The sequence below is a fragment of the Marinobacter sediminum genome (assembly GCF_023657445.1).
In the GTDB taxonomy this organism is placed as follows: domain Bacteria; phylum Pseudomonadota; class Gammaproteobacteria; order Pseudomonadales; family Oleiphilaceae; genus Marinobacter; species Marinobacter sediminum_A.
Genome location: NZ_JAGTWY010000001.1, coordinates 2,746,726 through 2,803,945, shown reverse-complemented (window position 1 = coordinate 2,803,945; position 57,220 = coordinate 2,746,726). Strand labels below are relative to the sequence as shown.

Genomic DNA, 57,220 nt, shown 5'->3' with positions numbered 1-57,220 from the left:
GCGCCTGGCAGAATGCCTGGCTCGTCTTGATGTCCTTTTTTGCCAGTTGTTCACGGAAACCGGAAAAGTCCGGGAACAGGTAGAAGGCCCCCTCTGGCTTCTGGACTACGGCGCCCACCTCGCTCAGGCGCCGGTGCACGTATTCACCAATGACCTTGAGCACCCTGCGGGATTGCAGCAGATATTCATCAATATCGTCACCGCCGTTGAAGGCAGTAATGCCGGCATACTGGATCGGTGCACTGGTTGAGGTGAAGGTTTCGCTGGCAATAATGGCCATGGCATCCAGCAGGGGGCGCAGCTCCGGCGGGAAGATAAAAGCCCCCAGACGCCAGCCTCCGGCACCGGCCCATTTGCTCAGCCCGGTGCTGATAATGGTGCCTTCCGGATAGTACCGGGCAATGGACTTGTGCTTGCCCTCGAAGTTCACCTCCCCGTAGATCTCATCCGATAGCAGTATTAGCCTGTACTTGCGTGCTACGTTCGCAATCGCCAGCAACTGATCATCGGTATAGGTGCACCCGGTCGGGTTGGACGGGTAGTTGAGAATCAGAATACGCGGTCGTGACGGATCGTCCCGACAGACGATGTCCAGTTCCTCGGCCGTGAGCTGCCAGTTGTTCTCTGCATGGGTGGGCAGCCAGTGCACCGAACGGCCAATGATCCGGGCCTGGGGCGCATAGGAAACCCAGCTAGGGCGCGGGATCAGCAGATCACCGTAGTAGGCCAGCTGAAGAATAAAAAGCAGCTCCTTGGAACCCGGACCGATCAATACATCTTCCCAGCTACAGCGCATGCGCTCGCTGCGATTGATGTAACCGGCGATCGCTTCCCGCAGACCTTTCAGGCCTTTAACCGGAAGATAGTCCTTCTCATGGGCATGTTCCCGCAGAGCGTCCACCACGCGATCGGGCACCGGGAAGGGGGATTGCCCAAGGCCCAGCTTGATGATGTCCTTGCCTTCGGATTTGAGCTGGTTGCTCAACTCATTGATGCGAAGAGTTGCAGAGGGCTGAATGCCCCGAACGTTGAGGTTGATCGCGTAACGGTGTTCGGTTTTTATGTCCATTTTCCCGGTCTGTTGGTTGGAAGTGACCCATTCAGTATAGGAAACGCCAACATAGATGTGGCAGGGGTAAGGATAAGTGATTGCCGAATCGACCCGGATGATTTCAGTCGGAGCTGGTCTGCCTGACCTGCCGCAGGACCCGGTTGAACTCCAGGCGGAGGGTTTTCGCATCTGGTCTTTGTCTCGAAAAAGCAGCACGGAAAGCGCGTTCCTGGCCAACAACGCCCGGTATAGACTCGACTTGTGACAGCTCAGGATACTGCTTTTGATATTTTTGGATGAGGTAATTACATGCCGTCTGCTCGCAGATAAAGAGGTCAATTCTGTCCAGCGCAACCAGGCGCAGACCTGACAGGTCTGGCTGTTCCTGGCTGACCGTCATCACCCTGACCTCCGCCTCTTTCAGCCAGTTCATGAATTCCGGGGCGTAACTGTAGGAAGCGGAAACACCGACGCGCATGTCGGCCAGGTCGCTCAGGCTTTTCCAGGAAACGTCAGAGCTCTTCCTCGCATAGAAAACATCTTTGGCAGTGCTGATCGGGGCGGTGAACAGGAAGTGACGTTGCCGTTTCGGAGACGCGGTCAAAGAGAAGAGGAGATCGGCGGAACCATTGCGAACCATAAGTTCTGCCCTGGCCCAGGGCAGAATCTGGAACTCGGGTGTATAGCCCATTCTCTGAATGACTGTACGGACGGTCTCGACATCCCGGCCGCGGAGTTGCCCATTCTCGACGTATTCGAAAGGTGGGTATTCCGTAGTTGCGGCTTTCAGAACCGGCGGCTCTGCCAGGACCGCCCCGGCAATCAACATTGGGAAAATGCTGACAATACTTCGGATCCGCATGCGTGGGGTCTCCGCATGAGTGGGTGAGTCCCTGTGTTATCCAGTGTAGCTGATAGGGGGCGGGGCGGCTTTTGCGGCTGGCATGGCTCCGGCTTTCGACGAAAACTGTTAAGCAGGCCGCGGTGTAGCAGCGTGTACTGATTTATAGTGGACTGTCCGCAGTAACAAAAATACACAAAATGCGGGGTCACGCATGAGCCATCCCTCGGCCCAGGCCGCCGGTGACAACCATATCTGCTCCGATCGGGGGCTGCCGCTGCGCCGGGTTTTGATTGTTGATGATCATCCCCTGTTTTCTCAGGGGCTGGCGGGCCTGATGAGGCATGCCTTGCTGGCCGTTTCGGTGGACCTGGCTGATTCGGTTGGCCAGGCCGTTGCAATATTGTCCGGACCCAAAGAGGTCGATCTCGTGTTGCTGGATGTCTCTCTGCAAGGTGAGACCGGGCTGATGCTGTTGCCTAGGGTGATTGCCCGAGAGCCGCCAGTACCCGTGGTGGTTATTTCCAGCTCGGAAGATGAGACCACCGTGCGGGCTGCCAGGGCCGCAGGTGCCAGGGGTTTTCTGCCGAAATCGGCGGGTCGGACGGCGCTTTTCGGTATGGTCCGGACAATCAGTCGCGGCGGCGAGTATTTCCCGGGCCGGGCGAGGCCATCGGATCAAGCCCAAATACTCACACCCAGGCAGATGGAGGTATTGTCCTTGCTGGCCCAGGGCTTTCCCAACAAGCGAATCTGTCAAAGCCTCAATCTTACTGAGCACACGGTGAAGACCCACCTGAAAGCGATCTTTACCCACCTGGGGGTGCACAATCGCACGGAGTGCGTGAGTCAGGCACGGCAGATGGGATGGCTTTAGCCGGTTGGGCGATCGCCCTGGCCTCTCGCTGTTCCTTGGGGGGCGGGACATCTACCCAGAAAGTAGTGCCAGCGCCGGGTCTGGATGTAACGCCGCAATCTCCGTTCATCATGTCGGTCAGTTCTTTGACGATGGCAAGCCCGAGCCCCAGCCCGGCGGACGTCTCACTGCCCCTGCCGCCACGGACGAAAGGTTGGAAAACCGTATCCTGAAGAGGTTCGCTCAAGCCAGCTCCATTGTCGCTCACCCTAATACGGATCATCGTCCCGAGCTGCGCCGCCGAAAGCCGAATTTCATCACCACCGCTGTGATCGGCGGCATTGACGATCAGGTTCTGCAGCGCTCGTGACAGGAGCTCGGGGTCTGCCAGTACCTGAATGCCTGATTCGGAATCTGCCAGGGTTACATGGGAGCCCTGCATGGCCGCGTGATCGCAGGTGAGCTCCACCAGTTGTTCCAATAATGGACCCAGCTCAAATACGTCGTTCTCCGGACGAATCATCCCCTCGTTGATGCGAGATATATCCAGAACGTTGCCCAAAAGCCGCTGAAAGTGGCTGACGGTTCCCTGAAGCCGTTGCACAAGGATGCGCTGGTCCGGCATGAGTCCGGCTCCGGAAAGGTTTTCCAGTGTCATCCCGATGGTATTGAGAGGCTGACGAAGATCGTGGCTGGCAACGGTGATCAGGTGGCTTTTCCGCTCACTCTCTTCCGCTGCGGACTGGTGGAGGAGATTGAGCAGTTGTTGATCCAGGAAGTGTGCCCGGTGCCGGTATTCGCTTAGCCAGGCCCCGACCATGCCGATGATGTTGGCGGTCAGCACGAAGAACAGGTTCGCCATGACCGCCCCGGGTTGCAGGCCAGTTGCCAGCTCCGCGGTCAGGTAGGCGACGATGATAATGGCAGAGGCAATGGAGGCAGAGAAAAATGGCAGGCCCATGGCAAAGTAGCCGAACATCAGCATGAGCAGCATGCCTTCGTAGGGCATCGGAAAATCCCGGAGGCGCGCGGCAGCGATTATAACCACAACACTCAGACCACCGGCCAGATAGGCGAGAGTGTAGAGGCGTTCGAAAGCGAGGTCGCCTGGCCACCGACAGTAGGATAACCACCAGGCCAGGGTAATGATTGGACAGGTGACCGATAGCCTTATGGCCACTGTAACCCTGGCCAGATCCGGCGGCAGTGTGGCCAGATCCAGCAGCACAAAGATCCCGAAAATCAGCAATCCGGCGGGGGCCACCATGCGGGCACGATCCCGGATGGTGGCAGATCTTAGTCTACGATAGCTGGCTTCGAGTTCGAGGCTGAATCGCAGACGCCGAAACCCGGCTGACTGCTGCGTTCTGATGATCTGGGTGTCCATGCAAAACCCACCTGCCTGTTTGTGGCATTCGTCAGTCTAAAGCGTCCCGCCTTGCGATGGCGGGAGTGGGCGCACATTCTGGTTAATTACTCCCCAGCATCTTCAGTCGGGCCCAGGTTTGCTGCTTGTTATCCGGGAAGTATTGGTTCAGAAGTTGAGCCTGCTGCGCTGCCTGATCCTTATCGGCCAGGCCGGAGTTCCGGAGCTGGGCGAGTGCGTTATTGTAATGCTCATAGCGGGCGTCGAAGTCCTGTCGCTCCTGCAGGTAACTGGTCACGCTGGTGGCGGCCTCCGGGGACATGCCCTGGTCCATAAGTTTCTGCCCCGCGCTTTCGGGGGAGCTTGCTGTTTCCATGATCTCGATTCGTTGCCGGTTCTCTTCGTTGCTCTCCAGAAGCCGGCGCTCGGTGCGTTGCAGCGGTTCCGGTAGCTGGTTCCGGTGCCAGGCCACCAGTGATCTCCTGGCCTCGTTGGACAGGTTGGGCCGCCGGGCGATTTCGAGCGTGGCCAGGGTGTATTCACCATAGGCTTCTTCGAGGCCGAAAAACGCCCGGTGCGCTTCCGGACTGAAGACCGCTTGTCGAAGCTGTTTCAGGTCCGTGAATGCCTTGTTCAGCATTTCCTGCTGGTAGGCGGGATCATTTTGCCGGGAAGGGTCGAGCGCTGTGTTTTGCATTGCCAGCGCCTGTTGTTTGTAGTTGAGGTATTGATCGAGCAGTGCCATCGATTGTTGCGCCGCTTTGGGTGGCAGGTTGTTGGCGGCCAGTGTCCGGATCCGGTCCAGGGCTTCTTCTGGTGTCACCTCTCCCACGGTGCTCAGGAAATAGTCGAAGAAATCCCGAGTCTCGAGATCAACGATCAGCTCACCGTTGGCATCGGCCTTGAGGGCGCCGTCAATCTCGGTGCCTTCCAGCGAGGCAGCAAAGGGATCCGGCCCCAAGGTTGCAGGTGTGCTTGAGGCAATGTTGAAGGTGTTGGTTTGCTGAATATCAGTTCGGACCCCACTGGCAGACTCTGGCCGGTAATCCGGCTCAACACCCGGCTTTACCGGTGCGCTGCTTTCGGCGGCAACCTGATTGGTAAATGATGCGCCCGGGCCTACGGGCTGAGACAGCCACATCGCACCGCCGGCCACCAGGGCCGACAGTGCGATGGCGGCGAGCCATCGACGGTGCTTAAACGGACGATGTCTCATACCAACCTCACAGACCGCGATTTTTCAGACGGTTGGCCTGTGACCGGTAGAGAGTAACCGGGTTGGTCCACAGGGAACGCGCGCCAAACAGATGGTTGATCGCATCGACATGGTTCATGACGTAGTGGGTCCCGATGACGTTCCCCATTTTGGTGGAGCAAACACCGACCAGACCATCGTTGGGCTCGCTGCCGAACGCCAGGGAGGTGATGCCCAGGAACGGATCGGAGACGTCCAGGATATTGGTCCAGACGGCGCGGCCGGTCCAGGAGAAGAACTTGATGCGATTGCCGTTGATCCAGACATTTTCATCGGTACCGGAACATGAGGAGCGATTCACACCCTTCCAGCCGAGCGCATCGTTCAGGTCGGTGGTGCCTCGCGTGGTCAGGGTTTCCAGGGCGGCGACACCGTCCTGGGGGTTGTTCGAACCAGACAATGCGTTCACCAGGTCACCCAGAGCGTTGGCAATAGTCTGTGCTCCGCCTTCCACATAGCTGCCCGGAGGGAGAATGCCGCGTACGACATCCGCCACTTTCGATCCCTTGTTGACGCCATCAATGGAGGTAACAGAGGCAATCTTGTGGGGAATGAGTGAGGCCGTCACACGGGATGTCGGTGCGCCCTGGCTGTGCGCCATGAGGTTCACCTTGGAATGGCCAAGGCCGTTGACGTAGTTGGCCAGTTGCTGGCCTCGTTGCTCACTGCTGTTGACGAAGGAAACACTGGCGGAATACACGCGCGCACCGCTTCGTTCCAGGTTCCAGGGGATGGTGTGGAAGTAGTTGACCAGGCCTCCGATAGTATTGAAGCCGGTAACGCCGTGAACCAGCACGATGGGATGTCGGGTCTGGGTGTAGCCGGCGTGTGTAAAGAATGAGGCTGACAGCATGACAAGCCCCAGCGCAATGGCTGCGGTCGTTCTGATACGCATGATTAACTCCTGTTGTTTTTGTAGGCGGCCGCAAGGGTGGCGGCTATTGGTCGTTAATGCGTTGCTGATTATTCGCGCGGAAGCCTGGGCAGGAAATCGCCCATTTGGGGGAGGCAGTTCAGGAAAAGCGGTGGGGTTCCAGTTCCATGTGGAGAATGCGCTGGCCCAGCATGATGACGCGGCCGGTGTAGCGTTCCTCTCCGGTTGAGGTGAAATCGAAGAGAAATCGGCGCCAGACCCGGAGATTTCCTTCCGGATCACGCTTGAACCAGAGCCCGCGGAGGTAGACGGCATCGTCCAACAACATCACGTCCATGGTTTTGCAGTACTTACGGGCGGCCTGCAGGACGAAATCCTTGATGGCTTTGGCACGCCACCAGTACCAGATGGCAAAGCCGGCCAGAAACAGCCAAAAAAAGTTTCCCAGAGTCACGATAGCGGCAATCTTCCACAATAAATTGCGAGGTGGAGCGCCAGACTACCTTATTGTGCCGGTTCGGGGAATCGTGCCCGGGTGTCTTTCTGTGACGGGTGCCCGGGCTTTTTTGTTGTCGATAGTCAGTGGGTCGCGCTGTTGTGATCCCGTGCCAGCAAAATATAGAACGCCGGCAATACGAAGATGGTGAACAGCGTACCGATGCCTAGGCCCGCGCTGATGGTCAGGCCAATGGCGAAGCGGCTTTCGGCGCCCGGGCCAATGGCAACTAGGAGCGGAACCATGGCGAAGATCAGCGCCAGTGAGGTCATGATGATCGGGCGCAACCGGATGGCAGCCGCCTCAATCACGGCATTGACCTTGTTGAGTCCACGTTCAACCTGCAGTTGATTGGCAAACTCAACGATCAGGATTCCGTTCTTGGACACCACGCCGATCAAGGTGATCAGCCCCACCTGGGTGTAGATGTTCATGGTGGCGAAGCCAAGCACAATAAACGCCATGGCGCCGGCCACGGACATGGGCACGGATACCAGAATGATCAACGGATCCCGCCAGCTCTCGAACTGGGCCGCCAGTACCAGATAGATAACCAGCAGCGACAGGAAGAAGGTCACTACCAGGGCGCTGCCCTGGGTTGCCAGCTGACGACTCTGGCCGGTGTAGTCGTAGCTGAAGCCCTGCGGGAATACCTCGTCGGCGGTGGTGCCCATATAGTCCATGGCGGTGCCGGCAGCGACACCGGGCATGACCACGCCCTGCAGTGTGAGCGAGTTCAGCTGATTGAACTGGGTGCGATTGGAGGGCTCCACGTCATGCCTGAAACTGACCACGCTGCCCAGCGGTACCAGGTCGCCGGTATCGGTGCGGATGTAATAGTCATTCAGCGCCTGTTCATCCAACCGGAATTTCCGGTCTACCTGTGGAATCACCTGGTAGGACCGGCCCTCCATACTGAACCGGTTAATGTAACCGCCACCCAGCATGCTGGAAAGTGACTGGCCAACGTCCTGCATCGACAGGCCCAGGTCCGCCACCCTGTCACGATCGACATTGATGCGGGTAACAGGGCGATCGAAATTGATCGATTTTTGCAGGAACATGAAATTGCCACTGCCCATGGCCTTGCCCAGCAACTCGTCCGCAACCTGGTTAAGCTCTTCGTAGCTGTTACCAGTGGTGATCACAAACTGGAATGGCAGGCCGCCACCCGAGCCCGGCAGGGAAGGTCGCGGGAATACGGCAGTTTGCAGGCCCGTGACCTTTTTGAGCTCGGCGTTCAGGGTTGGCTGCACCTCGGACTGGGACACCTCACGCTGACTCCAGGGCGCCATCTTGAAACCCCCGAATACGGCGTTGGGGCCGGTGAACCCAATGATCATGAAGTCCTCGTTATAACCCGGGAGCTTTGACATCCGGTTCTGGATTTCATCGCCATGCTCCTGCAGGTAATCCAGCGTCGATGTTTGTGGGCCCAGTCCCTGATAGAACAGGATACCCTGGTCCTCGGTGGGCGCCAGTTCACTCTTGCTCATCATGGCCATGAAATAGATGGATCCCAGTACCACAAAAGCGAAGAAAATCACCACCGATTTGGTCTGCATCAACGAACTGAGTGCGGCTTTGTAGCCATTTGAGAGGCCGTTGAAGCTGCGCTCCACCAGGCTCTCAAACTTGCCCGGGTTGCCGTGGGGTTTCAGTACCTTTCCGGACAGCATCGGCGACAGGGTGAGGGCGACAATGCCTGAAATAACGACCGCGCCGGCAAGTGTGAACGCGAACTCGGTGAATAGGGAGCCTACCAGTCCGCCCATGAACCCGATCGGCGCATAAACCGCCACCAGTGTTGTGGTCATGGCAATGATCGGTACGGCCATTTCACGCGCGCCATTGATTGCGGCGTCGAATCGAGACTCGCCTTTTTCGATGTGCCGGTGGACGTTTTCCACCACGATAATGGCGTCGTCCACTACCAGGCCTATGGCCAGAACCATGGAGAGCAGGGTGAGCAGGTTGAGTGAAAAACCGAACATCAGCATTACAAAAGCGCCACCAATCAGCGACAGCGGCACTGCCACCGAGGGCACAATGGATGCGCGGACCGAGCCAAGGCAGAGGAATACGACCACGAGCACGATGACCAGTGCCTCGAGCAGGGTCTTGATAACCTCGTTGATGGAGTCCTCGATGAAGTCCGAAGCATCATAGGCCAGCCGGACATCGAGTCCCGACGGCAGTTGGCTCCGGATGTCCGGGAGCGCGCCTTTGACCAGTCCGGCAACCGTCAGAGGGTTGGCTCCGGGTGCAAGTTCGATAGCGACATAGGTGGCCGGTTTGCCTTTGTACAATGCCAGCTGGTCGTAGGATTCCGAGCCAAGTTCCACTCTTGCAATATCCTGCAGGCGGATCTGGGTGCTGCCTGACTGTTTCACCACAAGGTTTCGGAACTGGTCGGGGTCAGCGACATCGGTGTCGCTGGTCATGCTGATGGCGGTGTACTGGCCTTTGGTGTTGCCCACCGCGGCCTGATAGTTATTGGCGCGCAGTTTGGCGACCACTTCTGGCGGGGTCATGTCGACCGCAGCCAGTCGCTCCGGATCGAGCCAGACCCGAAGCGCAAACTTACGTCCAATCAGCTCGGCCTTACCGACACCCGAAAGCGCCTGGAGTTTTGGCTGCACCACCCGGGTCAGGTAATCGCTGATCTGGGGAACCCCCAGCTCGTCGCTGTAAAACGCAATGTACATGAGCGCGGTAGAGTCCCCGGTGGTGGAAGTAATAACCGGGTCCTGTGCTTCTGCGGGAAGGACGTTGCGCTGGCTGGCCACCTTGGCCTGAATCTCGGCCAGGGCCGCATTGGCGTCGTAGTTGAGCACCATTTTGGCTTCAATGGTAGAGATGCCCTGGGAACTGGTCGAGGTCAGGTAGTCGATACCACTGGCTTCAGCAATGGCCTGCTGGAGCGGTGTGGTTATAAAGCCCTTGATCAGGTCAGAGCTGGCACCCGGATAGGCCGTGGTTACGGTAACCGTGGTGCTCTCAAGCTCGGGGTACTGACGAATTTCCATCTCCATCGCTGCCCGGGCGCCGAGCAGCAGGATCAGGAGGCTGACCACCGTCGCCAGAACGGGACGGTGGATAAAGATATCGGTAAATCGCATTATTCAGGCGCCCCCTGCGACTTCGCGGAATCGTCCTGAATCTCAACTGACTGGCCAGCACGCAAACGCAGCAGCCCCTTGGAGACGACGGTTTCACCCTCGTTCAGGCCGGACAGGATGGCAACCCTGCCGTCACGGGTTTCACCGGAAGTAATGGAGCGGCGATTCACGACCAGATTACCCTGATCGTTCTTTTCCACCACGAAAACAAAGTCACCGTAGGTGTTGTATGAAACCGCCGTGCGGGGCACGGTAATTACCTCATCATCCTTGGGCTGACGAGTCATCACCGTGGCAAACATGCCCGGGCGCAAGAGATGCTCCCGGTTGTCCAGGGTGGCGCGAATACGAACGGTGCGGGTTTCCGGGCTCACGGAAGTATTGATCGCACTGACCGTCCCTTCAAACTTCTGGTCAGGTACTGCCGCAACGGTCGCAATGACCGGATAGCCGTTCCCCACATTCTGCAGGTTCTTCTCCGACAACGTGTAATCCACGTAAATGGGGTCCAGCATGTTGATTTCCACGATCGCCGTGCCAGTTGCGATGTATTCGCCCTGGTCGACCAGGCGGATGCCCAGTCTGCCATCAAAGGGCGCACGAATGATTTTCTTGCTGAGCTCGGCTTCAGCCTCGTTGACGCGCGCGCGGGCGGCATCGAAATTGGCCTTGGCTTCATCATACTGGGACTGGGAAACTGCGCGCTTGGGCAACAGGTCGGAGACCCGCTTGAACTCCTGGTTGGCCAACTGGGCTTCGGCTTTCCGGGTCCGAAGACCGGCCTGGTCAATGGCAGAGTCGATACGGATCAGGACGTCGCCCTCTTTGACACTGTCGCCGGACTCAAAGTTGATGGCTTCGATTACCCCCGGGACTTCATTAGCGACATTGATACCGTTGACGGCTTCAATGCTGCCAACCGCTTTTATCGCCGGTGTCCACAGCTCGGTCCTGGCTTTCACTGCAGAGATCTGGGCCGGTGGTTGTGGCTGGCCCATTTTCTCGCTCATCTGGTCAAACTGGTAAAACTTGTAACCAAAAATGCCGCCAAGGACGACACCAAGGAAGATGATAACGATCACGAAGCGGGAGGCAGTGCGCATAGTTGAAATCCTGGGAATCGGTGTTCGTTCTGAGTCAGAGCAACATAAGAGAAAGGGGACGGTTGACCTGCGATCCCTTGCCGATCAGTTGCGGGCAGTGTTCCATGTGAGTCTGGGAATTAGTTCTATTCCGTAAAGCATAGCATCCTACAAAAGTCAGTGGGGCTTTGTCACCGCTTTCTCGGCATTTACGGATAGTTTACCGGATTGCGGTGGCTGCTTTTTCGGAAAAACGACTTTGATTGCAGGATGCTGGTATTTTCACCGGAGTCAGTGACAGAATTACGGCTGTACTCTAGCTAAGGATCAACCTATGCAGTGGATTCTCGGCATCGCTCTGGCGGCCGCAGTTTTTGTTGTGCTTAAACAATGGGGCGCGTTGACGCCGGAAAAGAAAAAGTCCGCCATCTGGAAAGTTGTCCTGGTCGTCGGTGCTGCGCTTCTTCTGTTCATGGTCCTGACCGGAAGGGTGCATGTCCTGACCGCCGCCGTTGCCGCCTTGATTCCGCTATTGCGCAAGCTTCCGGGGCTATTAAAATTTGCGCCTGCGTTCAGGCAGCATCTGGGGACAGGCGACGGTAACCGGGCTGGAAGCGACTCCAGTGAGGGGCAAACTGCGGCTCATGGCAATATGTCAGAGCAGGAAGCCTGTGAGGTGCTGGGTGTTCGCAGGGGGTGTAGCGAGGAAGAAATTGTCCTTGCCCATCGCCGTTTGATCCAGAAGCTGCACCCGGATCGTGGCGGCAATGACTACCTGGCGGCCAAGATCAACGAAGCCAAGAGTGTCCTGATCCGACCCTACCGTACCTGATGCCTAAGGTAGTATCTCGACCTTTACCTCAAAGCTCCGACTTTCCTGCTGATTGCTCTTCACGCTGTAGGTAATGCCAGATTGCTGCCGGCTTGAGCTTGTAGCCGTGCTGCCGAGGGAAACCCATTGCCCCGGCTCCACCCGCCGGATGGTTACTACCGCCTCGGTTTCATAACCGGGCAGGGCGGCAGGGTCTTCCTCGAAGGAGACAATATTCACTTCAATGGCCCTGTCAGAAATCACCTGGGGGCTCACCAGGAAACCACTTCGGGTCTCGACCTGCTCAAGAAACGCAGCCGGATTGCGGCCGCCGCGAATCGCGATGGGCAGTGTGCGAACCTGGCCTGAGGTGATATGGGCCGACTGTCCATCCTGGACGATGACTGTTCGTTCACGGGTGTTGCCAGTGGTGGTTACCTTTCGTTCGACGGTGACGCCTACCTGGTTTCCGGAGGCGGATAATCCGGCACCGGACCGTTTGCCGCCGATGTCTTCCCGGGAGCGCACGGTGATTCGTAGCTGTGCAGGTGCCACGTCCATGGTGTCAATAAGAGTGCCGATTTCGTCGAGCAGTTGCGCCTCAGCCCTGACAACAACCTGTTGCCCCCGGGCAGTTACTGTGACCGGAGCATTCTGATAGAGCTCCCGTATCTGGGTGGCAACATCGTCCGCTGGGCGATTCTGCAGTTCATAAATACGGGCTTCTGCTTGGGCCATTCCGCTGAGGGAAAACAGGCAGATTGCCAGCAATGCCATCAGGAGCTGATGGATTCTGGTCGCTCCCTGCCATGGAGGATTGGTCTGTTTCGTTGTCATTTCTGCTCCCGACCCGTTACTGAATTTTAAAAAATTCCGGGCAGTGGGTTGCCAAGTTGAAAACCGGGGGTATATATTGGAAAGCATGAAGACGACACATGCGACCTGTCAATTGAATGTTCTGCAAGCTTTCGGTGAGAAATCGATGGCTGCGGTCGCTGCTGTGTTTTTCTGGTGGCTTGGTTATGGCTTTTATTTTAGCCAGAGCCGGGGCCGCCCATAAGATCTTCATCGACCGAATAACGAGGAAGGCAGCCCGGCAGAAACCCAGGCTGCCACCGGACTCTAAAAAGCCCCGACTGGTAGCCCAGCCGGGGCTTTTTTGATTCTGACACAGGGAAACGGGAACACTCATATGAACATGCCACCAAGCACCGATGTGCACAGTCAGACCGCGTCTGCAGCCGCACTTGCCGAACGTGAGGAGGTGGCCCTGCCAACGTCCGAGGGGTTGCGTCAGCAGTTACCGGTTGGTGAACACCTCGCCTCGCAGATCGCAGCGCATCGTGGGGCCGTCCGCCGGATCCTGCGTGGGGACGATGCCAGAACGCTCCTTGTGATGGGGCCCTGTTCAATTCATGACGAAGTAGCGGCACTGGAATATGGAGAAAAGCTGAAAGCACTGGCGGATGCGGTGAGTGACCGTTTTCTCATTGTTATGCGAGCCTATCTCGAAAAACCCCGGACCACGGTTGGCTGGAAAGGTCTGCTCTATGATCCGGAACGCACCGGCTCAGGGGATCTTAACGAGGGGCTGATTCGTTCCCGTCGACTCCTGCTTAACCTCGCCGGCATGGGGTTGCCTGTGGCCACGGAGGCTCTGAGTCCTTTCGCCATGGATTATCTGGGAGATCTCGTTAGCTGGACCGCAATCGGCGCACGGACCACGGAGTCCCAGGTGCACCGGGAAATGGTCAGTGGCCTGTCGATGCCGGTGGGTTTCAAAAACGGAACTGATGGAGGCGTGGCGGTTGCCACAAATGCCATGAAGTCGGCCGCCCACCCTCACCATCACATGGGTGTCTCCGCCACCGGCGCGCCAGTGATGATTACCACCCGGGGGAATCCCGATACGCACCTGGTGCTGCGGGGCGGACGAGGTATCACCAATTATGATGCGGACAGCATTGCGGAGGCGGTCAGGTCGCTGGCCGATGCCGGTCTGTCCACGGCAGTCATGGTGGACTGCAGCCACGACAATGCCTGCAAAGAGGTTGAGCGCCAGCTGGACATCGCCCGGGACGTCATGGCCCAGAAGCAGGCGGGCAACACCAATGTGAGGGGGCTGATGCTGGAGAGCTTCCTTGAACCCGGACGTCAGGACGATGGTGATGACCTGACCTACGGCTGCTCCATTACCGATCCATGCCTGGGGTGGGCCCAGACGGAGGCTCTGATCCGCTCACTGTAGATAGCAGGAGCTGACCGGCCAGCAACAGAAGCACGCCGCCCATGAGACGGTCAAGCCAGTGCCCAAACCGGCTGAAGCCCCGGCGGACGCCCGGTAGCGTGAAAAACACCGCTACCAGTGCAAACCACAGCGCTGTTGCTGTCGCCATATAAATGCCGTACCCGGCTTGCAGTTCAATGGGGGTGCCAGGGCTGATGACCACGGAGAATAACGATACGAAAAACAGTGTCGCCTTGGGGTTCAAAGCGTTGGTGAGAAAACCCAGTCGCACGGCGGCGAACCCGGATTGTGACACACGAGGACCTGTTTGCACCTCGATGTCACTGGCTCGTGCGCGCAGACATTGCAGGGCAGTCCAGGTCAGATAAAGCGCACCTACCATTTTCAGGAGGTTGAAGAGCCAGACGGACTGCTGGATGACAAGCCCGATACCGAGCAGTGAGTAACCCACATGCACGAGAATGCCAATACCCACACCGAGAGCAGTCAATAGAGCATTCTTTCGGCTCTGACAGAGTGCCTGCCTGAGCATCACCGCAAAGTCAGGTCCCGGGCTGGCAACGGCCAGCAGATGGACCACGGCCACGGTCAGAAATTCCGGCCAATAGTTCTGCAACTCTGGTTCCCCCTGTTTTTTTGTTATCCCGGAGGGCATAGGTTAAGCCAATTGAGCACTGATTTCCCCTTTCTTCCTGTGGTGACAGGTATCACAGCGTCGTGTCGGTACCTCTATACTGGTGAGATCGGATAGAGAATCATCAGGCTGTCCTGCAGCAATAGCCATTCAGAGGAGAAGCGTTTATGGAGAAGCGAGAGGTTGATGTCGCCATTATTGGTGCCGGCACCGCCGGCATGGTGGCGTACCAGCGCGCCCGCAAGACCACTGACCGGGTGGTCCTGATCGAGGGGGAGCAATACGGAACCACTTGCGCCCGGGTAGGCTGCATGCCGAGCAAGCTCCTGATCGCAGCGGCGGAAAATGCCCACCAGATGGAACTGGGGCCGTTATTCGGTGTCACCGCCCGTGACATCTCCATAGACGGTAAGGCGGTTTTGGCGCGGGTTCGAAAGGAGCGTGACCGTTTTGTTGGTTCTGTCATCAAATCCGTGGAAGGTTTTCCCGAGTCCCACCGGATCCTCGGCCATGCCCGGTTTGCAGGTCCGCACCTGCTGATCGTGAAGACTGCAAACGGTCAGGCCATGGAAGTCGAAGCAAAGCGAATCATCATAGCAACTGGCTCCCGTCCGAATATCCCCCGGTTTCTCAAAGAGGCGAGGGACCGGTTGGTTGTGAACGATGATCTGTTTGAATGGCAGGATCTGCCGGAGTCAGTGGCGGTGTTTGGCCCCGGGGTCATTGGCCTGGAGTTGGGGCAGGCACTGAGCCGGCTTGGCGTGCGTGTGAGGATGTTTGGTGTCGGTGGTGCTGTTGGTCCAATCAGGGACGAGTCTATCCGGGACTGTGCGCTCAAGGCATTTAATCGTGAGTTTCCGTTAGATCCGGATGCGGACGTCAAGCACGTGGGGCGAACGGACGATGGTGTCAGCGTGACGTTTATTGACCCTGTTGAGGGGCAGGTCACCGAAACCTTTGATTACCTGTTGGCTGCGACGGGGCGTCGGCCAAATGTTGATGGTCTGGATATTCAGAATGCGGATATTGAACTCGATGAAAAAGGTATGCCGTTATTCGACCCTCATACCCTGCGCTGTGGGGATAGTCATATCTTCATTGCTGGTGATGCCAACAGTGCCCTGCCTCTGCTGCACGAGGCCGCAGATGAGGGCCGCATCGCCGGCGACAATGCGGCAGCCTACCCGGATGTGCGAACCGGGCTGCGCAAGACTCCGCTATCGGTAGTGTTTACCGATCCACAGATTGCCTCGGTAGGTCTGACGATTGATCAGGTCAATGAGCAGTGCCGCGGTTGTTTCGCCGTGGGTGAAGTCTCCTTTGCAGATCAGGGCCGGAGCCGGGTCATCGGCAAAAATGAGGGGTTGCTGAGGGTTTATGGTGAACACGGGAGTGGACTGTTCATGGGAGCCGAAATGTTTGGACCTGCGGCAGAACACATTGCTCACCTGCTGGCCTGGTCGGCCCAGCGTCGGTTGACGGTCAGTGAGATGCTGGAGATGCCGTTTTACCATCCGGTGATTGAGGAGGGTTTGCGGACTGCGCTGAAGCAACTCAACCGAAACCTGAGCATAGGGCCGGAACCGGCAGACGGATGCCTCGAGTGCGGACCGGGGGTTTAGCCTGACATGCCAAGATCATTGTCATGAAAGAGGTGTGTCAAAACCGAGTTGGTCGCCTTTGTTCTTATGGTTTTCGGCCGGTTTCTGTGTCGTGAGAGGTTTCTGAATTAAATGCCGCTATCACCTGTATTGACGAACTAAACTTCACAGAATTCAAATTGTTGCGTTAATTTGTCATGAAGTTCACGTCGACGGACAACCGTCAAGGAGACATGTTATGGGTAAGAACTTCATTGGTTTGGACACGGAAAAGACAGAAAAGCTGGCTGATTCCCTGAATGACTTGCTGTCCAATTACCAGATCTTCTATATGAACGTTCGTGGTTACCATTGGAACATCAAGGGCGATAATTTTTTTGAATTACACGTCAAGTTCGAGGAATTGTACGACGACCTGTTGCTCAAGATTGACGAGGTTGCAGAGCGGGTCCTGACCCTTGGTCATCGTCCGGCCCATGCTTACAGTACGTACATTGACCGGTCAGAAATCCCTGAGCGGAAAGATGTGTCTGACGGTAAGGAAGCGATGGAAAACATCGTGGAAAGCTTTGCCAAGCTGATCGGCAAACAGCGCGACCTGCTGAGCCTGGCGGGTGATGCCGAGGACGAGGGTACGGTATCCCTGATGAGCGACTATATTTCCCAGCAAGAAAAAACCGTGTGGATGTACAGAAGCTACCTCGGTCATTAATTGAGGTTTGAGTTCAAAGGGCGGCCAGTTAGCCGCCCTTTTTTATTGTGTCACACCTGCATTCGGCACCTGGATTACACAGCCACCTCTAGAGGAGGAATCTCCTGGTGCAGGAACCACTTCTCGGTCACCACCTTCCTGGTAAACCAGTGTGAGCGCATCAAGGTGCTGGCCAGTGGCATCTTGACCCAGTCTGGCAGCTGCCAGCCCTGTTCTGTGTCGGCTGCCCGGTTGCCAAATCGCTCAGCAACGGCATCGCCGTATATTTGCAAGGCTGACGCGGAGTAGTCCGATACCTTCCGTATGACATCTGCCGCCATAAGTGCGGACTCAATGGCCGGGCGGATACCTTCACCGCTCTGGGTGTAGGCGAGCCCGGCAGAATCACCGATCAGAAGGACACCATCATCCACCAAAGGGCGTTCTGCATGAGCGTATAGCAGGTAAGCATGCCCCTTGAACCGGCCCGGCAGGTCGGAGGGGATTCGGCCAGAGGCCTTCATTTCGTCAACAAAGTCCTGCAAGTGCCCGGTCAGTTTATGATTGTCTTCCCGGCCGAGCCCGATGTTGAGATAGTTGCCCTTGCGAAATACCCAGGCATAGCCTTTCAGATCACGGCAAAACCACAGTTCGGGCGTATCACCGCGAGCCTGGCAGGCTTCCGCCTGTTCCGGTGTCATTTCAAACTCCACTTCCTTGGCAGCGACGATGGTTTCATGACTGCCGGGACCATCACCCAAAAGCCGGGCGACCGGGCAGAAATGCCCGCCGGCCCCGACGACAAGTGGCGCTTCCCAGGTATCATTGACTACCCAGTTGCCGTCTTTTCGGACAATGGACTTGACGGGGGTGGAGAGTTTTTTCGGGAACTGGACACGGTCAAGCAAGTAGGTGTCAAATTCGCAGCGTCGGATGCCATAGCTCACAACATCGCCATGGTCGTTTTCCACCGCGGACTGTCCCATCATTCCAATGCGGAAGCGGCGAATAGGCTGCAGCGTGCGGCCATTGCCGTAATCTTCGAGATCAATGCCTAACGTCTGCATCACCGCCGGTGTAACCCAGCCGGCGCAGGTTTTGTCCCGGGGAAAGTCCTGCTTGTCGATGATCAGAATACGCTTGCCGCTGTTGCTTAGTGCGTTTGCCAGAGTCGAGCCGGCCGGACCCGCGCCGACAATGATCAGGTCGTAGTAATCCATCAGATATCCTCTGGTGCTGCGGGAAATGCATAAAGATCCTGACGGCTCTGCGGCAGCTGGTTATTGTCCCCGTGAGTAAACACCACCTGGAACAGCTGCAACGAACCGGCCCTGAACGCCGCAATTGAGCCCGCCAGATACATGCGCCAGGCACGGGTGAAGTGATCGTCGTACATCTCCGAGACCTTGTCTTCATTCCGGTTGAAGCGTTCCATCCAGTGGGTCAGCGTCTGGGCATAGTGCAGCCGCAGGTTTTCGACATCCAGTACGGAGAAGTCGCCGTGCTCACAGATTTCCATGAACTCTCCGATGCTGGGCGGATAGGCCCCGGGGAAAATCCGTTTTTCAATCCAGGCATTCATCAGCATGGGGCGATTACGGCCGATGCTGTGCAAGAGGGCTATGCCGTCAGGTTTCAGGCTTCGCTTGATCAGCTCTGATAACGTCTGGAAGTTCTGCTTGCCTACGTGCTCAAGCATGCCAATGGAAACAAAGGCATCGTATTGGCCTTCTATATTGCGGTAGTCGTCCTCGACGTAATTTATAAGGTGTTCCAGCTTCTCCTTGCGGGCCTGCTCCCGGGCGAAGGTGAGCTGTTCCTTTGAGATATTGTACGAGTCGACATTTACTCCATAGTTTCGGGCCATGTACCTGGCGAGTCCTCCCCAGCCACAGCCCGCCTCGACCACTGTCATGCCCGGTCTTAACCTGAGCTTGCGACACACGTGCTCGAGCTTGGCAAGCTGGGCCTGTTCGAGCGTGAGTTCCGGCTGCTCGTAATAGGCGCAGGTGTATTGCATGGCGGCATGGTCCAGCCAAAGCTGGTAAAACTCATTGCCCAGATCGTAATGGTGGTGAATATTCTCCTTGGCCTCCAAAATTCCGGTAGAGCGTGGATTGGGATTGCGCCACAAGGCATCCAGCCACTTGGGCCATTTTTGACGCGCCCTGTGAACGCTCCGATACAGGGCTTCCATGAGGTCGGGCAGTTCGCCATCCACCTCAAGTCTTCCGGCGCTGTAAAGGTCGCCGAAGGCAAGGTTTGGGTTGGTGACCAGTGTATAGAGAGCCTTTGGATCCATCAGGTGTATGGTGAACCTCGCTTCCTGGTTCCCCAGATCAATTACTTCATCATTCCACAATTGAAACCGCACGGGTGGTGAGCCCGCCATTCTCATCAGCTTGGCAATCAGCCACCGTTCGTAACTATGCGGGGCTCTGTTTGCCTGGGTCTGTTCAAGCGGTAATGTCAGCACGTGAGGTTTTTGTTCACGTTCTGCCTGCTCGGATTTCTGGGCAGTACTCTGATTCATGGATCCTGCTCTCCCTGTTTTCCTTGACCCCAACGCCACCGTTTCTGATGACGCCTTTGCGTCAGTGCTTGTCCCGAATGCTGATCTGATCATTGCGGATTATTTGTTCAGTATAGGAAACGATTGGCTTTTGTCAGGTGGCCGGGTTATTGAGGATCACTATGGCCTTCATGGCGTGAACCGGAAGGAGAGGGGAGGGAGCGGAATAAAAGAAAACCGGGCTCGGGAGCCCGGTTTTCAGAGGTATCAGTACATGGAACTCATCCCGAACCACTCGGGGAAAATCACGATCAGTGCCAGTACCAGTATCTGGATAAGAATAAAGGGGATGATGCCCTTGTAGATATCCGTTGTTTTCACATTCGGTGGGGCCACCCCTTTCAGGTAGAAGAGCGCGAACCCAAAGGGTGGCGTCAAAAAGCTCGTCTGCAGGTTCATGGCGATCAGGATGGCAAACCAGAGCATGTTGATACCCATGGCTTCTGCCACCGGGGCCAGAATCGGTACGATGATGAAAGAAATTTCCACAAAGTCGATGAAGAAGCCCAGCACCAGAATGACCAGCATGGCCAGAATGATGAAGCCCCATTGCTCACCTGGTAGGGCATGCAGCCAATCCTCAAGGATATAGTCGCCACCAGTATAGCTGAACACCATGGAGAACGCGGTTGCACCGATCAGAATCGCGAACACCATGGCGGTCACCTTGACGGTGTCCTTGGAGCTGTCCCAGACCATCTTGAACGAGAACTGGCGATAGATGATTGCCAGAACCACTGCGCCAACGCCACCCAGTGCCGACGATTCGGTGGGTGTGGCGATACCGGTAAAGATTGACCCGAGAACAACAACGATCAGAGCCAGCGGAGGAATAATGGCGAACAGTGCGGATACGATCTCCTGCTTGCGGGACCGGTTTGGATCCACCGGCATAGGGGGGGCAGTCTCCGGTTTCAGGCGAGTCATGACCAGGATGTAGATAATGTACAGGCCGACCAGCACAACGCCGGGCCCGACGGCTGCTCTGAACAGGTCGCCGACCGGCAGGCCGAGTACATCACCCAGAATGATCAGGATGATGGACGGTGGCACGATCTGTCCCAGAGTCCCCGACGCACAGATGCTGCCCGTGGCCAGGCGCTTGTCATATTTGTGCGCCAGCATTACCGGCAGGGAAATCAGACCCATGGCAACAACACTGGCGCCTACCACCCCGGTGGACGCTGCCAGCAATGCACCCACCAGGATGGTTGAGATTGCCAAACCACCCGGTAGGCCACCAAACAGACGGCCCATGGATGTCAGCAGTTGTTCAGCCAGCTTTGTGCGCTGGAGAACGACGCCCATGAATATAAAGAGGGGAACCGCCATCAGAACGGTGTTCTGCATCACACTCATGATGCGATAGGGCATGAATGCGAACAGGTCCATGCCTTCAGCGAAGACACCAAAGAACAATGCGACGCCACCGAAGGTAAAGGCAACCGGGAAGCCCAGCATCAGCATGAAGAGCGCTGCCCCGAACATGATTAAACCGATCATGCCAGTCCCTCCCCGCTATGCTCCACTTCGTAGTCTTTCTCGCCGGACATTACCCGAATGGCGTAGGTCACCATGCCAAGGCCGCTGGTGGCAATGAAGAATGCTGTCACGGGAATAACCGCTTTAATGATCCAGCGATGGGGTAGACCGCCGGGATCACCGCTGCCTTCGCCCATGCTGTAGGAATCAAGAGCAAAGTCGTAACCATAGATGCCTATGAGGTAGGCGAACGGGATCACGAAAAGAACAGCACCTGCAAGATTAACCCAGGCTTTGGCCTTGCTGCTCCAGTTTGTGTAGAAGACATCCACACGCACGTGACCATCCGTGCGGAGCGCGTAGGGAATACCAAGCAGGAAGACCACCGAATAAAGGTGCCATTCCATCTCCTGCATACCGATTGAGACTTCGTTGAATGCGTAGCGGGCCAAAACGTCGTAAAAGACGTTGGCCGCCATAAGTATCATGGCGGCACAGGCAACCCAGCCACAGAGATTGGACAGTCGGGCGAGGCCGTCATCCAGTTTGATAATCCACCGCATTTACATTCCTCCGCCAAGCGGATTGGCGATTTTTCAGATGCTATAAATAACAAAACCGGGATCACTCAGAGAGCGATCCCGGCTCCGTAAGGGCCTATATCTTACTCGACTTCGGCCATCGTGTTGAGGTACGCGCGCTCGGAAATGTCTGTGTAAGCGCGTGAGTCCTTCAGGTAGTTCTCCTGGGACTCAACAATTTTCGCCGCGAGCTCGTCACCGGCAGCCGCTTCTTTCAGCAACTTCTTGTTAGCCTCGTACATGGTCTGGAAGACTTCGTCCGGGAACTGCTTGATCTGAACGTTCGGATACTCTTCCTTGATGCTTGCCCAGGCCTTGGCGTTCGCGTGCTGCGACTGGATCAGCATGTCATAGGCTGCAGTGCGCATGGAGATCCGCAGGATTTCCTGCAGGTCAGCCGGCAGCTTGTCCCAGACTTTCTGGTTGACCAGGAACTGCAGCTCGGTCGCAGGCTCGTGCCAGCCGGTGTAGTAGTAGTCAGCAATCTGCTGGAAACCCAGACGCAGGTCCAGAGCCGGGCCTACCCACTCGACAGCATCGATGGTGTTGCGCTCGAGTGCGGTGTAAAGCTCACCCGGCGCGATATTGGTCGGGCTTACGCCCACCTCGGCAAAGACCTCACCGGCGAAACCGGGAATCCGCATCTTCAGTCCCTGCAGATCCTCAACAGACTTGATTTCCTTGCGGAACCAGCCGCCCATCTGGATGCCGGTGTTGCCGCCCGGGAAGGACTTCAGTCCTAAGGGCTCGTAAACTTCCTGCATCAGCTCCATGCCGTCGCCATAGTAGAACCAGGCGTACTGCTCAAGAGCGGTCATGCCGAAGGGCATGCTGGTAAAGAACAGGGTGTTGGGTACTTTACCTTTCCAGTAGTAGGAAGCGGAATGGCCCATGTCATATTGTCCGGCTCGGACCATATCAAAGACGCCCAGCGGGGCCTTGTGCTTGTTAGAGGAATCAATCCGGATTTTCAGGCGGCCATCGGACATTTTCTCGGCCATGGCAGCCATGTTTTTCGTGGCGTCACCGAAAATCGGGAAGTTGGGGCCCCAGGTTTCAGCAAGGCGGAGCGTGAAGTTTTCTTGAGCGAGCGCCTGTGTGGCGGCAAACGTTGTCGCAACTGCCAGCACAGCCGCGGAAAGAACAGAACGGATTTTCATTGCTCTTCTATCCTCTTTCTTTTTTGTATTTAGAGCGCCTTCCTGCGGGGGAAGGGTTAACTCCTAACCGTAGACCAAGGTAGCAACTATTATTCATTAACGGAATGAAAAACGCTCTCATCTACGACTTAGGTCGCATGGGTTTAAAGGTCGTCCATCCGGCCAATCTGGCGTGCCAGGCGCATTGCTTCATGCTCCTCGAGAGCCTTGAGATCTTCCAGTAGGGTTTTCGCTTCGGGAATTTCGGCCTTGCCAATCAGCGCGTCATAGAGGTCCATGACCTGGTCGTGAAAATCGAAGATTTCCCGTTCAATGCCCTCGAAATCAAGTTCCGCATAATGGGTATCACAGGTGCGGTTTCTTTCAATCGGTTTGTGATTGGCGTAATCGTACAGCCGGGTTCGCATGGCTTTGGGGTCGGCCTGCCGTTCGAACTCGGCTACCGCTTTTTCCAGCATGTGTTCATGACTGCTGACATAATCCAGAAGGGCTGCGGCCCGCTCATTGCTGTTATTCGTCGCCGATTCATGGAGGCACTTGGCAAGATGAGCATGCAACTGGCGTGTCCAGTCGATGAGATCCTCAAAGGTTTTTATTTCCACGACAGGCTCCTGATATTTCGTTTAAATCCCCAAAGGGTTTATGCAGCAGTCTAGCCAATATTTTCCCCATTTGCGCATCCGTATCGACCGATGCAGGCCCGGTAACTGGCTCGCTGACAGTTCCGTGATGATGTTAGCTATAGTAGCCTGCCTCTGATGTAGGCAATGTGGACGCAGCAGACCCTGTGCTTTCGACAGGCATACGATGGTGCAAAAGGCCGAGACCGGGTTTCGGGACAACAAAGGGAGTTACAGTCATGAGTATCCCGCTGGGAATCATCGAGGGATTTTACGGGCCCATGTGGAATTGGCAGGAACGCAGGCAGCTCGTGCGCTCCCTGGCACCCCACGGTTACGGTTTTTATCTCTATGCACCCAAGGCGGATGCGTTTCTGCGCCGGCGCTGGCAGGAGCCTCATCCGCTGGCGGTGGCCTCGGAGCTGGCGGATTTCGCCCGTTTCTGCCGGGCTCAGGGTTTACGCTTCGGTATCGGACTGAGTCCGTTCGAGATTTTCAATCACTTTGATGATGACGCCCGGGAAGCGCTGGCAAACAAGCTGGCATTGCTTGACCGGATCGGTATCGACGAGCTCGCCATCCTGTTTGACGATATGCGCTCGGATACGCCGGACCTTGCCGAAACCCAGGTTGAGATTGTGCACTGGATCGGAGAGCGCACCGCTGCAAAACAGCTGAGTGTCTGCCCCAGTTACTATTCTGATGACCCGGTACTGGATCGGGTGTTCGGTGAACGGCCAGTGGATTATCTGGAAACGCTCGGGCGCAAGCTGGATCATTCCGTGAACGTGTTCTGGACCGGAGAGGAAGTCTGCTCCCGGGAGATTTCCCCGGGCCATCTCAAGCGAGTGGGTGATGTACTGGGGCGCAAGCCTGTGCTCTGGGACAATTACCCGGTCAACGACGGTGATAGGATGTCACAGCATCTGCACCTGCGAGCATTTACCGGAAGGCCGGCAGCGAATGCCGCACACCTTGCCGGCCATGGTATAAACCCGGCGCTGCAGCCCACTCTGACAGCGATCCCCGCGATTACCCTGGCCGAGTCCTACCGACTCGGCCCCCAGTACCAGTACGGTCAGGCGTTTCGCCACGTTGCCCGGGAGGTGTTGGGGCGGGATCTGGCAGCCCAGCTGCATGGCGATCTGCTGGTACTCCAGGATGCCGGGCTGGGTCGCATCAGTGATGAAAAGCGGCAAAGCCTCCAGCATACCTACGATGCTTTTGATCACCCTGCCGCCAATGAAATCCTGCGCTGGCTTGGGGGCGAGTACCAGGTTACCGATGAGATGGTTGAGACTCAGTAACCGGAATGGTGGTGCTATCCTTAACAATAGACGCAAGGTTAGCGTCTTATGGTGGAGGCCAAAAGGGGCGATTGATGACAGATGTAAAGGTGGAGTGCGTCCAGGGAGATATCGCTGCGCAGCCGGATATGGATGCTGTGGTCAATGCCGCTAATGCTCATCTTATGCCCGGCAGTGGTGTTGCCGGCGCCATTCATGACGCAGCTGGCCCCGGACTGGCCCAGGAGTGCCAGGCCTTGGCGCCCATAGATCCGGGGCAAGCAGTCATCAGTTCCGGGCATAATCTGCCGAACCGATATGTCATTCATTGCCTTGGTCCGGTCTACGGTGTTGATGAGCCCTCCGATAAGCTGTTGGCTGACTGCTATCGAAATGCCCTGATGCTTGCAGAGCAATACCAGTTGTCGTCCATAGCTTTTCCGGCTATATCCACCGGCGTCTTCGGCTACCCCGTGCGTGAAGCTGCGTCCGTGGCCATGGCGGCCATTTGTGAAAAACTGCCGGACCTCGGGTCAGTCCGGCACGTTCGGCTGGTGCTGTTCAGCGATGCGGATCGGGCAGTATTTCAGGAGGCTCTGGAAAGTGCGCCGCTGTCTGGCGGCAAGCTCTGAGCGAAAGAGGTGGCCGTCTCAGTCGCAGCTTTCGCCTTGAGGCCGACTGAAACGAGCCTTCATGGCTTCACGCGCCCGCTCCTGATCGCGAAATTCCGTTGGCAGTGGCTGAATGAAATACAGGTAGTCGCCTTTCTCCCGATTGTCTTCCAGCGGTGCTCCGCTGTCCCCGGCCCCCCAGAATACTGGTGTGATGACGGCTACCGATAGGTCGGGCGCCCGCTGTTTCAGCAGGGCTACCGTGCCCAGTCCGCTTTCGCTATGAAAGGTCCCCGTCAGATGCAAAACCTGGTAGCCCGGATACGTTCCACGCGCATCGAGAATTCGTGATGCCATGGTGTTATCGCGCAGAAGCTGGGCAAGGTATGTGTTGTTCATGCGTTCGCTCATGGTTGCGTCGCCGGTTCCATGGCTTCCAGCGATGGCTTCCACGAATCTCTCCCTGTAGCGCGGTGTGTCCATGAACGGCTCGGAGGGCAGCTGACTGCGAACACTGGCATCGAGTTTTTCGAGGTAGCCTGCTCCCTGTCGGCCCACGCACCGGACAATCTGCGCTGGCGCATTGGCAGCGATCACAGGGGTATCATGTGTCCTGGCGAATTCTACCAGAGGCCGGTAGGACGCCCGGTAGTTATCCCAGGCTCCGGCGTCCTCCACCATTTCGGTTTCTCCGGTTTTCCCGTCCAGGTAGCGGTCCAGTTCTGCCTGCCTGTCCAGGTTGAACTGCTCCATGGTCAGCACCTGATCCTGTCTGTGCAGGTACAGGGCGTTCTGGAGGCGGGACTGGAGCAGGTGGGCGCCGTGATGGCCGTGATACTCGCCGATCACGACGACATCGCTTGTTGCGAGCTGGTCAGCGAGCTCCCTGATGGAGAGCGACCTGCCGCCGGATACCTCAACGATGCGGGCATCGTATTGGGTTTCTGGTGGCGTAAGCGGTTCCGGTGTCGTGGTCATGGTCATGCATCCACCGAGGGTGAGCAGTGCTGTGAGCGCCGGGGCCAGGGATAATAGTCTCATAACGGAAGTATACGGAGCCGCCGGTGTTATGGTTGTTGTTTTCTCGGTTCCCGCCAGTCCGGCCCCAGTCTTTCCTCGACATATTCCCGGATAAACTGGCGGACTTTCTGGGACGGAGTAACGTCCTCATCTTTGCACAGGGCTTCAAAGACCGCCTTTTTTTCCGGATCAATCAGCAGTGTCAGGCGTGCAGTGCGGTTTTCCATGGCGTACTCGAGTCTCTTTTGGTATTTATATGTTAACCAGATTAACATTGAATGAATATATAATGACCATATAATGTAAGTGAACACGCTGCAACAGGCCAGACATCCATGCCCCATCGCGCCCACCTTTTTTCCCTCCGGTTCGCCCACGCCTTTCGCGAGGCCTGTGTTGATGAAGGCTATAGCAGCCGTCGATTTCTGCGTGATGTCATGGCCGGGGTCACGGTGGGCATCATTGCCATTCCGCTTGCCATGGCACTGGCGATCGCCAGCGGTGTCGCACCGGTTTATGGTCTGTACACCGCATTCATTGCGGGCTTTGTCATTGCCCTTACGGGCGGTAGCCGTTTCAGCATCTCCGGTCCAACGGCCGCCTTCGTTGTCATTCTGTACCCTATCGCCCAAAGCTACGGACTTGGCGGCCTTCTGCTTGCCACGCTGATGTCGGGCATCCTGTTGATGATTATGGCCCTGATGCGACTGGGGCGCTTTATTGAATACATTCCGGAATCGGTGACCCTGGGATTTACCGGTGGAATCGCAGTGGTGATCGCTACCCTGCAGATTAAGGATTTCTTCGGTCTGTCGCTGGAGACCATGCCGGAGCACTACTGGGACAAGATCGCTGTGCTTGTGCAGGGGCTGCCAACACTGGATTTCATGAGCACGCTGGTAGCCGCCGCAACACTGGTAATCATGCTGTTGTGGCCGCGTCTGAAAACGCCAGTGCCCGCGCACCTCCCGGCGGTCGTGGTGGGCAGTCTGCTGGCGCTATGGCTCAATGCCAACGGTGCTGCCATAGAAACCATCGGGTCACGGTTCAGTTATTTATTGCCGGATGGTTCTCAGGGAGCTGGCATTCCGCCCTTCCTGCCGGAATTTACCTGGCCGTGGCTGCAGGCCAATGCCAGTGGTGAACCGCTCGGGCTGTCCTGGAATATGGTCAGGGAGCTGCTGCCATCGGCGTTCGCCATTGCCATGCTCGGCGCCATTGAATCCTTGCTTTGTGCGGTGGTTCTGGATGGCATGACCGGCAAGCGTCACAGCGCCAACAGTGAGCTGATGGGGCAGGGGCTGGGCAATATCATTGTCCCGTTTTTCGGTGGCATCACCGCAACGGCGGCCATAGCCCGATCGGCTGCAAACTACCGGGCTGGTGCGGAATCGCCCGTGGCGGCCATGATTCATGCCGTCGTGGTCTTGTTGGCTCTGGTGTCGCTTGCAGGTGTGCTGTCGTATCTCCCTATGCCGGCGATGGCTGCGTTACTGCTGATGGTGGCCTGGAACATGAGTGAAGCTCCGAAATCAGTCCATCTGCTTAAAACCGCTCCGCGTAGCGACATTGTGGTGTTCCTCACCTGCTTCTCGCTGACGGTGGTGCTGGATATGGTCATTGCCATTACCACCGGTGTCCTGTTGGCGGCGGTGCTGTTCATGCGGGAAATGGCGCAGATGACCAAGGTCTCCGATATCACTCATAACCCGCGCATTGTCAGTGCGAATCTGCCCGAAGGCTGGCAGGTGTTCAAAATTAACGGGCCCCTGTTCTTTGCGGCCGCAGACCGTATATTTGGTGAGTTGGCGGTGTTGTCCAGAAATGCCCGTGGGTTCATTCTTTACATGGATGGCGTCACTATCCTGGATGCCGGCGGGCTTTCCGCGCTCAACAAACTGATATCCACCTGTCAGGAGGATGGCACGGAAGTGGTAATCGCCGACCTCCAGTTCCAGCCTCTGCGAACGCTTGCCCGTGCGGGAGTGAGGCCTATCGAAGGCGTGAGCCGGTTCTGTCCCTCGCTGGATGAGGCTCTCAGTCTTCCCAGGTGATGCGGAAGTCCGGAAAGATTCCTGAAATCAGCCTATTATCGGCTATGCTTGCGATATCTTTCGCAACGCGACCGAGGATGCCACATGCTGCCCTTTCGGATTATTGACCGGATAAAGTTCATTGTTGAGCGACAACTGGTCAAGGGTGCCGGTTTTCAGTTGCTGGTGGTTGCCGCCTTTATTGCCCTGATCTCATTGATTGGCGGGCTGCTTGTGGTACCACTGGGCGAATCTTTTGGGGATGTTGGCTCCGCGATCTGGTGGGCCTTTTTGCGGCTGACAGACCCGGGGTACCTCGGAGACGATGTTGGCACCTGGCAGCGTTTTGTGTCCACCATGCTCACGGTCAGTGGCTATGTGGTGTTCATGGGCACTCTGGTGGCTATTCTGACCCGCTGGTTGATTGCCAAAATGGCTGATTTGGAGCGGGGGCTGACGCCAGTCACTCTTAAAAACCATGTTGTCGTGCTGGGCTGGACGAGCCAGACCTTGCCTCTCTTATCGGAGTTGCTGAACTCATCTGGCAGAATGCGTCGTTTCCTCGAGAAACACGATACCCAGAAACTGAACCTGGTGGTGCTATCGCAGGACGCCTCTGCGGAGCAGGTGCACGAACTTCGCAGTGAGCCAGGTATCGGCCGTCGTGCGCGGCGGATTATCCTGCGTTCCGGATCGGCGATTCAGCCCGATGCCCTGCACCGGGTGGCATGTCTGGATGCTGCTGCCGTGATCGTGCCCAGTGCTGCCCATGAGGCCGGCAGTCTGGTGACCTCTGACGTGGAAACGGTCAAGGCGCTGTTGTCGATTGCCGCCCAGGCGCGCCAGTTTCAATCCCCCCTGCCTTATGTCGTGGCGGAGATTCAGGATGTCCGCAAGCATCCGGTGATTGAGCGGGCATATCCGGGGGCGGTGGAAGTGGTTGCCGGGGACGCGACGATCAGCCGTTTGATTGTGCAGAACATTCTTCATCCCGGGTTGTCTGAAATCTTTAATGAGCTGCTCACGGCAGGCGAGGGCAATGAAATTTATGTCCGGGGTGGTGAGTCGGTGGCCGGTCTGTCGCTGGGGGAGCTTGCATCGACCCGCCCTGGAGTCATTGTTCTGGGACTGCTGAGACGACGGGGCAATGACTGGGATGTCCGTCTTGTAGCGCCCTCAGATACCCGGATAGAAGCCGATGACCGGGTCATCATGATGGCCAGGGATTACTCGGAGACCGAACCCAACGCCAGGTTACCGGCGCTTCCAGAAATCAATCTGAAACAGGCGCGCCGGACTGCCCGGAATGAAACGCCCCGAAGCCAGAGGGTCCTGGTGCTTGGCTGGAATCGCCGAGTGCCCAGCCTGGTGGCCGAATTTGCCAGTTACCGTCACCTGGACTTCCAGGTGGACCTGGTTTCGGTGGTCCCGGCCCAGGAGCGGGAGCAAGCTATCGACCGTTATGTCGAGGAGTTCACCAAGGTTCGCTGTCATCACATAGAGGCGGATTACATGGTTGAGGGTGAGCTCAGACGCCTCACGCCCTCCGGCTATGACACCGTGATTCTGCTCAGTAGCGACCGTCTGGCCTCGGGGGAGGAGGCGGATGCCCGGGCCATGGTGGGTTATCTTCAGTTGGAGGACATCCTGGCCGAAACCTCGAAACGACCGCAGTTGATCATGGAGTTGAGCGATCCGGATAACCGGCATCTGCTTTATGGCCACCAGAGCGAAATGCTGATTAGCCCGATGATTCTCAGTCATGTCCTGGCTCAGGTGGCTTTGCGACGGGAACTGCGTGCGGTTCTGGATGAACTGTTTACCGTCGGTGGTGCGGAAATCCAGTTTCGATCTCCCGCCGACTACCCCTTGCCCGCCAGTGTCGACTTTCAGTTACTGGAAAAAATTCTGGCGGCTGATGGTGAAATAGCGCTTGGCGTGTATCGATCAGTTCCCGACGCCACTGGGTGTCACCTGATTCTCAATCCTCCCCGAAAGGCCTATCTCGATATTCAGTCCGGCGATCAATTGGTGGTGCTCTGCCTGACCTGTTAATGCCCCTGCCCAGGCCCTCCCTGCCGAATCAGAATTGGTGTTCCTGATCAGGATCGGCCATTCATGTAAAAAATGCTGAAAATAGATTATATAAATTTCAATTATAAAATTGAAAGCACTAAAGTAACCTTCAATGTCAGCGCCGAGCTCAAAAAGTGAGCGGGCAGTTGGCTTCGGATGTTGCAGTAAGCTTCTCCGCACCTACTTAGAAAACCAACGTAGAAAGGATTGAGATCATGCCCTACGCACAAGACGTTGACCAGATTGCTTCCCTGTTGAAGCAGCACCCGACCTGGAACGCTATCAACCCGAAGCACGCTGCTCGCATGCGCGCCCAGAACAAGTTCAAGACCGGTCTGGACATCGCCAAGTACACTGCCAAGATCATGCGCGAAGACATGGCGAACTACGACAATGACACCGCTCAGTACACCCAGTCCCTGGGCTGCTGGCATGGTTTCATTGGCCAGCAGAAGATGCTGTCCATCAAGAAGCACTTCGGTACCACCAAGCGTCGTTACCTGTACCTGTCTGGCTGGATGGTCGCTGCTCTGCGTTCCGAGTTCGGCCCGCTGCCTGACCAGTCCATGCACGAGAAGACTGCCGTATCCGGTCTGATTGAAGAGCTCTACACCTTCCTGCGTCAGGCCGATGCCTGGGAACTGAACCACCTGTTCCGCGCCCTGGAAGAAGCTGAGAACGCTGGCGACAACGCCAAGGCCGACGAGCTGATCAAGCAGATCGACAGCCACGAGACTCACGTTGTACCGATCATTGCCGACATCGACGCTGGTTTCGGTAACGCCGAAGCGACCTACCTGCTGGCCAAACAGATGATTGAAGCCGGTGCCTGCTGCATCCAGATCGAGAACCAGGTATCTGACGAGAAGCAGTGTGGTCACCAGGATGGCAAGGTAACTGTGCCGCACGCCGACTTCCTGTCCAAGATCAACGCGGTTCGTCTGGCGTTCCTCGAGCTGGGCGTAGACGACGGCGTGATCGTTGCCCGTACCGACTCTCTGGGCGCTGGCCTGACCCAGAAAATCGCCGTGACTGAAGAGCCGGGCGACCTGGGCGACCAGTACAACAGCTTCATCGACGGTGAAGTGATCGAGAAAGCTGAAGACATTAACAACGGCGACGTTGTGATCAAGCAGAAAGGTCAACTGGTTCGTCCTAAGCGTTTGGCTTCTGGCCTGTTCCAGTTCAAGCCTGGCACTGGCGAAGACCGTGTTGTCCTGGACTGCATCACCAGCCTGCAGAATGGCGCTGACCTGCTGTGGATCGAAACCGAGAAGCCGCACGTTGGCCAGATCGCGGCCATGGTTAACCGTATCAAGGCAGAAGTTCCGGACGCCAAGCTGGTTTACAACAACAGCCCGTCGTTCAACTGGACCCTGAACTTCCGTCAGCAGGTATTCGATGCGTGGAAGGAAGAAGGCAAGGACGTATCTGCTTACGAGCGTGCGGACCTGATGAATGCCAAGTACGACGAGACTGATCTCGGCAAGCTGGCTGACGAGTGGACTGCCAACTTCCAGCGTGACAGTTCACGTGAAGCCGGTATCTTCCACCACCTGATCACTCTGCCGACTTACCACACGGCGGCGTTGTCTACGGACAACCTGGCCAAGGGCTACTTCGGTGACGAAGGCATGCTGGCTTACGTTGCCGGTGTTCAGCGCAAGGAAATCCGTCAGGGTATCGCCACCGTCAAGCACCAGGATATGGCTGGTTCCAACATCGGTGACGACCACAAGGAATTCTTTGCTGGTGATGCGGCCCTGAAGGCCGGTGGTAAAGACAACACCATGAACCAGTTCGGTTAATCGAGCGGTCAGGTTGTCGCTTCCGGGCTTGCCCGGGAGTCACAAAAAAGCCCCGCCAATGGCGGGGCTTTTTTTATGGCTGGGATTTTTGACACGGCGTTTTATGGGCTACCTGCATGATTCGCCTCAAGAAAGCACCATGTTTAACAACTAGATGCAAATAGCACTGTTTCAACTTTGGAACAGTTAAGGTAATTCCGGCTAAGGCCTGAGTAGAGGGAGAGTAAAAAAAGACTTTTTAAATCAGTTATTTGGTAATTCTCTTTGAGAGATGGCACGGGAATCGCTCTGTTTTCAAAGTGGGTCCGGACCTTGATGTATCCGAAGGCTAGCGGGTTGGGCCAGGATCCCTGATAAGCCAACAACCTCAAAGGAATTGACGTTATGAATACTAAAAAGAGCATGCTAGCGATCGCTATCGCCGTGGGCCTGGGCATCTCAGGAGCGGCACTGGCGGAAGATGACCAGGGGGGAGATGGAAGCCCGAACACCAATGCGGATAACACCTCCAACGCTGCCACTAATTCCGGAAATGACAGTTCTACGAATACCGACAATTCAAACAACTCGGATAATTCTGATAGCAGTACAGATCTGACTGACGCGTTCAAGATTGCCGACAGTGGCAACGACATGTCCGATAACTCGGATAACTCGGATAACTCCGACAACTCCGACAATTCCGATAATTCGGATAACAGCACCAGTCTGAACGATGCGTTCAAGATTGCCGACAGCGGTAATACCGATAATTCGGATGCTTCAGACAACTCGGATAATTCGGACAATTCCACCAATGTTGCGGACAGTGCAAATGACAGTTCCGACAACTCCACCAATGTTGCGGACAGCGCAAATGACAGCTCCGACAACTCCACTAATGTTGCGGACAGCGCAAATGACAGCTCCGACAACTCCACCAATGTTGCGGACAGTGGGAATGATAATTCGGACAATTCCACCAACGTTGCGGACAGCGCAAATGACAGTTCCGACAACTCCACCAATGTTGCGGATAGTGGGAACGATAATTCCGATAACTCCACTAATGTCGCGGATAGCGGAAATGACAGTTCCGACAATTCCACCAATGTGGCGGACAGCGGTAACACCACTATCTCTGATAGCGGAAATGACAGCTCCGATAATTCAGTTGTTCTGGAACTCGATGCATTCATGAACAACGCTGACCTCAACGGATCGGTGTCTGGGATAACCACCACCTACGGTGATGCAAATGGCCGTCGCTCTTACACCGAAGTTCGTAATTCCAACGAAATTTCTGGTGGATCAGCGAACTTCACTGGTGTCGGTGCGTTTGCCCAGAACGCTGGCAATGCCAGTGTGACCCAGGCGAACGTCAGTGTGATGTCGAACCTGTCCACCGGTGGCGGTAGCGGCACCCAATAAGGAATCCAGGCCGCACCTTGCTGTAGCGGGTGCGGCCCGGTTATTCCGGGAGAACTGCCATGGGTCGTGTCATCAGATGGAAACTGAAGGCTGCCTTGCTGGCGTTAATGTTCGGAGCAACGGGATTTGTGTCGGCCGAGGAGTGGATGGATGCCACGCCGTTGTCGGCAGATCAGTTGGCGGACTCAAGCGGTCGCCAGGGAATCCCGATGCAGTGGCAGATTAACGATAACCAGCAAGATGCCAATGTGGCCGGTAACTTGCTGTCGGGTAATGTTGTCACTGGTGATAACAGTATTTCCGACAACGCGTTCGGCAACATGAGCGGCATTGCCACGGTCATCCAGAACACAGGTAACCAGGTGGTGATTCAGGACAGCACTCAGGTAAACATTCTTATCAATCGCTGACAGGAGGTGGGCCATGGTGAAGCGGAAGCTTGTGATCTGCATAGCGAGCGTTGCGATGCTTTGGTCCACTGCGTTTGCCGGTACCGTCATTGTGCCGGGGCTGGCCGGCGGGCTTGAGTTGGGGGTCCGCAGTTTCAAGGAACAGCGTTTCAGTTCGATCATGCAGCAGGAGTATGATTTCAGTTGCGGTTCAGCGGCGCTCGCATCTCTGCTTTCCTACCATTACGATCACCAATTCACGGAGCAGGAAGTCTTTTCCAGAATGTTCTCACTGGCAGACCCGGAAAAGGTGCGCCAGGAAGGTTTCTCCATGCTGGATATGAAACGGTTTCTGGACTCCGTGGGCTATCGGGCTGACGGTTTTCGAATGCCGTTATCGGGCCTGCGAGATAAGGTTCGTCTCCCCGTCATTGTGCTGTTGAATATGAATGGATTCCGACACTTTGTTGTCATCAAGGGAATCAGTGAGGACGAGGTGTTTGTCGGAGACCCCGCTCGCGGCCTCAAGGCATACTCCAGAGCGGAATTCGAAGACTACTGGAATGGTGCTGCTTTTGTGATTCGCAGTCATCTGAAGCAGGGGCGGAGCACGTTTCTGTTAGACGGCGACTGGCCGCAGATTGCCCGGGCACCATTGTCCCAGGGTCAGGGGGGAGTGCCACTGGGTCATACTCTGCCCTATTGGCCATCCACAAGGGAGTGGTAATGCCATGGTTAGCCTGCAGCGATCAGCAATGGTGGGACTTGCTTTAACGCTTGGTGTTATCGCGACGCCTGCCTCAGCCGACGGAATAGATCTTGCCCAGACTCTGACGAACGACGAGCTGGCGTCACAGAGGGGTGGTTTCAGCCTGGACAACCTGGAAATTTCGATCGGACTGGAACACGTGGTTTCCGTAAACGGGGAAATACTGGCGGTCAATCGTCTGACTATTCCCAACCTGAACCAGATGGTGAACGGGCAGGCTATTCCGTATCAGATGCAGACAGTGCTGGGTATCATCAACTCCGGGCAGAGTGGGCAGGCGCTTATTTCAGCCGCCTCTGATGCTGGGGGGTGGAGGACGCTGATCCAAAATGACCTGAACGGGGCTGTCATTCAGAATGCGCGCCAGTTGAATATTGAGCTGAACAATCTTGGCGCCGGTTACCGCATTCCCGACAGTCTGCGAGAGCCCATCCTCCAGTTTCTGGGTCGTTAATCATCTGCCTGCCCACGCCCGTACTCTCTTAGAGGCTGATAGGCAGTTTCAGAGTGATCTCAGTATCCGGGGCATTTTCGGTTACCCCGACATTGACGGTAAGGCTCAGCGTTGTGCTGGATGACAGTCGCTGAGAGAGCCCGAACGAGAGCGTGCCGATCTGAATGCTGTCAAAGGTTGCGGCGAATAGGTCAATATCCCGTTCGTAGGTTGTCTTTCGAATGACTGAGTGATCATAGCCAAGACTGAATGATGTACGTTCATTAAAGGCGAATCCCATTCCAAAGCCGAATCGAATCACATCACCCGGATTAACGGTATTGCCGTTCTCATAGCCCTTTTCGTCTTTCAGAGTGTAAACATAGCTCAGGTTGCCGTAGAGAACCGCAGGATCCGACGGATAGATAAATGAGACTCCCGGCTCAAAGGACCAGAATCCGGAGCCTGTCGGCCGTTCCTCAAGTTCAATTCCGATGGGGTTGCCCTGGCTGTCATTGATGACCTGTTGATCAACGTCGTATGGGCTATCCCCGGTGGGTGCCTTTACGCGAAACGCACCGATGACGTAGGGCCACCCTGCAAGGCCATCGTTAAGTTGGTAGCGTACGGACAACTCAACGTCTCCAAGGCCTTCGCCCGAAGACTCCCGAAGTGTGTCTACCGGTGTCCCTTCAAACGCCTGTCGTTCCCGGAGATCTTCCTGGATGCTCAGGTATGGCACCCGCACAGCTGCCTCAAACCGGCTGGTAAAACCATATTTGAGTGACAGGGCCCCAACGTAAATATCACGCTGGATTTCCGAGATATTGATCAGCCCTATCAGCAAAGCGGGAATGACGGTATAGCCTTCCACCGCGACCTGCGTGGCACTGCTGTGGGCGTGAGAAAACGAGGGCTCAATGGTGAAGCGCCCGGAACGGGTAACAATCCCCCGGTCAGAGGTAATGGAGGCAATGTCGGTTGCCTGGTCTTTTTGCGCTTCGGCCCGGGCCGAAGCGTCGTCGAAATCATCGTATTCCGGCTTGGTGATGCCTGTCGTGGGGAGCAGACATGCGCTGATTAGAACTGCCAACAGGGTATATGTTTTCATGGCTGACCTCCTTTGCGATAAGACCCGTGCCGGGAATGGCTGGCCTGCGGAGCTGTGTTGTATTTGTCCAGAAGTCGGTAAAAAGACACCCGGGAAATTTTCAGTATTCTGGCGGCTTTCGAAACGTTGTGATGTGCCAGCTTGAGGCTGCATGACAGTGCCTGCCGGTCGGCTCGCGCCCGGAATTCCTCAAGACTGAGAGTGGAAGGTGAATTGGCCTCTGGGCTGTCTTCAGCAAGACTCAGGTCCGAGGCCTCAATGACTGGCTGGTCACTGAGCAACAGGGCCTGTCGCAGGCGATTCTGTAGCTCCCTGAAGTTACCCGGCCATGAGTGATTAACCAGGCTTCGAACGGCCTCTGTGCTCAGTCGTTTCCGTTCTGGCCCCGATTGCGATGCTTCAAGCAGTGAATAGGCGAGTGCCGGTATGTCCTCGACGCGGCTTTTGAGGGCAGGGAGTTTCACCTCCAGACCGCCGAGCCGGTAGTAGACATCCCCCCGAAACTGCCCGGACGCTATCAGATCCTGTAGCGGCTGGCTGGTGGTTGTGATGATACGGCAGTCAACGGGTATCGGGTCGCTGCCGCCGATCCGCTCGATCTGCGCTTCCTGAAGAAAACGCAGGATGGCGGATTGTTGCTCGAGGTTCAGCTCGTCAATGCCAGACAGCACCAGTGAGCCGCCGTTGGCCTGTTCCAGTCTGCCTGGGTGCGCATTCAGGGCGTGGGTGAAGGCGCCCTTTTCATAGCCGAACAGCTCGGTCTGAGTGAGGGTGTCGGGCAGAGCGGCACAATTGATGGTGATCAGTGGACCGGCAGCGCGGGCGGAATGCATGTGGATAAAACGGGCGGCAGCCTCTTTCCCGGTGCCACTTTCTCCGGTGATGAGCACCGGCTCCCTGGTTGCTGCAAAACGACGGAGCAGGCTGCGGACATCGCAGATGGCCTGGGAGTCTCCTTCGAGTACCAGAGATTGGTAGTCATCTCGCGAACGGCCGTGAGCGGGTTCCCGGATGGTTGCCATGCCCCACAAATGGCCAAGCACTGTATTTATTCGCTCATAGTCTACCGGCAGGGTATGGAAGTCGGAGCAGTAGCGGGCAATCAGGTGTGCGATGCGTGTTCCGGTCACTGGTCGATGGGGAACGACGCCGATCCAGTAAGTCAGGTTGAGTGATCCCAGCCATTGTTCCAGCCGGTGCAACCCCCCGTCCGGAAGGCAGCTGAGGTCCATGACGCCGACCTTTGCCTCGACTGGCACTGACATAAAGATGGGTACCGGGTCCTCGAGACTGAGCCTCGTCAAAATCCAGCCTGTCTCCAGTGCCTTCTGCAAAGAGGTGTTGCTGTTTGCCGCTGACAACCAAACAAGCGGTCTCTTTTCCATCATGGCAAACCCCCATTAGGTCGATGCCTCGGAAATCGGACTGCTAGTCGTTCAGGAATGCGTTGATTAACCGGTACGGCGGAGTCTCCGGCCACTGCCCTGTGACCTGCCATGCCTGCTGTCTGGACAGCCATGGCTGTATTACCTGCGCATTCAGGATATATGCCAGAAGTTATATCGACGCGGTTTTCAGGCGGTTGCGAAATCCAGACGCTACGCTGTGCGTACAACTGTAAAACAGGCCGACATTGGCCGGACGCTGATTGGTGTCTGCGTTATCTGTCCCTGCAACAGGTTCTGTTATGCTGGAAAATAAACATTGGGTACGACGGGCTGCTTTATGGATGAGAAGACGGTGATGACTGGCGCACAGCCAGCACGGGATGAGTTACTGGCGGAACTTGAACACACCCGCCAACGCACTCGCCGGTTAATCACTTCCCTGTCAGAAGGGCAGCTGGATGTTCCTTATCATCCCGGCGTCAATCCGCCACTTTGGGAGATGGGCCACGCGGCATTCTTCTATGAAGTGTTTGTGTTCAATCTCCTGGACGGAACGCCAAGTTTTGATCCGGCCATGGACGACCTCTGGGACTCTTTCCACGTTGAACACAAAGACCGCTGGAACCGTGAGCTTTTTCCCGCCCGTGAGGAGACACTGGATTATTTCGACACCATCTACGATCGCGTGGCAGAGCGTATTTGCGCCCAGCCTCTGACCGATCAGGCACTTTATCTCTATCGCTATGCGATCTTTCACCAGAACATGCATATAGAGTCGTTAATCTGGTGCCGGCAAACTGTGGGTTACGCTGCTCCTTCGGCATTGATAAAAGAGCGTCCTGCACCCGGCACATCGGTTGTCGGGGACGCGGTCATCCCGGCTGGTCGCTGGCTGGTTGGCATGCCGGGCGAGTCTGAGTTCTTTGCAACCTCGGATTTTGCGTTTGACAACGAAAAGCCGGGATTTGAAATTGACCTGGAGTCTTTCGCCATCTCCCGTCAACAGGTGACGAACAGGGAGTTTTTGGCGTTTGTGGACGAAGGCGGCTATCGCAAACCTGAACTCTGGTCTTTTGGCGGGCGCAAGTGGCTTGAGACAGAGGCTGATATGGCCCTCGTTCATGGCCGTCCGGAGCCACTGCTGAGAACGCCGGCACACCCGGTTTACTGGCGCTGGCATGAAGGTCAATGGCAGGAACGCTTGTTTGATCAGTGGCAACCGCTGAATCCCGATGCGCCGGTCACCCATATCAGCTACTGGGAAGCCGAGGCCTATTGCCGCTGGGCTGGGCGCAGGTTACCGACTGAATTCGAATGGGAAGTGGCGGCCCTGGGCAACCGCCCGGGTGAGCCTTTCCGCCGGTACCCCTGGGGTAACCAGAGCCCTGATGCGTCCCTGGCAGATATGGACGGCCTGCATATGGCGCAAAACCCGGTTTACGATTACCCGGAAGCGGAGAGTCCCTTCGGTTGCCGGCAAATGATCGGCGCAGTGTGGGAATGGACCAGTAGCCAGTTTTTCCCCTATGACGGGTTCAGGATCGACATGTATCCGTTCATGTCGACCCTTCAGTTCGGGGATCATAAGGTAACCCGCGGTGGCAGCTGCGCCACATCCTCATGCCTGATACGCGGGACCTACCGCCAGGCTTACCTGCCCATGCGCAATGATGTTTTCACGGGTTTCCGGACTTGCGCCCTCTAGACCTGGAGGGCTCCGTTTAGCTGGCCTTTTCTGTCGAACGCCCAATGATATGACTGGCCAGGGCAACGCCGGTTTCGTTCATGGTGAGGTAGGCTTCATTGGCGCCAGCTTCCCGAATCTGGCGAGCTTCGTCTTCGTACATGGTGTGGGCTACGATGTAGCCCCGGAAACCCAGTTTTCTGAGCATCCGGGCGGCAATGAGCTTACCCTCGATATCGCCAAGCGCAAGAATCACCGAATGAACATCCGGCATGTGCAGGCCGTTCCAGAAGGAGGCATCTTCGGCATCGGCAAAGACTACATTACGTCCTTCCTTCTGATGCTGGCTGGCCTTGGCTGGGTCTGAGTCAAGTCCTATCAGCTCAGTTTCCTGCTGTTTTACCCAGTCATAGGCCGCGGTACCGGTTCGTCCCATGCCCATAATCAAAACCCGGGTGTTGCCGAGGGACAGTGGTTGCTCATCCGGATGATGTTTCTGGCCTTCAAAGCGGCTCAGGCGATGGGCGAATCGCTCGTAGAGGCTATGGGCCAGCCGGTTTAGGGGAGCTGAGATCAGGAATGACACCGCAACCGAGATGGCCAGGGGCACCAGCCACTGCGGTAGGGCAATGCTTGCGACAATGAGTCCGAATTCGCTGTAGTTGGTCAGTGCGAGCGAGCTCAGGAAGGCACTTCGGGCGCGGAGCCGGAAGGCCAGCAGCAGGAAGAAAAAAAGAATGCCTTTCAGAGGCAGGACCAGCGCGGCTACCAGGGCAAAGGCCAGTGCCTGGCTGTCGGGCAGTCCGCCGATTCCGATCTGCAGGAAAAAACCAACCAGGAAGACTTCTTTCACGCTCCAGAGGGACTTGGATAGCTCCTGGGAACGTGGATGGCTCGCCAGCATCGCGCCGAACACCAGGGCGCCGAGTTCCGAGCTCAGCCCCACGGATTCGAATCCGTAGCCTCCCAATACGAGCGCCAGCAAAAGGCCAAGCAAAACCAGGAGTTCATCGTGACCACTGGCATCAAGCAGTCGGAACAGCGCGGGCCTGAGCAGGGGCAGGCCAAACACGATCAGTGCCCACTGGGACGGTGACTGGCCAGCGGCGAGGCTCATAACGACCAGCGCGATCAGATCCTGCATGATCAGGATGCCGATGGCGACCCGGCCATGGAAAGCACGAAGCTCTCTCTTGGATTCCAGGACCTTGGCTGCAAGAACGGTTGAGGAGAACGACAGGGCTATGGCCAGCATGAATGAGGTCTGCCATGAAAGATCCAGCAGCAGATAAAGGCCTGGCGTAAAAACCACACAGGTTATGCCGAAGTGCAGCAGGCTACCGCCGATGACTTCCGGGCTGATGATGGAGCGCAGTTTCAGCTTGAGGCCAACAGTAAACAGCAGCAGAAGGACGCCCATATGCGCGATATGTTCGAGGGCATCGGTGGATTCTATGGTCATGCCGGTGGTGGCAGACAGACCGCTAAGGACGAAGCCGGCAGCAAGGTAGCCTACCAGCGGGGGTAAGCCGATAGCCTTGACCGTGAGGCCAAGGGCGAACGCAAATGAGATCCACAGAGCTTCAGGCATGAGTCATTCTTTCAGGTAACACTGGACAATGCCTGTAAGGCTATCCTGTTTTGTCAGCTCAGTGTAGTCGAGCAAGGTGGAATCTGTCTGAATTTACTCGGATTTTGATTTGATCACCGGTGAGCGTCGATAAAATCGAGGAACAACCTGGCGGATTCTTCGGGAGCTTCAATCATGGGGGCATGGCCAATGCCATCCAGAACTTTCAGGCGAGCATCCGGAATGGCTTCAACGAACAGCTCGCCGTTCCGATAGTTGATTACCCGGTCTTCACGGCCCCAGATGATCAGAACCGGATCCTGAATACGGGTAATGGTGTTGCGGAACTCCAATTCATACCTGCTGTCGCGAAGAGCCGCGAAAATGACCTTGTTCACCGCCTGGTTGGCGATGGCCTTTTCTTCCATCACGCCAAGAACTGGCCAGGGCACAAAGGGCTTTTTTTCGAGTGCGAAATCCATCAGCCGATCAAGGTCTCCGGGCCTGGAGGGAATCAGCGGATTGTCACCATCCAGAACCAGGTCCACAAGTTCACTCTCGTACTCCACAATCCCTGCCGGGTCGAACAATACTGCAGTCTTGACCTGTTCGGGATAGGCGGCGGCGTAAAGGGCGGTAATGGCACCGCCCATGGAGTTGCCCATCATGTGTGCCTCGCCAACGTCCAATGCCTTCAGAATATCGGCCAGATGTGCGACCTGCTCGTCGAGGCGGTATCCGAGATCCAGGGGTTTGCTGCTCTCTCCATGCCCGGGAAGGTCGATGGCATAAACATTGAAGTCACCGGTCAGTTCGTTGGCAAAGCGGGTCCAGTTATCCTTGTTAGCGCCGAAGCCATGGATCATGACGATGTTATCGCCGTTGTTCCGTTCCGCGTTTTGGAGGTACGCGATCTCAAGTTCTCCCACCTGAATGCTGTCGGCTTCAAGTCCGGCGCTGCTGCGCTCCAGATTGATAGCGGTTTCATAAAGACTCTGTCGTGAGCAGGCGCTGAGGAGCAGGGCGGTGAGCAGAATAAAAAACAGGGTAAGCGGGGCTTGGCGAGACATGTAAGGCTCCTGGTGGTGACGGCGAAGAGACATCCTGTGCAGCGCCTTACAATATCCCATAAAAAAGCCCGGTCAATGACCGGGCTTCGATTCCGTGTGCCGGGTCAGGATTGCTCCCGGGCAATGGCCCGATATGCAATGTCCTTGCGATAAAACGCACCATCCCACTGGATGGTTGCCGCCAGCTCATACGCCCGTTTCTGGGCTTCGGTAACCGTATTACCCAGGGCCGTTGCACACAGCACGCGTCCGCCGTTGGTCACTGCCTGATCGCCGTTGAGCCGTGTCCCGGCGTGAAATACCTTCTCGCCTTCGATTTCGGTCTCTGGCAGGCCGGAAATAACGTCACCTTTGTTGTAGCTGCCCGGATAGCCACCGGCGGCGAGCACGATTCCTACAGAGGCGCGGTCGTCCCAGTCAGAGCTGCACTGATCAAGCTTTCCGTCGATAGCGGCATCGCAGAGTTCCACCAGGTCAGACTGCATGCGCAGCATGATTGGCTGGGTTTCCGGATCGCCGAAGCGACAGTTGAACTCAATAACCTTGGGAGCACCGCTGGTGTCGATCATCAGACCTGCGTACAGGAAACCCTTGTAGGGCTGCCCTTCTGCGCTCATGCCGCGTACGGTCGGATAGATTACCTCGTCCATGATGCGCTGGTGTACGTCAGCGGTGACAACCGGTGCGGGAGAGTATGCGCCCATACCACCGGTGTTGGGGCCAGTATCGCCATCGCCGACCCGCTTGTGGTCCTGGGAGGTGGCCATAGGGAGCACGTGCTCACCATCCACCATAACGATGAAGCTTGCTTCCTCGCCGTCCAGGAATTCCTCTACGACTACACGGCTGCCGGCATCGCCAAAGGCGTTGCCCGCGAGCATGTCGCGAATGGCGTCTTCTGCTTCCTCAAGCGTCATCGCCACAATGACGCCTTTACCTGCGGCCAGGCCGTCGGCCTTGACTACGATGGGAGCACCTTGTTCACGCACATAGGCCAGGGCCTGGTCCACGTCGGTGAAGTTGGCGTAGGCCGCCGTTGGGATCTTCTGGCGTGCCAGAAAGTCCTTGGTGAAAGCTTTGGAGCCTTCTAGCTGGGCCGCTCCGGCGCTGGGGCCGAAAACCCGCAGGCCGCGCTCGTCGAATCTGTCGACGATGCCGGCGACCAGAGGCGCTTCCGGGCCGACGATGGTCAGTCCGACGTTGTTGGTGGCGGCAAAGTTGCCCAGCCCATCAATGTCCATAACATCAATATCGACGTTTTCCAGTCCGGGTTCGCGTGCGGTACCGGCGTTGCCGGGGGCAACAAACACCCTGTCTGCATCTGGTGACTGGGCTGCTTTCCAGGCCAGGGCGTGTTCGCGTCCGCCGTTGCCGATCACAAGAATGTTCATATTCAGAATCCTTTAGCTTATCCGGGATCAGTGGCGGAAATGGCGCATACCGGTGAATACCATGGCAATGCCGTGTTCATTGGCGGCATCGATCACTTCCTGGTCGCGCATTGACCCGCCCGGCTGGATAACGGCCGTAATCCCCGCCGCGGCAGCTGCGTCGATACCGTCGCGGAAAGGGAAGAAGGCATCGGAAGCCATGACGGACCCCTTCACCTCCAGATTCTCGTCGGCGGCTTTGATGCCGGCGATCTTGGCGCTGTAGACACGGCTCATCTGGCCCGCGCCAACGCCAATGGTGCGCCCGGTTTTGGCGTAGACGATGGCGTTGGACTTGACGTACTTGGCAACTTCCCAGGCGAACAGCAGGTCATTCAGCTCTTCCTCGGACGGCTGACGCTCGGTAACCATTTTGACGTCTTCCATGGCCACCATGCCCAGGTCTCGGTCCTGAACCAGCAGCCCGCCCGTTACACGCTTGTAGTCCATGGTCTGGGCGCGTGCGCCATCGATGTCGCCACACGCCAGAAGGCGCACGTTTTTCTTGGCGGCGACCAGTTCAACCGCTTCGGGAGCGACGGTCGGGGCGATGATCACTTCCACGAACTGGCGATCAATGATCGCCCTGGCGGTTTCCGCGTCCAGTTCCCGGTTGAAGGCGATGATGCCACCGAACGCTGAGGTCGGGTCGGTGGCAAAGGCCAGGTCGTAGGCCTGGTGGATGTCCGCACCGATAGCAACGCCGCACGGGTTGGCGTGCTTGACGATCACGCAGGCCGGATCCGCAAACGGCTTCACACATTCAAGTGCAGCATCGGTATCGGCGACGTTGTTGTAGGAGAGTTCCTTGCCCTGCAACTGTTTGGCGGTTGCGACGCAGGCCTCCTTCGGGTTGCGCTCGGCATAGAAAGCCGCCCGCTGGTGCGGGTTTTCACCATAACGCATGTCCTGGACCTTCACGAACTGGGCATTGAAGGTGCGTGGGAACTCGGCGTTGTCGTTGTCCGGCGTGCGGCCACCCAGATAGTTGGCAATGGCACCGTCATAGCCTGCGGTGTGTTCAAAGGCTTTCACCGCCAGGTCGAAACGGGTGCTGTAGGTCAGTTCGCCGTCGTTGTCTGCGAGCTCTTTCAGAACCCGGCTGTAATCGGAGGCATTAACAACGATAGCCACATCGTTATGGTTCTTGGCGGCAGCACGAACCATCGTGGGTCCGCCAATGTCGATATTCTCAATGGCCGTCGGCAGGTCGCAGTCCGGACTGGCGACGGTTTCCTCGAACGGGTAAAGGTTGACGACGACCATATCGATCGGGTCAATGCCATGCTCATCCATGATCGCGTCGTCGGTGCCACGACGGCCGAGAATGCCACCATGAATTTTCGGGTGCAGGGTTTTCACCCGACCGTCCATCATTTCCGGGAATCCGGTGTGGTCTGATACTTCAGTAACCGGGATGTTGTTTTCCTTCAGGAGGCGGAAAGTGCCTCCGGTGGAGAGCAGTTCGATACCGCGTTCGGTCAGGGTCCGGCCGAAGTCGACGATGCCGGTTTTATCACTCACGCTGATCAGAGCGCGACGGACTGGGGAGTTAGCCTGGTTTGCCATGATTCACTTTCTTCGCTGGAGATGAACGAATAAGGGCCTCGCGAATGGTTTCCGGGAGGCCCTTATGAAGACAGGGTGTCTGGATTATAGCAGACCGTACTGCTTCAGCTTTTTGCGCAGGGTGCCGCGGTTCAGTCCAAGCATGGTGGACGCCTTGGTCTGATTGTTGCGGGTGTACTTCATAACCTGTTCCAGCAGTGGGGCCTCCACTTCGGAGAGTACCAGCTGGTACACCTCGGTTACGGGAGCGCCATCCAGCTGGGCGAAGTAGTTTTTCAGGGCAACCTCGACGCTGTCACGCAGAGTGACGCTATTGCCGCTGCTGTTTATCGTCTGCAGCTGATGAATATCATCGTTGGCTGGAGTGCTCAGAGTGTCATTTACCAAAGTCTCAGCGGTCATGCTGCGAATACCTCTCCATTTCGTAAGCCTGCAAAGTACTGTTGAATGCTGTCTTTCTGCTCCAGCCCATCGTCGATAGCGTTGAAGCATTTACGGAACTGTTTGCTTTCGTCGTGGGACTGGAGGTACCAGCCCACATGCTTTCTGGCGATACGCACACCCATTTTCTCACCGTAGAAGCTGTGCAGCTCAATCAGGTGCTCGATCAGAACCTGTTCCACCTCATCCAGGGGTGGTTCCGGCAGATGCTTCCCGGTCTCCAGATAATGGAGGATTTCCCGGAAAATCCAGGGGCGTCCCTGGGCCCCCCTGCCAATAAGCAGGCCGTCCGCGCCTGTGTGCTTCAGCACGTACTGTGCTTTTTCCGGTGAGGTGATATCACCGTTGGCGAATACCGGGATTTGCACCCGGGATTTGACCTCGGCGATGGTGTCGTACTCGGCGTCACCGTTGTACTTGTCCGCGCGGGTACGACCATGGATTGCCAGGGCCTGGATGCCGGCGTCCTCTGCCATCCGGGCAATGATCGACGCGTTGCGGTTATCTGAATCCCAGCCTGTGCGCATCTTCAGTGTGACCGGAATGTCCACTGCATTGACGACGGCTTTCAGAATCTCGCCAACGAGGCTCTCATCTTTCATCAGGGCTGAGCCTGCCGCCTTGTTACACACCTTCTTGGCCGGACAACCCATGTTGATGTCGATGATCTGGGCGCCGAATTCAGCGTTCTGTCGGGCTGCATCGGCCAGCATATCCGGGTCACCGCCGGCGATCTGCACAGAGCGCGGCTCGGGTTCGCCCTGGTGGTTGAGGCGTGTCCGGGATTTTCGCGTATGCCAGAGCTTGCTGTCCGCTATGACCATTTCTGACACCGCCAGTCCAGCACCCATCCTGCGGCATAAAAGCCGGAAGGGACGGTCTGTCACGCCGGCCATGGGCGCAGCAATGAGCGGGTTGGGCAACGTGTACGGCCCGATTTTTGCCGTTGGCAGCATGATCTGAGTCCGTGTCACAGCGGGTTAAGCAAGAGTCGGATCTGAACGGCTGTTCAATAAATAACCGATCCAGGTCCGAAGGGCGCTAATGATACCGCCGGGGGAAGCGTGATTGAAGGGGCTTGACTGCGAAAAAGCTGATTATTTTTCGTTCTTTTTGGTTGACTTTTGTTCTAGTCGGTGGGGGTCACCCTTCAATGTCGAGTAAATACTCGCTTACGACCTCAGGGTGAAACCGAGCGGAAGTTGATGTTGTAGTTCACTGCATCCCGACCGGGGTCACGAATGTTAATGGCTATGCGCACTGGTGTACTCCGCGGCATGGCGTCCAGGTTTCGGCCTTCTCCGGCCAGGTATTCTTCAGGCAAGAAAATGCTTTGCGCGACAATATCCCCGTTGAGGTTGGAAAAGGTCAGTGCAATGGCGGGGAAGGGTTGCTCAAAAGCCGCCCGGTTGATGATAACGGCATCCACCAGCAGTTGGCTGCGATTGTCCGGATCGGTTCGGACGACCAGTTTGCGGCTCTGGATGGCGTCGACATTGATCAGAGGCTTCAGTTTGCAGCCTGCCAGCTCACACCCCTTTTCGTAAAAGGGGCGCAGCTCGGGAATGGATGAAAGTCGGTCGAACTGGAACCAGACGACCTGCGCCACCAGAGTGCCAGCCAGGGCCAGGACGACCATGGTCCAGATCACAGTGCGCAGCTTGCCGCTACCATTACCCCCGACTGCGACCGGGTCACGACGAAGGTCGTTGAACTGGACCGTGGCTGCCATTGGCTCAGCGCGCTGGTCGTCCTGTCGGTCGAAGTCATATTCGGGCTCGTCCTGAAACGGCTCGAAGAAATCATCTGCCGCCGTCGGGGCGGACGCCGTTTCCTCTTCTGCCCTGAAGCCTGACTCGGTCTCCCGGGCTGATAACCTGGCAGGTTCCGGCTGATCGTGTTTCGCGTGGGACCGGGCGCCAGGTGTTCGCTCTTCAGAGGCTGGTTCGGGTTTTGGTGCCGGATCTACTGATTTCTTCCTTGCTTCAGGTGCAGAAAACGAGTGGTCATTATCTTCAAGAATTGCTTCTGCCCAGCTTTCATCAATTTTTTGACCGGCGGTGTCGTCGTCAGCGTCCGGGAAGTCTGAGGCGGCCCTGTCGTCAAACGTGCGGAAACTGTCACTCAGCTCATCGTCAGAAAATGAGGTCTTGCTGCCCGCATAAGGGCCGTCGGCCGCATCTTCTTCGGGGTTATCCGCAAAGACAAAATTTTCTTCCGTGGGATGCGGGCTCGTAGAGGTGGAGGCGCTGGCGCCATCAGACTGGGCGCCGGTTGCTGGCGAGGTTGCGGCCTTCGCAGTTCCCGGTACAACCTGGTGTTGAATGGCGTTGAATACCTCCATACAGTTCCCGCAGCGCACCTTGCCCTTGGCAATACCAAGCTGTTCATCAGTGACCCGGAATCGGGTCTGACAATTGGGGCATTGTGTCTGCAGACTGCTCTGGCTCATACTTCCTTCCTGAAAGCGACTAGGCTACGAGTGACGGAGTTTAGTCGTTAAGGCTGCATTCGTCATCTGTCGTTGCGCCGTCCTGTGAGACGGACCCATTCTTCACGCTGTTCAGGCTCATCCATGACAAACCAGGGCTCGTAGGCGTCCATCACTTCCCGCGCCTGATGAGAGAGGATGCCCGACAGAGCCAGGTCTCCGCCAGGGCGCGTCAGCGCGGCCAGATGTGGAGCAAGGCCGATCAAGGGCTGAGCGAGAATATTGGCGAGCATGACGTCCGCTTTGGTGTCGGGCTCATTCTCTGGCAGATAGAGATCCAGTTTGCTCTCGTCAACACCGTTGCGGCGGGCATTTTCGCGGCTGGCCTCCAGCGCCTGGGAATCGGTATCGACACCGATAACGTGATCGGCACCGAGCAACAGGGCAGCCAGGCCCAGAATTCCCGAACCACAGCCGTAGTCGATGACCTGCTTGGCCTGAACGTCCTGCCCGTCCAGCCACTCCAGGCAAAGCGCTGTGGTCGGGTGGGTTCCGGTTCCGAAGGCAAGGCCCGGATCAAGCATCAGATTGGCGGCGTCCGGATCCGGGGCATCATGCCAGCTGGGTACGATCCAGAGCCTTTCACCGAATTTCAGGGGGTGGAAGTCATCCATCCACGCCCGTTCCCAGTCCTTGTCTTCAACCAGGGTGACCTCTATCTCGGCCAGGCTTTGCTGGCTTTGCTGGTGCCAGGCATTGCGGATATCCGCGCATAGCTGATCGATCTCCCGGTCCGATTGAAAAAGGCCGGTAACGGTCGTCTGGCTCCAAAGAGGAGTGGTGCCGGGGTCTGGTTCGTAGAGGGGCTGATCGGCGGCATCTTCCATGGAGACGGCATCTGCGCCCATTTCCATGAGCAGATCCTCCAGCTGATCCGCATTGTCGGGATCAGCCGGGATCTGGAGTTGTATCCAGGGCATACGCTTTCCTGCATTGGTGATACGGGACATTAGTCCCGCATCAGTTTCTCGAGGTAATGAATGGTGAAGTCTACCTGTTTAAAGCCACCATCGCGTACCAGATTCCTGTGCAGGGGTTGATTGGTCTTGATGCCTTCGATAACCAGCTCGTCCAGAGCATTCTTCATGCGCCGTCGGGCGATTTCACGGTCATCGCCCCAGGTAATCAGCTTGGCCACGAGCGAATCGTAGAATGGTGGCACCGTGTAACCACTGTAAAGGTGCGAATCGACGCGAATACCATTGCCGCCGGGGGCATGGAAGTGCTTTACCTTGCCTGGGCTGGGCACGAAGGTCTTTGGATCTTCTGCGTTGATCCGGCACTCGATGGCGTGCCCGGAAATATGAATATCATCCTGGGAATACTGCAGTGGCAATCCGCTCGCAATGCGGAGCTGCTCGCGCACGATATCGACGCCAGTCACCATCTCGGAAACCGGATGTTCCACCTGAACCCGGGTGTTCATTTCGATGAAATAGAATTCACCGTCCTGGTAAAGGAACTCAAAGGTTCCGGCACCCACGTAGCCGATTTCCTTGCAGGCATCCACGCAGGCCTTGAGTGTCCGTTCCCGGGATGTCGGGTCGACGTTCGGTGCCGGCGCCTCTTCAATAACCTTCTGGTTCCTGCGTTGCATGGAGCAGTCGCGATCGCCCAGGTGAATACAGTTGCCGTGCATGTCCGCCAATACCTGAACTTCCACGTGACGCGGGGCTTCCAGGAATTTTTCCAGGTATACGGTGGGATCACCGAAGGCGTTCCGGGCTTCGCTCTGGGTGATCTGTACACCCTTGAGCAGTGCTGCTTCGGAATGGACTACCTGCATGCCGCGGCCACCGCCGCCAGATGCTGCCTTGATCATGACCGGGTAGCCGATCTTGCGCGCGATTTTCAGCGTTCGCTCATCATCATCGGTCAGCGGTCCATCGGAACCAGGAACCGTTGGTACACCGGCCTTGATCATGGCGCTGATGGCAGAGACCTTGTTGCCCATCAGGCGGATAGTGTCCGCTTTCGGGCCAATGAAGCGGAAACCGCTTTTTTCGACCTGCTCGGCGAAATCCGCATTTTCTGCGAGAAAGCCATAGCCGGGATGAATGCCGACGGAGTCCGTGACTTCCGCAGCGCTGATGATTGTCGGAATGTTGAGGTAGCTTTCCAGGGGGCTGTTGGGGCCGATACAGACAGATTCGTCTGCCAGCCTCACGTGCATCAGGTCGCGGTCGACCTGTGAGTGCACAGCCACTGTTTTGATGCCCAACTCCTTGCAGGCACGCAGAATCCGGAGGGCAATTTCACCCCGGTTTGCGATCAGAACTTTTTCTAACATGGCCATGAGTAGCAATCACCGAGTTCAGGAAATGACGATCAGGGGCTGATCAAACTCCACCGGCTGGCCGTTCTCGACCAGAATTTCTTTCACGGTGCCGCTCTTGTCGGCCTCGATCTGGTTCATCATCTTCATCGCTTCCACGATGCAGACAACCTCACCCGCTTCTACCGACTGGCCAACTTCAACAAAGGCCTTGGCGGTGGGTGACGGGGAGCGGTAGAAGGTGCCAACCATGGGCGACTTGAGGGAGTGGCCGCTCGGCGCTGCCGGAGCGGATTCGGTCTGCGCCGGTGCAGCCGGCTCGGGCGCCGGTGCAGGGGCATGCTGTGGCGCCGGCGCCGGGTAATGGCTCAGGTACTGGGTGCCGGCAGGTTGTTCGCGGCGGCGGGAGATGCGAACAGAGTCATCTCCCTCATGAATCTCCAGTTCCTCGACATCGGATTCATCGAGCAGCTCGATTAGTTTCTTGATCTTGCGAATATCCATAGTTATTCCAGTCCCGTTATGTCTGGTCTATCGGTGAATTCGTTGTAGGGCCGCCTGGAGAGCGAGATCGTACCCCTGGCTGCCCAGCCCGCAGATAACGCCCTCGGCGATATCGGAAAAATAGGATTGGTGGCGGAAGGATTCCCGCGCGTGGACGTTGGAAAGATGCACTTCGATAAAGGGAATGCCCGAAGCCAGCATGGCGTCCCGCAGGGCAATGCTGGTGTGGGTGAAAGCAGCCGGATTGATAATGATGAAATCCACGCCTTCGCCCCGAGCTTCGTGAACCCGCTCGATCAGCTCATATTCAGCGTTGGACTGAAGGTGCAACAGATGATGCTCCTTCTCCGCAGCTTTTTGCCGCAACCGGTCGTCGATGTCGGACAGAGTCTCGTAGCCATATACCCCAGGCTCGCGGGTGCCGAGCATGTTGAGATTGGGGCCATGGAGCACGAGAATTGTCGACATGGTTCAGTCTGCCTTAATGTCTTTTATTCAGGATCGCCGAAAATGACGGCACTTTCCACCAATGGTGAGTACTTGTTTAGCTCAGATCAACACTTTTTGACAATCATCCATGTTGTCCATTGGTCGTAAAAAGACGGCTCTTGAATAGAAGCGGGAACTTTCCGCTGATGACAATCATTGTCGTAAAGGGAGGAGGGAACTTCTATACGACGTTGGTTTCATAAAGAAGCGTCACCAGGCGGGAAACACCCGGTCTGGCGACGTGGGATCAGCTGCCTGCGAGCGTGACGCAGTTGCGGCCGTGCTCCTTGGACGTGTAAAGGGCGCGGTCGGCCCGCTCACAGAAGGCCTGGGAGCTTTCATTCTGCCAGCTTGCCACGCCACAACTGAATGTGACGTTGAATTCACGATCCCCGGCGGGCTGCAACAGTTCGGAGAAACGCTCGCGAATTTCATTGAGGACATTGCGGGCATCACTGGGCCGTGTGTCTGGCAGGATGATGGCGAATTCCTCACCTCCGTATCGGCCAATATGATCGGTTTTGCGCAGGCGCTGTTTGAGGAACATTGACAGGCTGCGCAACACGCGATCGCCTATCGGATGGCCGAAGGTGTCGTTGACCTTCTTGAAGTAGTCGATGTCGATCATTGCAAAACAGAGGGGCTGATCCTTCTGCCGGGCCCGGACGATTTCCTGTTCCAGCAGATGCAGGGTGTGAGTGTGATTGTACAGGCCAGTGAGACTGTCCCGAATCATCAGTGCGAGCAATGATCGCGCCCGACGGCCGCGGTTGTGGATGGTGGCGATCAGGTGTTTTGGGTCAATCGGCTTGGTCAGGAAATCGTCTCCGCCGAGGCTCATGGCGTGCAACTGTTTGGTAACGTCCTCTTCGGCCGACAGATAAATGATGGGCACGCTGTGGAAGCGGTCTTGCTGGCGAATCACCCGTGCGATTTCCATGCCGGTGCAACCAGGCATGTACATGTCCAGAATGATGATCTCGGGAGAAAACTCTTCCAGGGCATTAATGATCTGCATCGGGTCCGTGATGATGTGGGCGGTCATGCCGGCCTTTTTCAGCACCGTTTCCATGTACTTCGCCTGAGCCCGGGAATCATCCAGAACCAGAACCTTGTAGGGCTCCACGGTGTTGCCGTGGGTGTAAGTTTCGATCTTCTCAATCAGTTGGCCCGGATCCACTGCCGGGTAGAAAAACTCTTCCCCGCCCGACCGCGAGGCCCGCAAGCGGGTTTCAATGGTGCCATCTTCATCGCTCATGAAAATGATCGGGATTGGGGTGTCGTGGCGTTCCTGCAGGTGTTCGATGGTGGCTATGCCCGCATTAACATCGTTGCCAAAGTTAACGTCCATCAGGATGGTTTCGGGCTTATGCAGGGCGCAGGCTTCGATCAATTCCGACGCGGTGGTGAATGCAGATGCCCGAAACCCGAAAAACTCAAGCTGGCGAATCAGGCGGCCGGCCATTTCCTGGTTGGACAGGGCGATGTAAACCGGTGTGCGGCGATATTGGTGCGGCGCTTCTGTATTTTCGTGATCGGTGCGACGAAGGGTGCTTCGCGAGAGCGTTTCAATGGCGTCCTGAATCTGCCGCTCAAGCGTATCGTCCAGCGGGGTATCGCTATCCCAGTTTTCCAGTAGCCCCAGAACCTTCTTGCCAGCGTCTGTATGGCTGGCCATTTCAAAGCGCTGGGCATAGCGCACCAGTTTGTCCGTAGCTGCAGCAAATTCACCGCGATGCGCAGCGGACATGTTCCGGTCTTCATGAATCTTTTGCCAGGTATCCAGAACAACCCGGGCCTGGGTTGTCACACGTCGTGCGAAATGCTGCCTGAGTTTTTCTTTCTGGCTTTCGTCGTTCATTGTGCTCCGGCCTGTATCGCTTTTCGTTTTTAGTCGTTTTCCCTAGTCTGAATGATTTTTTTCAACCTTAGTCCTTTTCCAGAGTCTATAGTGTTTAGTGTTGTCGGCGTAGGTGGCGCTATGTAAATGTTTGTCAACTCTGCGCTGCAGGTCACAATCCGTCAGCCGGGCGGCAGACAGCCAATCGGAGAAGTCCTCCATGGCAAGGAAGCACATCAATATTGAGCGAAAGCAGCAGGGCGTCGTCACCCTGCGAACCTTGCTCCTCCTTTTTACCGGGGCCTTGCTGGTACTGATCCTGATTGCGGGCTTTGTTACCAGTTTCGGTTATTTCCGTGACTATGTGTCCGAGCAGCTTGCCGGGCATGCCCGTGATGGCGCCACGGCTGTCGGTCTGTCCCTTTCAAATGCCATTGATGCCCGCGATCCCGTGGCTGCAGCCTCCCTGATTGATGCGGTGTTCGACAGTGGTCGCTACCTTTCCGTGAAGTATCTGAATCATAAGGGCGGCGAGGTGGCTGGCCGCTCAATGACACTGAATGACATTGGCGTGCCGCCCTGGTTTCGTTCGATCGCAAACCTGAAGCTGCCGGTGGCCGAAGCGGAAGTCGTTCGGGGCTGGACCCGGCTTGGCAAGGTTCAAGTTATCAGTCATCCGGGGCGAGCCTACGAGGACTTGTGGAGAATTGCTGTCGGGCTGGTTGGAGGTGCAACCATATTCGGAGGCATCGGTCTTTTTGCCCTGTACCTGTTGCTTCAGCGAACACTACGCCCTCTGCATGCTTTGGAGATGCAGGCGCAGGCTCTCGGGCAACGGGATTTTCGGCGTCGGGTGACGGTTCGGTCAACCCGGGAGCTGAACCAGGTGACTACCGCAATGAATCAGATGGCGGACGATCTGGGGCAGCTTTTTGAAGGTCAGGCAAAGCTGATCCAGCACCTGCGTCGGTTGAATAACGAGGATTCGGTAACCGGCCTGTCGAGCCGCAGTGCTTTTGACCAGCGTTTGAAGGTGGAGGTGGAATCCGAAGAAAAGGCGGCGCCCGGGGTTCTGATGCTGGTTCAGTTATCGGACTTCGCGCGTTTTAATCAGGCCTGTGGTCGCAGCGAAGCTGACCGTTTGCTGTTGCGCATCGCCGCGGTGATTCACAATTTCCTGGAAGTGCATGTCGGTTCTTTTGCCAGCCGTCGGACGGGTGCAGAATTTTCCATCTTCGTGCCCGGGGTGGTGCCTGCGGACGCAAGTGTCTGGTGTCGTGATCTGGTGGCCGAGCTGGATGGCGTGTATGCGGGCATGGCCGCCCCAATGGATACGGCAGTTCATGCCGGTATGGCGCGCACCGGGGCGGGTCGCGGTGCCCGGGATCTCATGGCCGCGGCTGACGAGGCTTTACGTCTGGCCCAGGACGGCGGGGAATCGGCCTGTCATTTTGCGGACCCCGAGAAAAACGGCCACCACAACCTGGAAACCTGGCGGGTTATCATCAGTCAGGCCATCCGTGACAAGGCGCTTTCACTGTGGTTGCAGCCGATGGTGAGTGACCAGCAGGAGGGGCCGGTCTATCATCAGGTATTCTCGCGGATTGAAAGCGCGGACGGCCCCCTGAAAGCGGGTGTATTCGTTCCCATGGCTGAGCGCTTTGGCTTGATTGCAGATCTTGACCGGCTGCTCATTCAACAGGTGCTGGCGCGTTTGGGCAAGAGGCCGGGCCAGCCCCTGGCAGTTTCCCTTGGCAGTGCCTCCGTGGCCAGTGAGTTTTTCCGCAAAGATGCGATTGGCATGCTTGAAGAAGCGGGTCCCAGCGCCCGTAACCTGTGGATCGGGATTTCAGAGCATACTATCCACCACCATCGTACAGCGGTGGGTTTGCTGGTCAGGGCACTGGGACGTCTCGGCGTGTCGGTGCTGGTGGATCGGTTTGGAGTCGGCGGGGTGCCCTTCAACTATCTCAGGAATCTGCAGTTCCAGGCATTGCGTGTTGATAATAGTTTCATTCACGATATTGATACCCATGCGGACAACCGCTTCTATCTGGAGTCTGTGCTCTCCATTGCTCATAGTCGGGGGGTGAAGGTTTTTGCTACCGGAGTGGAAACTGCGGCGGAATACTCTGTACTCTCTAAACTGGGTATTGACGGGGCCATGGGTTACCATCTTGGTCGGCCGTTTGCTGCTGACAACCAATCGACAGGGGATTAAGAGTCTATGCCAGGCAAAATCAGACAGTATTTCAGGGACAAGAAAGACGATGTTCAGGATTATGCTGGCGGCAACGGTGTGATCGGCAAATTCGTGCTGGCAGTTTTGGTCGTCTATATGCTGGTGGCTGTGATTCTGGGAATGTACTGGAGCAGTGAGCCCGAGACCTTTTCTGTCCGGGAACACACTCGATCGGTGTCCAATACAATGGAGCGCGAGCCGGTAACGGGTTTTGTAACTACCGTGACCATGATTCGTATTGCCGAAACACTTCTGCACAAGCCGGGCGGCTACATCTCCAACGACATTTTTCCGCCGGGACTTTGGCTGGATAACATGCCCAGCTGGGAATTTGGTGTACTGGTTCAGCTGCGCGATCTGTCCAGGGCCATGCGTCGCGACATTGCCCGTTCCCAAAGCCAGTCTGCGGAAGACCCCGATCTGATTATTGCGGAGCCACAGTTACATTTCGACAGCGGTAGCTGGGCGATTCCGTCCACGGAGGCGGAGTATCGTCGTGGTATTGATGCGTTGAAGAGTTATTTGAACCGGCTATCCAATCCGGGGCAGGCCAATGCGCAGTTCTTTGCGCGTGCGGATAACCTGAGTAACTGGCTGGCTGACCTGGAAACACGTTTAGGTAGCCTCTCGCGCACCTTGGGTGAAAGTGTGGGTAAGGCATCCGTATCTGATGCAGTCGACAATGTGGATGAAGCCGACCCCCTTGCAGAAGAGACCGGCTCGAGCGACGTAAAAACCCCATGGACCAAGATTGATGATGTGTTTTACGAGGCTCGGGGCAGTGCCTGGGCTTTGCTGCACATTTTCCGTGCTATCGAGGTCGATTTCCGGAAGGTGTTGCGGGACAAGAATGCAATGGCGAGTGTCAAACAGATTATTATCGAGCTTGAAGGTGCCCAGGGCGCGATGTGGAGCCCCATTATCCTGAATGGCAGTGGTTTTGGGATTATGGCCAATCACTCTCTTACCATGGCGGCTTATATCTCCCGTGCCAGCGCCGCGATCAGTGACATGCGGGATCTGTTATCCCGGGGCTAATCAGAACCGTTTACTGGCATGCATAAAAAAACCGGGCTGAACGCCCGGTTTTTTTATGCATCGAGAAACTGGTCAGCCTTTATAAGCGTTGACTGAATCCATGATGGCTTTTTTGGCAGCGTCGGCGTTGTCCCAGCCTTGTACCTTGACCCACTTGCCCGGCTCGAGAGTCTTGTAGTTCTCGAAGAAGTGCTTGATCTGGTCGCGCAGCAGCTCCGGCAGATCGGTGATTTCTTTTACATTGTGGTAAGTGGTTGTCAGCTTGTCGTGCGGAACGGCAACCAGTTTGGCGTCACCACCGGCTTCATCTTCCATGTTCAGCACGCCCACCGGACGACAGCGGATAACCGAGCCAGCCTGAACCGCGTACGGAGTAACAACCAGTACGTCCAGCGGGTCGCCGTCGTCGGCCAGGGTGTGCGGGATAAAGCCGTAGTTGGCCGGGTAGAACATGGGCGTGGCCATGAAACGGTCTACCAGCAGCGCGCCCATGTCTTTGTCCAGTTCGTACTTGACCGGGGAGCTGTTGGCCGGAATTTCGATGGCAACGTAGATGTCTTCAGGCGGGTTCTTGCCTGCGGGAATGTTGTCGAATTGCATGTGCGATCCTTCCTGGTACGTTAACGGTACGTTTAACTGCGCTTAAAAAGTGGGCGCAATTATACGGGAGTATCCTGCAGTTCGAAACTAAACCTTGGTCGTGAGCGAGGGCGCTCGCAACCCGGCATCTGGCTTCCTCACAAGTCGCAGTCTTCAAAGCCGGATCTGCTTGGCTATCAGCTCCTTCATAATCTCGGTCGTACCGCCGCCAATGGAGAGGATTTTGGCATCCCGGTAAAGCCGTTCCACCACCGATTCGCGCATGTATCCCATGCCGCCATACAGCTGGACGGCTTCCCG

At 56.6% G+C, this 57,220-nt stretch carries 51 protein-coding genes (2 of these 51 running past the window's edge); 17 read left to right on the top strand and 34 right to left on the bottom strand.

From position 1 onward, the window contains the following. Together KFJ24_RS13285 and KFJ24_RS13280 are read right to left on the bottom strand one after the other, a co-directional pair. A protein-coding gene (locus tag KFJ24_RS13285) for a pyridoxal phosphate-dependent aminotransferase (RefSeq protein ID WP_250831572.1) crosses the window boundary here: on the bottom strand, window positions 1-1,069 show its 5' portion. 227 nt of this gene lie to the left of the window's left edge; only the first 1,069 of its 1,296 coding nucleotides appear in the window; the start codon lies at window positions 1,067-1,069; its stop codon lies off the left edge, out of view. Between the two features lie 103 nt (window positions 1,070-1,172). Next, window positions 1,173-1,913: a substrate-binding periplasmic protein gene (locus KFJ24_RS13280; RefSeq protein WP_250831571.1), complete on the bottom strand. Its 741-nt coding sequence runs from the start codon at window positions 1,911-1,913 to the stop codon at window positions 1,173-1,175. 193 nt (window positions 1,914-2,106) lie between these two features. Here KFJ24_RS13280 and KFJ24_RS13275 point away from each other — a divergent pair, with 193 nt between their 5' ends. After that, on the top strand, window positions 2,107-2,769 hold the full coding sequence (locus KFJ24_RS13275; RefSeq protein ID WP_250831570.1) for a response regulator transcription factor: 663 nt from the start codon (window positions 2,107-2,109) through the stop codon (window positions 2,767-2,769). On the opposite strand, the gene KFJ24_RS13270 is transcribed toward KFJ24_RS13275, so the two are convergent. The 6 genes from KFJ24_RS13270 to KFJ24_RS13245 all read right to left on the bottom strand — a co-directional run bounded on the left by KFJ24_RS13270 (window position 2,702) and on the right by KFJ24_RS13245 (window position 10,964). Continuing rightward, the gene (locus tag KFJ24_RS13270; protein ID WP_250831569.1) at window positions 2,702-4,135 is read right to left on the bottom strand and encodes a sensor histidine kinase; all 1,434 of its coding nucleotides are present in this window, start codon (window positions 4,133-4,135) and stop codon (window positions 2,702-2,704) included. The genes KFJ24_RS13275 and KFJ24_RS13270 overlap by 68 nt on opposite strands. Window positions 4,136-4,217: 82 nt before the next feature. Continuing rightward, window positions 4,218-5,330 carry a lipase secretion chaperone gene (locus KFJ24_RS13265; RefSeq protein WP_250831568.1) on the bottom strand — a complete coding sequence of 371 codons (1,113 nt, stop codon included), beginning with the start codon at window positions 5,328-5,330 and terminating at the stop codon, window positions 4,218-4,220. A gap of 7 nt (window positions 5,331-5,337) precedes the next feature. Then, a complete protein-coding gene (locus KFJ24_RS13260) occupies window positions 5,338-6,264 on the bottom strand; it encodes an esterase/lipase family protein (protein WP_250831567.1) in 927 nt (308 codons plus the stop codon). A 118-nt stretch (window positions 6,265-6,382) separates the two neighbouring features. Then, on the bottom strand, window positions 6,383-6,697 hold the full coding sequence (locus KFJ24_RS13255; RefSeq protein WP_250831566.1) for a DUF3301 domain-containing protein: 315 nt from the start codon (window positions 6,695-6,697) through the stop codon (window positions 6,383-6,385). Between the two features lie 125 nt (window positions 6,698-6,822). Continuing rightward, entirely contained in the window at window positions 6,823-9,861 is a 3,039-nt protein-coding gene (locus tag KFJ24_RS13250; RefSeq protein ID WP_250831565.1) for an efflux RND transporter permease subunit, read from the bottom strand. Next, window positions 9,861-10,964, bottom strand: a complete 1,104-nt coding sequence (locus tag KFJ24_RS13245; protein WP_250831564.1) for an efflux RND transporter periplasmic adaptor subunit — start codon at window positions 10,962-10,964, stop codon at window positions 9,861-9,863. The genes KFJ24_RS13250 and KFJ24_RS13245 overlap by 1 nt, the downstream gene beginning before the upstream one ends. Window positions 10,965-11,277: 313 nt before the next feature. Here KFJ24_RS13245 and KFJ24_RS13240 point away from each other — a divergent pair, with 313 nt between their 5' ends. Beyond that, a complete protein-coding gene (locus KFJ24_RS13240; protein ID WP_250831563.1) occupies window positions 11,278-11,775 on the top strand; it encodes a J domain-containing protein in 498 nt (165 codons plus the stop codon). 3 nt (window positions 11,776-11,778) lie between these two features. Here KFJ24_RS13240 and KFJ24_RS13235 read toward each other — a convergent pair whose 3' ends face one another. Beyond that, window positions 11,779-12,591 (bottom strand): secretin N-terminal domain-containing protein, encoded by an 813-nt coding sequence (locus KFJ24_RS13235; protein ID WP_350455577.1) that lies wholly within the window; start codon window positions 12,589-12,591, stop codon window positions 11,779-11,781. 355 nt (window positions 12,592-12,946) lie between these two features. On the opposite strand from KFJ24_RS13235, the gene KFJ24_RS13230 reads away from it, so the two are divergent. Further along, window positions 12,947-14,002: a 3-deoxy-7-phosphoheptulonate synthase gene (locus KFJ24_RS13230; RefSeq protein WP_250831562.1), complete on the top strand. Its 1,056-nt coding sequence runs from the start codon at window positions 12,947-12,949 to the stop codon at window positions 14,000-14,002. On the opposite strand, the gene KFJ24_RS13225 is transcribed toward KFJ24_RS13230, so the two are convergent. Next, window positions 13,947-14,657 (bottom strand): LysE family translocator, encoded by a 711-nt coding sequence (locus KFJ24_RS13225; protein WP_434968015.1) that lies wholly within the window; start codon window positions 14,655-14,657, stop codon window positions 13,947-13,949. The two genes, KFJ24_RS13230 and KFJ24_RS13225, sit on opposite strands and share 56 nt — an antisense overlap. A 146-nt stretch (window positions 14,658-14,803) precedes the next feature. Here KFJ24_RS13225 and KFJ24_RS13220 point away from each other — a divergent pair, with 146 nt between their 5' ends. Together KFJ24_RS13220 and KFJ24_RS13215 are read left to right on the top strand one after the other, a co-directional pair. After that, window positions 14,804-16,258 carry a dihydrolipoyl dehydrogenase gene (locus tag KFJ24_RS13220; RefSeq protein ID WP_250831560.1) on the top strand — a complete coding sequence of 485 codons (1,455 nt, stop codon included), beginning with the start codon at window positions 14,804-14,806 and terminating at the stop codon, window positions 16,256-16,258. 217 nt (window positions 16,259-16,475) lie between these two features. After that, the gene (locus KFJ24_RS13215; protein WP_250831559.1) at window positions 16,476-16,949 is read left to right on the top strand and encodes a Dps family protein; all 474 of its coding nucleotides are present in this window, start codon (window positions 16,476-16,478) and stop codon (window positions 16,947-16,949) included. 74 nt (window positions 16,950-17,023) lie between these two features. Here the strand turns inward: KFJ24_RS13215 and KFJ24_RS13210 are convergent, their stop codons facing one another. From KFJ24_RS13210 to KFJ24_RS13185, 6 genes are all read right to left on the bottom strand, one after another. Then, window positions 17,024-18,148, bottom strand: a complete 1,125-nt coding sequence (locus tag KFJ24_RS13210) for an NAD(P)/FAD-dependent oxidoreductase (RefSeq protein WP_250831558.1) — start codon at window positions 18,146-18,148, stop codon at window positions 17,024-17,026. Next, entirely contained in the window at window positions 18,148-19,461 is a 1,314-nt protein-coding gene (locus tag KFJ24_RS13205) for an SAM-dependent methyltransferase (protein WP_250831557.1), read from the bottom strand. Before KFJ24_RS13205 ends, KFJ24_RS13210 begins: the two co-directional genes overlap by 1 nt. A gap of 246 nt (window positions 19,462-19,707) precedes the next feature. Beyond that, window positions 19,708-21,003 (bottom strand): TRAP transporter large permease, encoded by a 1,296-nt coding sequence (locus KFJ24_RS13200; RefSeq protein ID WP_250831556.1) that lies wholly within the window; start codon window positions 21,001-21,003, stop codon window positions 19,708-19,710. Beyond that, entirely contained in the window at window positions 21,000-21,545 is a 546-nt protein-coding gene (locus tag KFJ24_RS13195; RefSeq protein ID WP_250831555.1) for a TRAP transporter small permease subunit, read from the bottom strand. The genes KFJ24_RS13200 and KFJ24_RS13195 overlap by 4 nt, the downstream gene beginning before the upstream one ends. Window positions 21,546-21,646: 101 nt before the next feature. Then, window positions 21,647-22,723, bottom strand: a complete 1,077-nt coding sequence (locus KFJ24_RS13190; protein WP_250831554.1) for a TRAP transporter substrate-binding protein — start codon at window positions 22,721-22,723, stop codon at window positions 21,647-21,649. 143 nt (window positions 22,724-22,866) lie between these two features. Beyond that, window positions 22,867-23,325 (bottom strand): ATPase, encoded by a 459-nt coding sequence (locus tag KFJ24_RS13185; protein ID WP_250831553.1) that lies wholly within the window; start codon window positions 23,323-23,325, stop codon window positions 22,867-22,869. A gap of 257 nt (window positions 23,326-23,582) precedes the next feature. Here KFJ24_RS13185 and KFJ24_RS13180 point away from each other — a divergent pair, with 257 nt between their 5' ends. Both KFJ24_RS13180 and KFJ24_RS13175 read left to right on the top strand, forming a co-directional pair. Beyond that, window positions 23,583-24,650, top strand: a complete 1,068-nt coding sequence (locus KFJ24_RS13180) for a beta-N-acetylglucosaminidase domain-containing protein (protein WP_250831552.1) — start codon at window positions 23,583-23,585, stop codon at window positions 24,648-24,650. 74 nt (window positions 24,651-24,724) lie between these two features. Further along, a complete protein-coding gene (locus tag KFJ24_RS13175) occupies window positions 24,725-25,261 on the top strand; it encodes a macro domain-containing protein (protein WP_250831551.1) in 537 nt (178 codons plus the stop codon). A gap of 18 nt (window positions 25,262-25,279) precedes the next feature. Here the strand turns inward: KFJ24_RS13175 and KFJ24_RS13170 are convergent, their stop codons facing one another. Then, on the bottom strand, window positions 25,280-26,281 hold the full coding sequence (locus tag KFJ24_RS13170; RefSeq protein ID WP_350455576.1) for a ChaN family lipoprotein: 1,002 nt from the start codon (window positions 26,279-26,281) through the stop codon (window positions 25,280-25,282). A 26-nt stretch (window positions 26,282-26,307) separates the two neighbouring features. Next, the gene (locus KFJ24_RS13165; protein WP_250831550.1) at window positions 26,308-26,487 is read right to left on the bottom strand and encodes a CopG family transcriptional regulator; all 180 of its coding nucleotides are present in this window, start codon (window positions 26,485-26,487) and stop codon (window positions 26,308-26,310) included. A gap of 108 nt (window positions 26,488-26,595) precedes the next feature. On the opposite strand from KFJ24_RS13165, the gene dauA reads away from it, so the two are divergent. The 7 genes from dauA to KFJ24_RS13130 all read left to right on the top strand — a co-directional run bounded on the left by dauA (window position 26,596) and on the right by KFJ24_RS13130 (window position 35,199). Further along, window positions 26,596-28,314, top strand: a complete 1,719-nt coding sequence (dauA, locus tag KFJ24_RS13160; RefSeq protein ID WP_250831549.1) for a C4-dicarboxylic acid transporter DauA — start codon at window positions 26,596-26,598, stop codon at window positions 28,312-28,314. Window positions 28,315-28,398: 84 nt separating this feature from the next. Further along, window positions 28,399-30,348, top strand: coding sequence for a CASTOR/POLLUX-related putative ion channel (locus KFJ24_RS13155; RefSeq protein ID WP_250831548.1), 1,950 nt, complete (start codon window positions 28,399-28,401; stop codon window positions 30,346-30,348). Window positions 30,349-30,584: 236 nt separating this feature from the next. Next, window positions 30,585-32,177 carry an isocitrate lyase gene (locus KFJ24_RS13150; protein ID WP_250831547.1) on the top strand — a complete coding sequence of 531 codons (1,593 nt, stop codon included), beginning with the start codon at window positions 30,585-30,587 and terminating at the stop codon, window positions 32,175-32,177. Window positions 32,178-32,561: 384 nt separating this feature from the next. After that, complete coding sequence (locus tag KFJ24_RS13145) at window positions 32,562-33,587, top strand: hypothetical protein (RefSeq protein ID WP_250831546.1); 1,026 nt, start codon at window positions 32,562-32,564, stop codon at window positions 33,585-33,587. A 59-nt stretch (window positions 33,588-33,646) separates the two neighbouring features. Next, the gene (locus KFJ24_RS13140) at window positions 33,647-33,997 is read left to right on the top strand and encodes a hypothetical protein (protein WP_250831545.1); all 351 of its coding nucleotides are present in this window, start codon (window positions 33,647-33,649) and stop codon (window positions 33,995-33,997) included. 13 nt (window positions 33,998-34,010) lie between these two features. Beyond that, complete coding sequence (locus tag KFJ24_RS13135; protein ID WP_250831544.1) at window positions 34,011-34,703, top strand: C39 family peptidase; 693 nt, start codon at window positions 34,011-34,013, stop codon at window positions 34,701-34,703. A gap of 4 nt (window positions 34,704-34,707) precedes the next feature. Beyond that, window positions 34,708-35,199 carry a hypothetical protein gene (locus KFJ24_RS13130; protein WP_250831543.1) on the top strand — a complete coding sequence of 164 codons (492 nt, stop codon included), beginning with the start codon at window positions 34,708-34,710 and terminating at the stop codon, window positions 35,197-35,199. A gap of 28 nt (window positions 35,200-35,227) precedes the next feature. On the opposite strand, the gene KFJ24_RS13125 is transcribed toward KFJ24_RS13130, so the two are convergent. Both KFJ24_RS13125 and KFJ24_RS13120 read right to left on the bottom strand, forming a co-directional pair. Beyond that, window positions 35,228-36,289, bottom strand: a complete 1,062-nt coding sequence (locus KFJ24_RS13125) for a transporter (RefSeq protein ID WP_250831542.1) — start codon at window positions 36,287-36,289, stop codon at window positions 35,228-35,230. Beyond that, the gene (locus KFJ24_RS13120; RefSeq protein ID WP_250831541.1) at window positions 36,286-37,677 is read right to left on the bottom strand and encodes a sigma-54 dependent transcriptional regulator; all 1,392 of its coding nucleotides are present in this window, start codon (window positions 37,675-37,677) and stop codon (window positions 36,286-36,288) included. The genes KFJ24_RS13125 and KFJ24_RS13120 overlap by 4 nt, the downstream gene beginning before the upstream one ends. Before the next feature lie 337 nt (window positions 37,678-38,014). Here KFJ24_RS13120 and senA point away from each other — a divergent pair, with 337 nt between their 5' ends. Continuing rightward, window positions 38,015-39,382, top strand: coding sequence for a selenoneine synthase SenA (gene senA, locus KFJ24_RS13115; RefSeq protein ID WP_250831540.1), 1,368 nt, complete (start codon window positions 38,015-38,017; stop codon window positions 39,380-39,382). 16 nt (window positions 39,383-39,398) lie between these two features. Here the strand turns inward: senA and KFJ24_RS13110 are convergent, their stop codons facing one another. The 12 genes from KFJ24_RS13110 to KFJ24_RS13055 all read right to left on the bottom strand — a co-directional run bounded on the left by KFJ24_RS13110 (window position 39,399) and on the right by KFJ24_RS13055 (window position 53,061). Beyond that, window positions 39,399-40,952: a cation:proton antiporter family protein gene (locus KFJ24_RS13110; protein ID WP_250831539.1), complete on the bottom strand. Its 1,554-nt coding sequence runs from the start codon at window positions 40,950-40,952 to the stop codon at window positions 39,399-39,401. Window positions 40,953-41,065: 113 nt separating this feature from the next. Continuing rightward, complete coding sequence (locus KFJ24_RS13105; RefSeq protein ID WP_250831538.1) at window positions 41,066-42,001, bottom strand: alpha/beta fold hydrolase; 936 nt, start codon at window positions 41,999-42,001, stop codon at window positions 41,066-41,068. Window positions 42,002-42,105: 104 nt separating this feature from the next. Next, a complete protein-coding gene (gene purD, locus KFJ24_RS13100; protein WP_250831537.1) occupies window positions 42,106-43,392 on the bottom strand; it encodes a phosphoribosylamine--glycine ligase in 1,287 nt (428 codons plus the stop codon). 27 nt (window positions 43,393-43,419) lie between these two features. Beyond that, on the bottom strand, window positions 43,420-45,000 hold the full coding sequence (gene purH / locus KFJ24_RS13095) for a bifunctional phosphoribosylaminoimidazolecarboxamide formyltransferase/IMP cyclohydrolase (RefSeq protein ID WP_250831536.1): 1,581 nt from the start codon (window positions 44,998-45,000) through the stop codon (window positions 43,420-43,422). 84 nt (window positions 45,001-45,084) lie between these two features. Beyond that, window positions 45,085-45,402, bottom strand: coding sequence for a DNA-binding transcriptional regulator Fis (gene fis / locus KFJ24_RS13090; protein WP_250831535.1), 318 nt, complete (start codon window positions 45,400-45,402; stop codon window positions 45,085-45,087). Beyond that, the gene (dusB, locus tag KFJ24_RS13085) at window positions 45,399-46,397 is read right to left on the bottom strand and encodes a tRNA dihydrouridine synthase DusB (RefSeq protein ID WP_250831534.1); all 999 of its coding nucleotides are present in this window, start codon (window positions 46,395-46,397) and stop codon (window positions 45,399-45,401) included. Before dusB ends, fis begins: the two co-directional genes overlap by 4 nt. 224 nt (window positions 46,398-46,621) lie before the next feature. After that, a complete protein-coding gene (locus KFJ24_RS13080; RefSeq protein WP_250831533.1) occupies window positions 46,622-47,893 on the bottom strand; it encodes a DUF3426 domain-containing protein in 1,272 nt (423 codons plus the stop codon). 62 nt (window positions 47,894-47,955) lie between these two features. Next, window positions 47,956-48,852, bottom strand: a complete 897-nt coding sequence (gene prmA / locus KFJ24_RS13075; protein ID WP_250831532.1) for a 50S ribosomal protein L11 methyltransferase — start codon at window positions 48,850-48,852, stop codon at window positions 47,956-47,958. Window positions 48,853-48,881: 29 nt separating this feature from the next. Further along, window positions 48,882-50,228 (bottom strand): acetyl-CoA carboxylase biotin carboxylase subunit, encoded by a 1,347-nt coding sequence (gene accC, locus KFJ24_RS13070; protein ID WP_250831531.1) that lies wholly within the window; start codon window positions 50,226-50,228, stop codon window positions 48,882-48,884. Between the two features lie 18 nt (window positions 50,229-50,246). Beyond that, on the bottom strand, window positions 50,247-50,711 hold the full coding sequence (gene accB / locus KFJ24_RS13065; protein ID WP_250831530.1) for an acetyl-CoA carboxylase biotin carboxyl carrier protein: 465 nt from the start codon (window positions 50,709-50,711) through the stop codon (window positions 50,247-50,249). A 27-nt stretch (window positions 50,712-50,738) separates the two neighbouring features. Continuing rightward, on the bottom strand, window positions 50,739-51,179 hold the full coding sequence (gene aroQ / locus KFJ24_RS13060; RefSeq protein WP_250831529.1) for a type II 3-dehydroquinate dehydratase: 441 nt from the start codon (window positions 51,177-51,179) through the stop codon (window positions 50,739-50,741). Between the two features lie 268 nt (window positions 51,180-51,447). Continuing rightward, a complete protein-coding gene (locus KFJ24_RS13055) occupies window positions 51,448-53,061 on the bottom strand; it encodes a diguanylate cyclase (protein ID WP_250831528.1) in 1,614 nt (537 codons plus the stop codon). 199 nt (window positions 53,062-53,260) lie between these two features. Here KFJ24_RS13055 and KFJ24_RS13050 point away from each other — a divergent pair, with 199 nt between their 5' ends. Next, on the top strand, window positions 53,261-55,261 hold the full coding sequence (locus KFJ24_RS13050; RefSeq protein WP_250831527.1) for a bifunctional diguanylate cyclase/phosphodiesterase: 2,001 nt from the start codon (window positions 53,261-53,263) through the stop codon (window positions 55,259-55,261). A gap of 6 nt (window positions 55,262-55,267) precedes the next feature. Further along, window positions 55,268-56,320 (top strand): DUF2333 family protein, encoded by a 1,053-nt coding sequence (locus tag KFJ24_RS13045; RefSeq protein ID WP_250831526.1) that lies wholly within the window; start codon window positions 55,268-55,270, stop codon window positions 56,318-56,320. 72 nt (window positions 56,321-56,392) lie between these two features. On the opposite strand, the gene ppa is transcribed toward KFJ24_RS13045, so the two are convergent. Next, window positions 56,393-56,920 carry an inorganic diphosphatase gene (gene ppa / locus KFJ24_RS13040; protein WP_250831525.1) on the bottom strand — a complete coding sequence of 176 codons (528 nt, stop codon included), beginning with the start codon at window positions 56,918-56,920 and terminating at the stop codon, window positions 56,393-56,395. Window positions 56,921-57,073: 153 nt separating this feature from the next. Then, on the bottom strand, window positions 57,074-57,220 hold the end of the coding sequence (locus KFJ24_RS13035; protein WP_250831524.1) for an acyl-CoA dehydrogenase family protein. 993 nt of this gene lie beyond the right edge of the window; the window shows 147 of its 1,140 coding nt (coding positions 994-1,140); the start codon falls outside the window, past its right edge; it ends in the stop codon at window positions 57,074-57,076.

Coding starts and splice junctions, on each gene's coding strand:
- KFJ24_RS13265 (WP_250831568.1), bottom strand. CDS start 5,330: ATGAGACATCGTCCGTTTAAGCACCGTCGATGGCTCGCCGCCATCGCA.
- KFJ24_RS13180 (WP_250831552.1), top strand. CDS start 23,583: ATGAGTATCCCGCTGGGAATCATCGAGGGATTTTACGGGCCCATGTGG.
- dusB (WP_250831534.1), bottom strand. CDS start 46,397: ATGCTGCCAACGGCAAAAATCGGGCCGTACACGTTGCCCAACCCGCTC.
- KFJ24_RS13235 (WP_350455577.1), bottom strand. CDS start 12,591: ATGACAACGAAACAGACCAATCCTCCATGGCAGGGAGCGACCAGAATC.
- KFJ24_RS13215 (WP_250831559.1), top strand. CDS start 16,476: ATGGGTAAGAACTTCATTGGTTTGGACACGGAAAAGACAGAAAAGCTG.
- KFJ24_RS13125 (WP_250831542.1), bottom strand. CDS start 36,289: ATGAAAACATATACCCTGTTGGCAGTTCTAATCAGCGCATGTCTGCTC.
- KFJ24_RS13190 (WP_250831554.1), bottom strand. CDS start 22,723: ATGAAAATCCGTTCTGTTCTTTCCGCGGCTGTGCTGGCAGTTGCGACA.
- KFJ24_RS13055 (WP_250831528.1), bottom strand. CDS start 53,061: ATGAACGACGAAAGCCAGAAAGAAAAACTCAGGCAGCATTTCGCACGA.
- purD (WP_250831537.1), bottom strand. CDS start 43,392: ATGAACATTCTTGTGATCGGCAACGGCGGACGCGAACACGCCCTGGCC.
- KFJ24_RS13170 (WP_350455576.1), bottom strand. CDS start 26,281: ATGAGACTATTATCCCTGGCCCCGGCGCTCACAGCACTGCTCACCCTC.
- KFJ24_RS13205 (WP_250831557.1), bottom strand. CDS start 19,461: ATGAATCAGAGTACTGCCCAGAAATCCGAGCAGGCAGAACGTGAACAA.
- KFJ24_RS13050 (WP_250831527.1), top strand. CDS start 53,261: ATGGCAAGGAAGCACATCAATATTGAGCGAAAGCAGCAGGGCGTCGTC.
- KFJ24_RS13130 (WP_250831543.1), top strand. CDS start 34,708: ATGGTTAGCCTGCAGCGATCAGCAATGGTGGGACTTGCTTTAACGCTT.
- KFJ24_RS13195 (WP_250831555.1), bottom strand. CDS start 21,545: ATGCGGTGGATTATCAAACTGGATGACGGCCTCGCCCGACTGTCCAAT.
- KFJ24_RS13250 (WP_250831565.1), bottom strand. CDS start 9,861: ATGCGATTTACCGATATCTTTATCCACCGTCCCGTTCTGGCGACGGTG.
- KFJ24_RS13270 (WP_250831569.1), bottom strand. CDS start 4,135: ATGGACACCCAGATCATCAGAACGCAGCAGTCAGCCGGGTTTCGGCGT.
- KFJ24_RS13140 (WP_250831545.1), top strand. CDS start 33,647: ATGGGTCGTGTCATCAGATGGAAACTGAAGGCTGCCTTGCTGGCGTTA.
- KFJ24_RS13110 (WP_250831539.1), bottom strand. CDS start 40,952: ATGCCTGAAGCTCTGTGGATCTCATTTGCGTTCGCCCTTGGCCTCACG.
- KFJ24_RS13245 (WP_250831564.1), bottom strand. CDS start 10,964: ATGCGCACTGCCTCCCGCTTCGTGATCGTTATCATCTTCCTTGGTGTC.
- KFJ24_RS13155 (WP_250831548.1), top strand. CDS start 28,399: ATGCTGCCCTTTCGGATTATTGACCGGATAAAGTTCATTGTTGAGCGA.
- senA (WP_250831540.1), top strand. CDS start 38,015: ATGGATGAGAAGACGGTGATGACTGGCGCACAGCCAGCACGGGATGAG.
- KFJ24_RS13230 (WP_250831562.1), top strand. CDS start 12,947: ATGAACATGCCACCAAGCACCGATGTGCACAGTCAGACCGCGTCTGCA.
- KFJ24_RS13280 (WP_250831571.1), bottom strand. CDS start 1,913: ATGCGGATCCGAAGTATTGTCAGCATTTTCCCAATGTTGATTGCCGGG.
- KFJ24_RS13135 (WP_250831544.1), top strand. CDS start 34,011: ATGGTGAAGCGGAAGCTTGTGATCTGCATAGCGAGCGTTGCGATGCTT.
- KFJ24_RS13045 (WP_250831526.1), top strand. CDS start 55,268: ATGCCAGGCAAAATCAGACAGTATTTCAGGGACAAGAAAGACGATGTT.
- KFJ24_RS13210 (WP_250831558.1), bottom strand. CDS start 18,148: ATGGATTACTACGACCTGATCATTGTCGGCGCGGGTCCGGCCGGCTCG.
- KFJ24_RS13225 (WP_434968015.1), bottom strand. CDS start 14,657: ATGCCCTCCGGGATAACAAAAAAACAGGGGGAACCAGAGTTGCAGAAC.
- KFJ24_RS13175 (WP_250831551.1), top strand. CDS start 24,725: ATGACAGATGTAAAGGTGGAGTGCGTCCAGGGAGATATCGCTGCGCAG.
- KFJ24_RS13120 (WP_250831541.1), bottom strand. CDS start 37,677: ATGATGGAAAAGAGACCGCTTGTTTGGTTGTCAGCGGCAAACAGCAAC.
- ppa (WP_250831525.1), bottom strand. CDS start 56,920: ATGCAATTCGACAACATTCCCGCAGGCAAGAACCCGCCTGAAGACATC.
- dauA (WP_250831549.1), top strand. CDS start 26,596: ATGCCCCATCGCGCCCACCTTTTTTCCCTCCGGTTCGCCCACGCCTTT.
- KFJ24_RS13150 (WP_250831547.1), top strand. CDS start 30,585: ATGCCCTACGCACAAGACGTTGACCAGATTGCTTCCCTGTTGAAGCAG.
- aroQ (WP_250831529.1), bottom strand. CDS start 51,179: ATGTCGACAATTCTCGTGCTCCATGGCCCCAATCTCAACATGCTCGGC.
- KFJ24_RS13145 (WP_250831546.1), top strand. CDS start 32,562: ATGAATACTAAAAAGAGCATGCTAGCGATCGCTATCGCCGTGGGCCTG.
- KFJ24_RS13240 (WP_250831563.1), top strand. CDS start 11,278: ATGCAGTGGATTCTCGGCATCGCTCTGGCGGCCGCAGTTTTTGTTGTG.
- purH (WP_250831536.1), bottom strand. CDS start 45,000: ATGGCAAACCAGGCTAACTCCCCAGTCCGTCGCGCTCTGATCAGCGTG.
- KFJ24_RS13105 (WP_250831538.1), bottom strand. CDS start 42,001: ATGTCTCGCCAAGCCCCGCTTACCCTGTTTTTTATTCTGCTCACCGCC.
- KFJ24_RS13275 (WP_250831570.1), top strand. CDS start 2,107: ATGAGCCATCCCTCGGCCCAGGCCGCCGGTGACAACCATATCTGCTCC.
- KFJ24_RS13220 (WP_250831560.1), top strand. CDS start 14,804: ATGGAGAAGCGAGAGGTTGATGTCGCCATTATTGGTGCCGGCACCGCC.
- prmA (WP_250831532.1), bottom strand. CDS start 48,852: ATGCCCTGGATACAACTCCAGATCCCGGCTGATCCCGACAATGCGGAT.
- KFJ24_RS13165 (WP_250831550.1), bottom strand. CDS start 26,487: ATGGAAAACCGCACTGCACGCCTGACACTGCTGATTGATCCGGAAAAA.
- KFJ24_RS13260 (WP_250831567.1), bottom strand. CDS start 6,264: ATGCGTATCAGAACGACCGCAGCCATTGCGCTGGGGCTTGTCATGCTG.
- KFJ24_RS13200 (WP_250831556.1), bottom strand. CDS start 21,003: ATGATCGGTTTAATCATGTTCGGGGCAGCGCTCTTCATGCTGATGCTG.
- accB (WP_250831530.1), bottom strand. CDS start 50,711: ATGGATATTCGCAAGATCAAGAAACTAATCGAGCTGCTCGATGAATCC.
- accC (WP_250831531.1), bottom strand. CDS start 50,228: ATGGCCATGTTAGAAAAAGTTCTGATCGCAAACCGGGGTGAAATTGCC.
- fis (WP_250831535.1), bottom strand. CDS start 45,402: ATGACCGCTGAGACTTTGGTAAATGACACTCTGAGCACTCCAGCCAAC.
- KFJ24_RS13080 (WP_250831533.1), bottom strand. CDS start 47,893: ATGAGCCAGAGCAGTCTGCAGACACAATGCCCCAATTGTCAGACCCGA.